Annotated in this window: 57 protein-coding genes and 1 riboswitch (2 of these 58 cut by a window edge); of the genes, 24 read left to right on the top strand and 33 right to left on the bottom strand. The window is 73.2% G+C overall.

Translation table 11 applies throughout. From position 1 onward, the window contains the following. Positions 1 to 791: the 3' portion of a sensor histidine kinase gene (locus tag ACIRB7_RS19055; protein WP_403599662.1), read on the top strand. Its footprint begins 325 nt before the window's first position; 791 of the gene's 1,116 nt are visible here — the last part of the coding sequence; the start codon falls outside the window, past its left edge; its stop codon occupies positions 789 to 791. Here the strand turns inward: ACIRB7_RS19055 and ACIRB7_RS19050 are convergent. After that, a complete protein-coding gene (locus ACIRB7_RS19050; RefSeq protein WP_403599659.1) occupies positions 788 to 2,668 on the bottom strand; it encodes a VWA domain-containing protein in 1,881 nt (626 codons plus the stop codon). The two genes, ACIRB7_RS19055 and ACIRB7_RS19050, sit on opposite strands and share 4 nt — an antisense overlap. Positions 2,669 to 2,925: 257 nt before the next feature. On the opposite strand from ACIRB7_RS19050, the gene ACIRB7_RS19045 reads away from it, so the two are divergent. Then, positions 2,926 to 4,977, top strand: coding sequence for a PhoX family protein (locus tag ACIRB7_RS19045; RefSeq protein ID WP_403599656.1), 2,052 nt, complete (start codon positions 2,926 to 2,928; stop codon positions 4,975 to 4,977). Between the two features lie 29 nt (positions 4,978 to 5,006). Here ACIRB7_RS19045 and ACIRB7_RS19040 read toward each other — a convergent pair whose 3' ends face one another. The 4 genes from ACIRB7_RS19040 to ACIRB7_RS19025 all read right to left on the bottom strand — a co-directional run bounded on the left by ACIRB7_RS19040 (position 5,007) and on the right by ACIRB7_RS19025 (position 11,107). Continuing rightward, a complete protein-coding gene (locus tag ACIRB7_RS19040) occupies positions 5,007 to 5,996 on the bottom strand; it encodes a hypothetical protein (RefSeq protein WP_403599653.1) in 990 nt (329 codons plus the stop codon). Positions 5,997 to 6,079: 83 nt separating this feature from the next. Next, positions 6,080 to 7,555, bottom strand: coding sequence for an APC family permease (locus ACIRB7_RS19035; protein ID WP_403599651.1), 1,476 nt, complete (start codon positions 7,553 to 7,555; stop codon positions 6,080 to 6,082). Between the two features lie 197 nt (positions 7,556 to 7,752). Continuing rightward, the gene (locus ACIRB7_RS19030; protein ID WP_403599648.1) at positions 7,753 to 9,729 is read right to left on the bottom strand and encodes an FUSC family protein; all 1,977 of its coding nucleotides are present in this window, start codon (positions 9,727 to 9,729) and stop codon (positions 7,753 to 7,755) included. Between the two features lie 136 nt (positions 9,730 to 9,865). Beyond that, positions 9,866 to 11,107 (bottom strand): MFS transporter, encoded by a 1,242-nt coding sequence (locus tag ACIRB7_RS19025; protein ID WP_403599645.1) that lies wholly within the window; start codon positions 11,105 to 11,107, stop codon positions 9,866 to 9,868. Positions 11,108 to 11,167: 60 nt separating this feature from the next. Between ACIRB7_RS19025 and ACIRB7_RS19020 the strand changes: the two genes are divergently transcribed. Both ACIRB7_RS19020 and ACIRB7_RS19015 read left to right on the top strand, forming a co-directional pair. Further along, on the top strand, positions 11,168 to 12,175 hold the full coding sequence (locus ACIRB7_RS19020) for an ArsR/SmtB family transcription factor (protein WP_403599643.1): 1,008 nt from the start codon (positions 11,168 to 11,170) through the stop codon (positions 12,173 to 12,175). A 29-nt stretch (positions 12,176 to 12,204) separates the two neighbouring features. Further along, a complete protein-coding gene (locus ACIRB7_RS19015) occupies positions 12,205 to 12,927 on the top strand; it encodes a hypothetical protein (protein ID WP_403599640.1) in 723 nt (240 codons plus the stop codon). A 70-nt stretch (positions 12,928 to 12,997) separates the two neighbouring features. On the opposite strand, the gene ACIRB7_RS19010 is transcribed toward ACIRB7_RS19015, so the two are convergent. Genes ACIRB7_RS19010 through ACIRB7_RS18990 form a run of 5 tightly spaced genes read right to left on the bottom strand, consistent with a single transcriptional unit; the run spans position 12,998 to position 16,024 of the window. Continuing rightward, the gene (locus ACIRB7_RS19010; protein ID WP_403599637.1) at positions 12,998 to 13,234 is read right to left on the bottom strand and encodes a DUF2630 family protein; all 237 of its coding nucleotides are present in this window, start codon (positions 13,232 to 13,234) and stop codon (positions 12,998 to 13,000) included. A gap of 18 nt (positions 13,235 to 13,252) precedes the next feature. Continuing rightward, positions 13,253 to 14,296 carry an endonuclease/exonuclease/phosphatase family protein gene (locus ACIRB7_RS19005; RefSeq protein ID WP_403599634.1) on the bottom strand — a complete coding sequence of 348 codons (1,044 nt, stop codon included), beginning with the start codon at positions 14,294 to 14,296 and terminating at the stop codon, positions 13,253 to 13,255. A gap of 4 nt (positions 14,297 to 14,300) precedes the next feature. Further along, complete coding sequence (locus ACIRB7_RS19000; protein ID WP_403599632.1) at positions 14,301 to 14,738, bottom strand: hypothetical protein; 438 nt, start codon at positions 14,736 to 14,738, stop codon at positions 14,301 to 14,303. 13 nt (positions 14,739 to 14,751) lie between these two features. After that, on the bottom strand, positions 14,752 to 15,189 hold the full coding sequence (locus ACIRB7_RS18995; protein WP_403599629.1) for a hypothetical protein: 438 nt from the start codon (positions 15,187 to 15,189) through the stop codon (positions 14,752 to 14,754). Between the two features lie 37 nt (positions 15,190 to 15,226). Then, positions 15,227 to 16,024 (bottom strand): alpha/beta fold hydrolase, encoded by a 798-nt coding sequence (locus tag ACIRB7_RS18990; RefSeq protein WP_403599626.1) that lies wholly within the window; start codon positions 16,022 to 16,024, stop codon positions 15,227 to 15,229. 109 nt (positions 16,025 to 16,133) lie between these two features. Here ACIRB7_RS18990 and ACIRB7_RS18985 point away from each other — a divergent pair, with 109 nt between their 5' ends. The 4 genes from ACIRB7_RS18985 to ACIRB7_RS18970 all read left to right on the top strand — a co-directional run bounded on the left by ACIRB7_RS18985 (position 16,134) and on the right by ACIRB7_RS18970 (position 19,063). Beyond that, complete coding sequence (locus tag ACIRB7_RS18985; RefSeq protein WP_403599623.1) at positions 16,134 to 17,465, top strand: PLP-dependent aminotransferase family protein; 1,332 nt, start codon at positions 16,134 to 16,136, stop codon at positions 17,463 to 17,465. A gap of 70 nt (positions 17,466 to 17,535) precedes the next feature. Then, positions 17,536 to 18,009: an RrF2 family transcriptional regulator gene (locus tag ACIRB7_RS18980; protein WP_403599620.1), complete on the top strand. Its 474-nt coding sequence runs from the start codon at positions 17,536 to 17,538 to the stop codon at positions 18,007 to 18,009. Between the two features lie 107 nt (positions 18,010 to 18,116). Beyond that, on the top strand, positions 18,117 to 18,563 hold the full coding sequence (locus ACIRB7_RS18975) for a RidA family protein (protein ID WP_403599617.1): 447 nt from the start codon (positions 18,117 to 18,119) through the stop codon (positions 18,561 to 18,563). An 83-nt stretch (positions 18,564 to 18,646) separates the two neighbouring features. Next, the gene (locus tag ACIRB7_RS18970; protein WP_403599615.1) at positions 18,647 to 19,063 is read left to right on the top strand and encodes a hypothetical protein; all 417 of its coding nucleotides are present in this window, start codon (positions 18,647 to 18,649) and stop codon (positions 19,061 to 19,063) included. Here ACIRB7_RS18970 and ACIRB7_RS18965 read toward each other — a convergent pair. After that, the gene (locus ACIRB7_RS18965) at positions 19,021 to 19,593 is read right to left on the bottom strand and encodes a hypothetical protein (RefSeq protein ID WP_403599612.1); all 573 of its coding nucleotides are present in this window, start codon (positions 19,591 to 19,593) and stop codon (positions 19,021 to 19,023) included. The genes ACIRB7_RS18970 and ACIRB7_RS18965 overlap by 43 nt on opposite strands. A 206-nt stretch (positions 19,594 to 19,799) precedes the next feature. On the opposite strand from ACIRB7_RS18965, the gene ACIRB7_RS18960 reads away from it, so the two are divergent. Next, complete coding sequence (locus ACIRB7_RS18960) at positions 19,800 to 20,786, top strand: ATP-binding cassette domain-containing protein (protein ID WP_403599609.1); 987 nt, start codon at positions 19,800 to 19,802, stop codon at positions 20,784 to 20,786. After that, positions 20,783 to 21,649, top strand: coding sequence for an ABC transporter permease (locus tag ACIRB7_RS18955; RefSeq protein WP_403599606.1), 867 nt, complete (start codon positions 20,783 to 20,785; stop codon positions 21,647 to 21,649). The genes ACIRB7_RS18960 and ACIRB7_RS18955 overlap by 4 nt, the downstream gene beginning before the upstream one ends. A gap of 16 nt (positions 21,650 to 21,665) precedes the next feature. Here the strand turns inward: ACIRB7_RS18955 and ACIRB7_RS18950 are convergent, their stop codons facing one another. The 3 genes from ACIRB7_RS18950 to ACIRB7_RS18940 form a co-directional block, all read right to left on the bottom strand. Then, the gene (locus ACIRB7_RS18950; RefSeq protein ID WP_403599604.1) at positions 21,666 to 22,037 is read right to left on the bottom strand and encodes a VOC family protein; all 372 of its coding nucleotides are present in this window, start codon (positions 22,035 to 22,037) and stop codon (positions 21,666 to 21,668) included. Between the two features lie 67 nt (positions 22,038 to 22,104). Then, a complete protein-coding gene (locus ACIRB7_RS18945) occupies positions 22,105 to 22,743 on the bottom strand; it encodes an FMN reductase (protein WP_403599601.1) in 639 nt (212 codons plus the stop codon). Positions 22,744 to 22,747: 4 nt separating this feature from the next. Beyond that, entirely contained in the window at positions 22,748 to 23,836 is a 1,089-nt protein-coding gene (locus ACIRB7_RS18940) for an LLM class flavin-dependent oxidoreductase (protein WP_403599994.1), read from the bottom strand. A 225-nt stretch (positions 23,837 to 24,061) separates the two neighbouring features. On the opposite strand from ACIRB7_RS18940, the gene cbiE reads away from it, so the two are divergent. Together cbiE and cobM are read left to right on the top strand one after the other, a co-directional pair. Beyond that, a complete protein-coding gene (gene cbiE / locus ACIRB7_RS18935) occupies positions 24,062 to 25,288 on the top strand; it encodes a precorrin-6y C5,15-methyltransferase (decarboxylating) subunit CbiE (protein ID WP_403599599.1) in 1,227 nt (408 codons plus the stop codon). Beyond that, positions 25,285 to 26,034 carry a precorrin-4 C(11)-methyltransferase gene (cobM, locus tag ACIRB7_RS18930; protein ID WP_403599593.1) on the top strand — a complete coding sequence of 250 codons (750 nt, stop codon included), beginning with the start codon at positions 25,285 to 25,287 and terminating at the stop codon, positions 26,032 to 26,034. The genes cbiE and cobM overlap by 4 nt, the downstream gene beginning before the upstream one ends. A gap of 103 nt (positions 26,035 to 26,137) precedes the next feature. Here the strand turns inward: cobM and ACIRB7_RS18925 are convergent, their stop codons facing one another. Next, positions 26,138 to 26,212, bottom strand: coding sequence for a 50S ribosomal protein bL37 (locus ACIRB7_RS18925; protein ID WP_383431233.1), 75 nt, complete (start codon positions 26,210 to 26,212; stop codon positions 26,138 to 26,140). Positions 26,213 to 26,303: 91 nt separating this feature from the next. Here ACIRB7_RS18925 and ACIRB7_RS18920 point away from each other — a divergent pair, with 91 nt between their 5' ends. Then, complete coding sequence (locus ACIRB7_RS18920; RefSeq protein ID WP_403599590.1) at positions 26,304 to 26,969, top strand: hypothetical protein; 666 nt, start codon at positions 26,304 to 26,306, stop codon at positions 26,967 to 26,969. Here ACIRB7_RS18920 and ACIRB7_RS18915 read toward each other — a convergent pair. Beyond that, positions 26,966 to 28,096 carry a cobalt-precorrin-5B (C(1))-methyltransferase gene (locus ACIRB7_RS18915; protein ID WP_403599587.1) on the bottom strand — a complete coding sequence of 377 codons (1,131 nt, stop codon included), beginning with the start codon at positions 28,094 to 28,096 and terminating at the stop codon, positions 26,966 to 26,968. The genes ACIRB7_RS18920 and ACIRB7_RS18915 overlap by 4 nt on opposite strands. 12 nt (positions 28,097 to 28,108) lie before the next feature. Between ACIRB7_RS18915 and ACIRB7_RS18910 the strand changes: the two genes are divergently transcribed. Both ACIRB7_RS18910 and ACIRB7_RS18905 read left to right on the top strand, forming a co-directional pair. Beyond that, the gene (locus ACIRB7_RS18910) at positions 28,109 to 28,834 is read left to right on the top strand and encodes a cobalt-precorrin-6A reductase (protein WP_403599584.1); all 726 of its coding nucleotides are present in this window, start codon (positions 28,109 to 28,111) and stop codon (positions 28,832 to 28,834) included. A 194-nt stretch (positions 28,835 to 29,028) separates the two neighbouring features. Next, positions 29,029 to 30,591, top strand: a complete 1,563-nt coding sequence (locus ACIRB7_RS18905; RefSeq protein ID WP_403599581.1) for a serine hydrolase — start codon at positions 29,029 to 29,031, stop codon at positions 30,589 to 30,591. A gap of 24 nt (positions 30,592 to 30,615) precedes the next feature. On the opposite strand, the gene cobJ is transcribed toward ACIRB7_RS18905, so the two are convergent. Genes cobJ through cobG form a run of 3 tightly spaced genes read right to left on the bottom strand, consistent with a single transcriptional unit; the run spans position 30,616 to position 34,120 of the window. Next, positions 30,616 to 32,049 carry a precorrin-3B C(17)-methyltransferase gene (gene cobJ, locus ACIRB7_RS18900; RefSeq protein ID WP_403599991.1) on the bottom strand — a complete coding sequence of 478 codons (1,434 nt, stop codon included), beginning with the start codon at positions 32,047 to 32,049 and terminating at the stop codon, positions 30,616 to 30,618. Between the two features lie 53 nt (positions 32,050 to 32,102). Continuing rightward, a complete protein-coding gene (locus ACIRB7_RS18895; RefSeq protein WP_403599578.1) occupies positions 32,103 to 32,762 on the bottom strand; it encodes a precorrin-8X methylmutase in 660 nt (219 codons plus the stop codon). After that, entirely contained in the window at positions 32,759 to 34,120 is a 1,362-nt protein-coding gene (cobG, locus tag ACIRB7_RS18890) for a precorrin-3B synthase (RefSeq protein WP_403599575.1), read from the bottom strand. The genes ACIRB7_RS18895 and cobG overlap by 4 nt, the downstream gene beginning before the upstream one ends. A 79-nt stretch (positions 34,121 to 34,199) precedes the next feature. Further along, positions 34,200 to 34,336: riboswitch (cobalamin riboswitch) on the top strand. A 39-nt stretch (positions 34,337 to 34,375) separates the two neighbouring features. Here cobG and cobN point away from each other — a divergent pair. Beyond that, positions 34,376 to 37,996, top strand: coding sequence for a cobaltochelatase subunit CobN (gene cobN, locus ACIRB7_RS18885; protein ID WP_403599572.1), 3,621 nt, complete (start codon positions 34,376 to 34,378; stop codon positions 37,994 to 37,996). Here the strand turns inward: cobN and ACIRB7_RS18880 are convergent. Together ACIRB7_RS18880 and ACIRB7_RS18875 are read right to left on the bottom strand one after the other, a co-directional pair. Beyond that, positions 37,993 to 39,534 (bottom strand): ABC-F family ATP-binding cassette domain-containing protein, encoded by a 1,542-nt coding sequence (locus ACIRB7_RS18880; RefSeq protein ID WP_403599988.1) that lies wholly within the window; start codon positions 39,532 to 39,534, stop codon positions 37,993 to 37,995. The genes cobN and ACIRB7_RS18880 overlap by 4 nt on opposite strands. 188 nt (positions 39,535 to 39,722) lie before the next feature. Further along, on the bottom strand, positions 39,723 to 40,070 hold the full coding sequence (locus tag ACIRB7_RS18875; protein WP_403599569.1) for a DoxX family protein: 348 nt from the start codon (positions 40,068 to 40,070) through the stop codon (positions 39,723 to 39,725). Positions 40,071 to 40,162: 92 nt separating this feature from the next. Here ACIRB7_RS18875 and ACIRB7_RS18870 point away from each other — a divergent pair, with 92 nt between their 5' ends. Both ACIRB7_RS18870 and ACIRB7_RS18865 read left to right on the top strand, forming a co-directional pair. After that, the gene (locus ACIRB7_RS18870) at positions 40,163 to 40,606 is read left to right on the top strand and encodes a MarR family winged helix-turn-helix transcriptional regulator (RefSeq protein WP_403599566.1); all 444 of its coding nucleotides are present in this window, start codon (positions 40,163 to 40,165) and stop codon (positions 40,604 to 40,606) included. A 120-nt stretch (positions 40,607 to 40,726) separates the two neighbouring features. Beyond that, positions 40,727 to 41,602: an alpha/beta fold hydrolase gene (locus tag ACIRB7_RS18865; RefSeq protein ID WP_403599563.1), complete on the top strand. Its 876-nt coding sequence runs from the start codon at positions 40,727 to 40,729 to the stop codon at positions 41,600 to 41,602. 152 nt (positions 41,603 to 41,754) lie between these two features. Here the strand turns inward: ACIRB7_RS18865 and ACIRB7_RS18860 are convergent, their stop codons facing one another. After that, positions 41,755 to 41,937: a hypothetical protein gene (locus ACIRB7_RS18860; protein WP_403599561.1), complete on the bottom strand. Its 183-nt coding sequence runs from the start codon at positions 41,935 to 41,937 to the stop codon at positions 41,755 to 41,757. 75 nt (positions 41,938 to 42,012) lie between these two features. On the opposite strand from ACIRB7_RS18860, the gene ACIRB7_RS18855 reads away from it, so the two are divergent. Beyond that, a complete protein-coding gene (locus ACIRB7_RS18855; protein ID WP_403599558.1) occupies positions 42,013 to 42,984 on the top strand; it encodes a hypothetical protein in 972 nt (323 codons plus the stop codon). A 2-nt stretch (positions 42,985 to 42,986) separates the two neighbouring features. Further along, positions 42,987 to 43,343, top strand: coding sequence for a GntR family transcriptional regulator (locus ACIRB7_RS18850; protein ID WP_403599555.1), 357 nt, complete (start codon positions 42,987 to 42,989; stop codon positions 43,341 to 43,343). A gap of 94 nt (positions 43,344 to 43,437) precedes the next feature. Here the strand turns inward: ACIRB7_RS18850 and ACIRB7_RS18845 are convergent, their stop codons facing one another. Beyond that, complete coding sequence (locus ACIRB7_RS18845) at positions 43,438 to 44,397, bottom strand: D-2-hydroxyacid dehydrogenase family protein (protein WP_403599552.1); 960 nt, start codon at positions 44,395 to 44,397, stop codon at positions 43,438 to 43,440. Positions 44,398 to 44,482: 85 nt separating this feature from the next. Further along, on the bottom strand, positions 44,483 to 45,448 hold the full coding sequence (locus ACIRB7_RS18840) for a GlxA family transcriptional regulator (protein WP_403599549.1): 966 nt from the start codon (positions 45,446 to 45,448) through the stop codon (positions 44,483 to 44,485). A 211-nt stretch (positions 45,449 to 45,659) separates the two neighbouring features. Between ACIRB7_RS18840 and ACIRB7_RS18835 the strand changes: the two genes are divergently transcribed. Next, positions 45,660 to 46,262: an MBL fold metallo-hydrolase gene (locus tag ACIRB7_RS18835; protein WP_403599547.1), complete on the top strand. Its 603-nt coding sequence runs from the start codon at positions 45,660 to 45,662 to the stop codon at positions 46,260 to 46,262. Positions 46,263 to 46,322: 60 nt separating this feature from the next. Further along, positions 46,323 to 46,682 carry a hypothetical protein gene (locus ACIRB7_RS18830; protein WP_403599544.1) on the top strand — a complete coding sequence of 120 codons (360 nt, stop codon included), beginning with the start codon at positions 46,323 to 46,325 and terminating at the stop codon, positions 46,680 to 46,682. 117 nt (positions 46,683 to 46,799) lie between these two features. Here the strand turns inward: ACIRB7_RS18830 and ACIRB7_RS18825 are convergent, their stop codons facing one another. From ACIRB7_RS18825 to ACIRB7_RS18800, 6 genes are all read right to left on the bottom strand, one after another. Then, positions 46,800 to 47,078, bottom strand: coding sequence for an SCO5918 family protein (locus ACIRB7_RS18825; RefSeq protein WP_403599541.1), 279 nt, complete (start codon positions 47,076 to 47,078; stop codon positions 46,800 to 46,802). A gap of 154 nt (positions 47,079 to 47,232) precedes the next feature. After that, entirely contained in the window at positions 47,233 to 47,436 is a 204-nt protein-coding gene (locus tag ACIRB7_RS18820) for a cold-shock protein (RefSeq protein WP_030210008.1), read from the bottom strand. Between the two features lie 407 nt (positions 47,437 to 47,843). Beyond that, complete coding sequence (locus tag ACIRB7_RS18815; RefSeq protein WP_403599538.1) at positions 47,844 to 48,332, bottom strand: iron chaperone; 489 nt, start codon at positions 48,330 to 48,332, stop codon at positions 47,844 to 47,846. 133 nt (positions 48,333 to 48,465) lie between these two features. Continuing rightward, a complete protein-coding gene (locus tag ACIRB7_RS18810; RefSeq protein ID WP_403599534.1) occupies positions 48,466 to 49,092 on the bottom strand; it encodes a glyoxalase in 627 nt (208 codons plus the stop codon). Positions 49,093 to 49,097: 5 nt separating this feature from the next. After that, positions 49,098 to 49,544 carry a helix-turn-helix transcriptional regulator gene (locus ACIRB7_RS18805; protein ID WP_403599531.1) on the bottom strand — a complete coding sequence of 149 codons (447 nt, stop codon included), beginning with the start codon at positions 49,542 to 49,544 and terminating at the stop codon, positions 49,098 to 49,100. 64 nt (positions 49,545 to 49,608) lie between these two features. After that, positions 49,609 to 50,019 (bottom strand): VOC family protein, encoded by a 411-nt coding sequence (locus tag ACIRB7_RS18800; protein WP_403599529.1) that lies wholly within the window; start codon positions 50,017 to 50,019, stop codon positions 49,609 to 49,611. 263 nt (positions 50,020 to 50,282) lie between these two features. On the opposite strand from ACIRB7_RS18800, the gene ACIRB7_RS18795 reads away from it, so the two are divergent. After that, on the top strand, positions 50,283 to 50,597 hold the full coding sequence (locus ACIRB7_RS18795) for a DUF6213 family protein (RefSeq protein WP_403599526.1): 315 nt from the start codon (positions 50,283 to 50,285) through the stop codon (positions 50,595 to 50,597). A 3-nt stretch (positions 50,598 to 50,600) separates the two neighbouring features. Here ACIRB7_RS18795 and ACIRB7_RS18790 read toward each other — a convergent pair whose 3' ends face one another. The 3 genes from ACIRB7_RS18790 to mgrA form a co-directional block, all read right to left on the bottom strand. Then, the gene (locus ACIRB7_RS18790; RefSeq protein ID WP_403599524.1) at positions 50,601 to 50,963 is read right to left on the bottom strand and encodes a DUF952 domain-containing protein; all 363 of its coding nucleotides are present in this window, start codon (positions 50,961 to 50,963) and stop codon (positions 50,601 to 50,603) included. A gap of 51 nt (positions 50,964 to 51,014) precedes the next feature. After that, positions 51,015 to 52,091, bottom strand: coding sequence for an amidinotransferase (locus ACIRB7_RS18785; RefSeq protein ID WP_403599521.1), 1,077 nt, complete (start codon positions 52,089 to 52,091; stop codon positions 51,015 to 51,017). Between the two features lie 356 nt (positions 52,092 to 52,447). Beyond that, entirely contained in the window at positions 52,448 to 53,440 is a 993-nt protein-coding gene (gene mgrA / locus ACIRB7_RS18780; protein ID WP_403599518.1) for an L-glyceraldehyde 3-phosphate reductase, read from the bottom strand. Positions 53,441 to 53,547: 107 nt separating this feature from the next. Between mgrA and ACIRB7_RS18775 the strand changes: the two genes are divergently transcribed. Continuing rightward, positions 53,548 to 53,654 carry the 5' end (the start) of a LysR family transcriptional regulator gene (locus ACIRB7_RS18775; protein WP_403599516.1) on the top strand. The gene runs 778 nt beyond the window's last position, so 107 of the gene's 885 nt are visible here — the first part of the coding sequence; its start codon is at positions 53,548 to 53,550; the stop codon falls past the right edge of the window.

Genomic DNA, 53,654 nt, shown 5'->3' with positions numbered 1-53,654 from the left:
CCGTGCACGAGATGACCGCCCGCGCGCGGCGCCTCTCCGAACGCAACCTGCACGACCGGATCGCGGTCAGCGGACCCGACGACGAGCTCAAGGAACTCGGCGACACGATCGACGCGCTGCTCGGGCGTCTCGAGACCGCCTTCGACAGCCAGCGGCGGTTCATCGCCAACGCCTCCCACGAACTGCGCACCCCGCTCGCCACCCAGCGCGCCGCCATCCAGGTCGGGCTCGACGACGACTGCGACGTACGGCAGGTGCTGCTCGACGCCAACCGGCGCAGCGAACGGCTCATCGACGGGCTGCTGCTCCTCGCCCGCAGCGAGCGGGGGCTCGCGGAACGCGAGGACGTGGTCCTTGGCGAGGTCGTCGAGGAGGAGTACGCGGGCGCGTGCGTGGTCGCCGACGGAGGCGTTGTGCGGGGAAGCCGGGTGCTGCTCGGGCAGCTCGTACGGAACCTCGTCGCGAACGCGGTCGCCTACAACGTGCCGGGGGGCGGCGGCGTGGTGGACGTACGGGTCGAGGGCGGGGTCCTGACCGTCACCAACACCGGGCCGGTCGTCCCCGCCGACCAGGTCGACGGGCTCTTCGAACCCTTCCGGCGCGGCGAGGGGCGGGACCGGATGGGGCCGGGCGCGGGGCTCGGACTGTCCATCGTGCGGTCGATCGCGGCGGCGCACGGGGGGAGTGTGCGGGCGGTCGCGCGGGGCGCGGGGGAGGGCGGCGGGCTGGTGGTGACGGTGACCCTGCCGGTCACCGCCACCGTCACCACGAGCCCTGTTCCCGCTTCCTAGAGCTCCAGGCCTTCCAGCAGGCCGCGGTAGAAGGCGGGGTGCGCGGTCTCGACCGGGGTCGCGCCCGCGAAGTACACGGCGGTACGGGGAGCGCCGTCCGGCCCGTCGAGCTTGCGGAGGAAGTCGAAGGCCTTGTTGTCCTCCTCGCCCCAGGCCACGAACCGCCAGTGCAGCGGACGGTCGGCCGCCTCGGCCAGCGCCTGCGTGGCAGCCGTCTTCGACTCCGGCGCGCCGTCGGTCTGGAAGACCACCAGGGCCGGGCGGGTCGGGTCCGCCTTGCCGTGGTGGGCGAGGACCTCCTCCACGGCGCGGTGGTAGTTGGTACGGCCCAGGCGGCCGAGGGTGCCGTTGATCTCCTCCACGCGGGTGGGGGTGAGGTCGGCGGGCGTCAGGGCGACGGTGCCGTCGATGTCCGTGGAGAAGAACACGGTCGTGACGGTGGCGTCCTCGTCGAGGTGCGCCGCGAGCGCGGTGACCTGCTCGGCGAGCCGCTGCACGGAACCGTCCTTGAAGTACCCGCGCATCGAACCGGACCGGTCCACCACGAGGTATACGGCGGCGCGGGCGGTCGTGAGCCCCTGCTTCTTGAGCTGGGCCCCGGCGGCCTTGTACGCGTCCGCGAGGTGCGGGGCGGCGGCCTTGACCTCGGGGAGGGCGAGAGCGGGGCCCTGCGGGGCGCTGTCGGCCTCGGCGTCGTCGGCCGGAGCCTCCGGCTCGGGAGCGTCGGCGGTGACGGCTTCGGCCTGCGGCTCGTCGTCTGCGACGGCCGTCTCCTCCTCCGCCGGTTCGGCGGCCGCCGTGGCCTCGGTGCCCGGCTCGGTGTCCGGCTCGGTGGCGGCGGGCTCCGCCGTCTCCTGCTGCTTCGCGGCGAGGTCGCCCGCGTCGGCGTCCGCGTCCGCTTCGGCGGCCGTCTCCGGCTCCGCCGGGGTGGTGGCTTCGGCCTGCGCCTCGTCGGGAGCCGTCTCGGGCTCTGCCCCCGCCTGCTGCTCGGCGTCGGCGTTCGTGTCGGCAGCTGCCACCGGCTCCGCCGGGGCGGTCGCCTCGGCCTGCTCCGGCGTCGACTCCTCCGCCTGCTCGGGGGCGAGTTCAGGCCCATCGGCGTCGGCGGTCGCTTCCGTTTCGGCCTCCACCGCGTCAGCGGTCGCCTCCGTCTCGGCCTCCGCCGCGTCGGCAGTCGCATCGGCATCCGCGTCCGCCGGGGCGGGTTCGGTCTCCGCCTCCGCGTCCGCCTGCGTCGAAGCGGGCTCGGTCTCCGCGTCCGCATCTGCCGAGGCGAGTTCGGCCTTCGCATCCGCCGGGGCGGGCTCGGCCTTCGCATCCGCCGTCGCGTCGCCGGCCGGCTCTTCGGCGACCGACTCGGTCGGCTCCGCCGACTCGTCAGCCACGGGCTCAGCCGCTGCCGCCGCCGTCGCCGTCGCGGCCGTAGCCGTGTCGGCGTCGGCCGTGACCTCGCCGTCGGCCGTCACCTCGGCGTCAGCCGGCGTCTCGGCGTCAGCCGCGTCGGCCGTGACCTCGCCGCCGGCCGCGCCCTCCGCCTCAGCCGACTTCTCCGCCTCAGCCGACTCCTCGGCTCCCGCCGCGGCCGTGGCCGAATCCCGATCCCCGGTGCTCACCGGTTCCGAGGCCCCCGCAGCCGCAGCCGCAGCCCCCGCCGCAGGCGTCTTCGCCCGCGCCCTGGGGATCTGCGGGTTGTCGAAGGACGCCGCCACCAGATCGTCCGCCGCTCGGCGGGCCGCGTCGTCCGGGGTGCCCGAGGCGTCCGGGGTGCCCGGGGTGTCGGGGGTCGGGGTCTCACGCGTCTGGGGCGGGACGGAGGTTGCCGGGGTTTCCTCGTGGTCCCGGCCGAACACCTTGCGCAGCATGCTCCGAATACCCATGGGCGAACCCTTTCGCATGAGTGGGGTGCGTGTGAATGTCCGTACTGGGCGTTTCGGGAATTTCATCCCTGGCCAGGGCGGACACGTAAGGTTAGCGGCCACCCCCTCCCTCCTCCGCGACCCGGTCGCCCCCGGTTGCCGTGCATTCATTCGGCGTTCACTCCGTCGCCGCGCCTGTGCAGATCTACGCACATAGCGTCGCGGCCGAAGGAATCCCGACACCATGTCGGCGCAGCGTTGCGCCGTAGGAGGACGAAGTGCGCAAACTGCTGCCGCTGCTGAGCATGAACCCCCACGGAGGCGGCCGTTCCGCTCTCACCTGCCGCTTCCGTTGCGGCGACGCCTGCTTCCACGAGGTGCCCAACACCAGCGACAACGAGTACGTCGGTGACGTCATAGCCGGTGCGCTCTCGCGCCGTTCCGCTCTCCGCGCCGCCGCCGTCGTGACCGTCGCCTCCGCCGCCGGCGGCGCCGTCGTCCTCGGCAACGCCCCGGAAGCCGTCGCCAAGCCCGGTCGCCCCGGCAAGCCCGTCCCCACCGACGGCGCCCGCGGCCTCCGCTTCGCCCCCGTCGCGCCCAACACCGCCGACAAGGTCACCGTCCCGGCCGGTTACGCGCAGAACATCGTCATCCGCTGGGGCGAGCCCATCCTCCGCGGCGCCCCCGCCTTCGACTCCGAGAAGCAGTCGGCGAAGGCCCAGGCCGGCCAGTTCGGCTACAACAACGACTTCCTCTCCCTGCTGCCGCTGCGCGGGGAGCACCACCGTCAGGTCCTCGTCGCGAACCACGAGTACACCGACGAGGTGTTGATGTTCCGTGGGTACGACTCCGAGAACCCGACCCGCGAGCAGGTCGAGATCGCCTGGGCCGCGCACGGCCTCTCGGTCGTCGTCGTCCAGGAGGAGCACCGCACCGGCAAGCTCACCCCGGTCACCCGCCACCACCTCAACCGGCGGCTCCACACCACCAGCGAGTTCGAGCTGACCGGCCCCGCCGCCGGCAGCGACCTGCTGAAGACCTCCGCCGACCCCGAGGGCCGTACCGTCCTCGGCACCCTCAACAACTGCGCCGGTGGCACCACCCCGTGGGGCACCACCCTCCACGGCGAGGAGAACTTCAACCAGTACTTCGCGTACGGGTCGAGCACCACCGACAAGCGGTACGGCGTCGGCACCGGCGCCTCCGAGCGCAAGTGGGAGCGGTTCGACACGCGCTTCGACCTGCGCCAGGAGCCCAACGAGGTGCACCGCCAGGGCTGGGTCGTCGAGCTCGACCCGTACGACCCCGACTCCACGCCCCGCAAGCGCACCGCGCTCGGCCGCTTCAAGCACGAGGCCGCGCAGCCCCGCCTCACCGAGGACGGCCGTCCGGTCGTCTACATGGGTGACGACGAGCGGTTCGACTACTTCTACAAGTTCGTCTCGTCGAAGCGGATGAAGAAGGGGGGCTCTCGGGCCGCCCGCGAGCACAACCTCACCCTCCTCGACGAGGGCACCCTGTACGTCGCCAAGCTGACCGGCGACTCCCCGGCCGCCGAGATCGACGGCACCGGCAAGCTGCCCAACGACGGCGAGTTCGACGGTTCCGGCCAGTGGATCCCGCTTGCCACCGGCGACGTCTCGCACGTCCCCGGCATGACCGCCGACGAGGTGTACGTCTTCACCCGCCTCGCCGGTGACAAGGTCGGCGCGACGAAGATGGACCGTCCCGAGGACGTCGAGCCGTCCCCGCGCAGCGGCCGCGTCTACGTCGCCCTCACCAACAACACCAACCGCGGCAAGGGCACCAACCCGGGCGCCGACGAGGCCAACCCGCGCAACCTCAACAAGCACGGCCAGATCCTCGAACTGGCCGAGCACTGGGACGACCCCGCCGCCGACGGCTTCGCCTGGCGTCTCTTCCTCGTCGCGGGCGACCCGAACGACCCGGCCACCTACTTCGCCGGCTACCCGAAGGAGAAGGTCTCCCCGATCTCCTGCCCCGACAACGTGGCCTTCGACCCGCACGGCAACCTGTGGATCTCCACCGACGGCAACCAGCTCGGCTCGCACGACGGCCTGTTCGGCGTCGCCACGCGCGGCGAGCGGCGCGGTGAGCTCAAGCAGTTCCTGACCGTGCCGAAGGGCGCCGAGACCTGCGGCCCGATCATCCAGGACCGCCGCGTCCTGGTGGCCGTGCAGCACCCGGGCGAGCTCGACGGCGCCTCCGTCGAGAACCCGAAGTCGGAGTGGCCCGACGGGCCCGGCAAGCTCGTCCGCCCGTCGGTCGTCTCCGTCTGGCGTACGGACGGCCGCGACATCGGCGTGTGAGCACCGCGGGGGCCGGGGGGTGGAGGGCCTCACTCCACCCCCAGGCCCTCCCTGAACCGCACGAACTGCTCCTCCGGCTCCCCCGTGTACGCCCACGGCACCCACGCCGCCCGCCTGCCCAGCATCCCGAGCAGCTCCCGCGCGATCTCCACCTGGCCCGCGTAGCAGGCGGCGTGCGCGAGGAAGTTGAGGTCCCCGACCTCCTCCGGTGCCACCGGCGTCCCCGGGTCCCGGCCGCCGATCCACCGCGCGTGCGTGCGCCGCAGTTCCGTGACCGCCAGCTCGTGCTTCCAGTGCTGGTCGAAGCCCCGCACCGGGCCACGGCCGAGCGCCCCGTCCGCGATGTACCGGTACTCCTCGACCCGCGCCACCTGCACCAGGACGGGCAGCGGCGAGCCGGGCGGTGCCACGCCCGCCGCGTCGCGGGCGAAGTCGTACATGCTGCCGTGTGTCCCGTGCCACCGCGCCGACCAGTACCGAAGCACCTGGATGTGCCCCTCCGTGTTGTACGGGTCCCGGCGCCGCAGCTCGTCGAACCAGTGCCGCAGTTCACGGCGCGGCACCCCGCCCTCGTACAGTCGCGCCACCGAGAGCAGCGCCACCCACGGCATGGGGTCGGCGGGTGCCGCATCCGCCGCGCTCCGGCAGGCGTCGACGGCGGCGTCGATCCGGCCCCGCTCCACGGCGGCGCCCCGGCCGGCCGCGATGGCCGCGTCGAAGACCCGTACCACCTCGGTGGCCGCACGGAGCACGGCCGCGTCGGGGTTGCCCGGTTCGGCGGCCCGCCAGGTCTCCACGGTGGAACTGCCGGCGGCTGCGTGCGAGAGGAGCCGCAGCCGGTGGGTGCGGCGGGCCCAGTTGTCGCCCGTGGCGGCGAGCAGGTCCCGTACGCCCTGCCAGCGGCCGATGACGATGTCGTGGCGCGCCTCGGTCAGCGCGCGGTCCCCGAAGTCCGGGTCGAAGTCGGGCACGAAACGCTCCGCACGCGCCGAGCGCGCGGAACGACGGCGTACGGCCATCGGGGGCCTCCTTCGGGTCTCCGGGGAAGGGGGGGTGGGTTTTCCGGGGACGGGGGTGCGTGAACTGAAGACTTCCGGGTCGCTCAGAAGTCCGTCGCGTAGCTCTTGTCCCTGGTTCCCGTACGCGCGTGCGTGGCCGGGGCCCAGTCCTCCGTCGCGGCCATCGCGCGGGCCGCGTCCAGGCGGGCCGGGCGGTAGTAGTCGCTGCCCTTCCGCCAGTACACGAGCAGGGGTACGACGCCGATGAGCAGGCCGCCGAGGCCGATGGTGAGGGCCGTCGTGGAGAGTTCGCCGAGCGATTCGACGAAGGCCCAGAGCATGAACGCGGAGCCGAGCAGCGGCCAGAGGCCGCCGAGGACCAGGTTCCGTACGGAGCGGAAGAGGAGCGACTTGTACGCGACGACCGCGGCGATGCCCGCGAGGCCGTAGTAGAACGCGATCTGGAGGCCGATCGCGGAGACCGCGTCGCTGAGGATCTGCTGGACGGAGCCCGCGGCCGCGGCCGCGGCGAACATCACCAGGGCGGCGCCGCCTACGGCGGCGATGGCGACCCACGGGGTGTTCCAGCGGTGGTGCACGGTGCCGAGCGCGGCGGGCAGGGTCCGGTCGCGGCCCATCGCGAAGAGCGAGCGGGTGACCTGGAGGAGCGTGGTCTCCAGGGTGGCGACGGTCGACAGGACGACGGCCACGACGAGGAGTTTGCCGCCGACGCCCGGCCAGATCTCCTGGCCGAGGACGGCGAGGACGTTGGGTCCCGCGGTACGGATCTCGTCGCCGGTCAGCAGGACGTTCACGGCGACGGTGAAGGCCTCGAAGAGGACGAAGACGAACCCGACGCCGACGAGCGCGGCGAGTCCCGCGGTGCGGCGGCTGTTACGGGTCTCCTCGCTGAGGTTGCTGGTGACGTCCCAGCCCCAGTAGTAGAACGCGGCGATGAGGGCGCCCGCGGCGAAGCCCTGCGGGCCCTCGAACTGGCCGAGGCCGAACCAGGACCAGTCGAAGGCGGTGGCCCGCCCCCGGTGCGCGACGGCGGCGAGGACGAACCCGATCAGGATCAGCATCTCGACGCCCGACATGATCAGTTGGGCTCGTACGGTGAGCCGGGCGCCGCCCAGGACGACGAGCAGCATCATCAGGAACCAGCCGGCGCCGACGGCGGTGGCGAGCGGGGTGTTGTCGGCGAGGTCCGGGTCGATCAGGGAGAGCGTGAGGGAGCCCGCGGGCAGCGAGCCCGCCACCATGAACACGGTCGCGGCGAAGACGAGCGCCCAGCCGGAGAGGAAGCCGAGGAAGGGGTGCAGGGTGCGGCCCACCCAGGAGTAACCCGCGCCCGCGTTGACGTCGATCCGGCCCAGCCGGGCGTACGCGAGGACGATGCCGAGCATGGGTATCGCGCAGTACAGCAGGGCCGCGGGACCCGCGAAGCCGACGGCGCCGAAGAGCACGGCGGTGGTCGCGGCCAGCGAGTAGGCGGGGGCGCTGCCGGCGACGGCCATCACGATCGTGTCGAAGGTGCCGAGGACATTGGGCTGGAGCCCTCTGTTCGTGGTGGTGCGCATGGCGGGGTCCTCGGGGCGCGGGGGGTGAGGCAGGGCGAAGTGGCCCGTCCGCCGGGCCGGTTGCCGACGGCGGCGGGCGCGGATCACGGTGATTTCGAGCGCATCGTAGTCGCCCGGGTGGATTCCGGTAACGGCGGTGGGGAGGGTTCCGTTCGGTGACCGCCGGTAAGTCCTCCCGTACGCCCCCGGGAAAGGGTTTACCGCAGGTCGGGACCGGCGATGGCGCGGGCCGCGCGGACCTCCTGGCGGAGGGGTTCGAGGACTCCGTTCTCGTCGCCGACGAGGTCGGTGCGGACTTCCACGAGGGTGTCCGACGCCCTGATGCCCTCGGCGAGTTCGCGCAGCTCCCGCTCCACGGCCGTGACCTCGGCCGGGTCGGGGTCGGGGGCGCCGTGGTCGACGCGGATCCGGGCGGCCGTCGTCGCGTCCACGATCCGCTCGACGGCGACGACGAGCGGCCACCAGGCGGCGGCGCGTGGGCCGGTGGGCGGAGGCTCGGTCAGGGCGCGCTGGAACTCGGAGCGGACGGTCGACAGGTCCCGGTAGAGCTTCCGCCGGGCCCGCACCCGCGCCCCCTGGCCGTCTCCGTTCCCCCTGAACGCGCAGGTCACGTACGCGGCGGTGTCGGCGACGGCGTCCGCGAGCCGGTCCCCGATCCGGGTGTGCCAGGACTCGGGCCAGAGGAGGTAGCCGGCGATCAGCGCGATGCCGCAGCCGATGAGCGAGTCGTACAGGCGGGGCAGGACCAGGCCGAAGCCCTGCTGGTTGAGGGTGTCGGAGAGCAGCAGGATCACCGGTGTGATCGCCGCGGTCTGGAAGGCGTACCCCTTCGCGGAGAAGACCGGGATCAGGGCGGCGAGGGCGCACATCACGGGCACGTCCCACCAGCCGCGCGGCACCTCCGCGAGGACGAGCGCGGCGAGGAGGAGACCGAGGGCGGTGCCGAAGGCGCGGAGCACGGCCCGGGAGAAGACCGAGCCGAAGTCCGGCTTGAGGACGAAGGTGACGGTGAGCGCGACCCAGTACGAGCGGGGCACGGCGATCAGCGACACCAGCGCCTGCGCGAGCCCGATGCAGAGCGCGAGGCGCAGCCCGTACCGCCAGGACGCCCCGGAGAGCAGCACGGAGCGGGTGGCCCTGCGGGCGCGGACCCGGAGCGCGGCGGGCCTGCCGAGCCGGTCGTCCACGTTGTGCGGGTCGGGGTCGGCCTCGTGGACGACGGCGGCCGCGTGCCGCAGGGCGTGGTCGACGGCCTTCTCGGCGGGCCGGACGGGGGTGGGCAGTTCGAGTTCGGGCGCCCCGGAGCCGTGGCCGCCCGGCTTGCGGCGCTCCTCGACGACGTCGGCGAGCTGCCGCACCGTCACCGGGATCGTGGCGTCGAGCGGCCCGTACAGCTGGGCGCGCAGATGCGCGGCGGGCGCGGCCTCGGCGAGGGGGATGACGACGTTCAGCTGGGCGAGCAGCCGGACCAGGACGGGCGCGCGGCCGTGCTGGCGGGCGCGGCGGGCCAGGACCAGGTCGTAGGCGTGGTTGAGGGAGGCGGTGACGGCGTGCCGCTTCTCGTCGTACGCGCCGGTGCCGGTGGCCTCGTACAGGTCGGCGACGGCCCGGTAGGTGGCGGCGACGGCGGCCCGCTCGGGGGCGGCGCGGCGCAGCGGCCAGCCGAGGAGGGTGAGGACGAGGACGAACAGCCCGCCGAGGGTGAGGAGGAGCGGCGCCTTCCACCAGGGGTCGGGCATGGGGAGTCCGGCGCCGACGACGGCGTTGAGGAGCAGGAGAAGCCCGGACACGGAGGCGACCGCGCCGATCGAGGAGATCATCCCGGAGACGAGCGCGACGAGCGTCAGCGCGGCGACCGCGAGCCAGCCGTGCCCGAAGACGAGCGTCCCGAGGGTGACACCGACCGCGCCGAACAGCTGCGGCACGGCGATGTTGAAGACCCGCATCCGGTAGGCGTCGGCGGTGTCGCCGATGACCCCGGACAGCGCGCCCATCGACACGAGCGCCCCGTACGCCGGCTGCCCGGCGGCCAGCCCCACGGCGAGCGGCGCGGCCAGGGCGACGGCGGCGCGGAGCGCGGCGGCCCAGGGGATCGGCGCGGGCGCGGGCTTGAGCCCGGCGGTGAGCCAGGCGGGCGGGGAGAGCCGGACGGCGGTTCCTGCGGGTCGAGCCATGGTCACCAACGTACGTCGTCGCCTCCGGTCCACGCCGATCACCTGCCGGGCGCGACCCTCGGCGGCGTCAGGACCCACCAGCTCACCGGGGTCCTGCTCACCCAGGTCGGACTGTCGACGCCGGACTCGCCCCGTGTCATGAACGACTTCTGGACCACGGTCTACCGGGCCGTCGACTGACCACGGGCGCGCCCGCCGGATCCGCTCCGGCCGCCTGCCCCGTGCGCCGGAGGCCGGGTGCGAGGGCCAGGGTGGCCGCGGCGGAGGTCGCGGCCATCACCGTCATGGCGGTCGCGGGGGTGGTGAGTTGGGCGCCGCCGCCCGCCAGCGCCGCCGCCACGCCCTGCATCGTGAACATGCCCGAGGAGTGCAGGCCCAGGGCGTGGCCTCGCAGCTCGGCCGGGACCAGGGTCATCAGGCGTTCCTGGAGGAGGAGGTTGGCGGAGAAGCCGATCGACGCCACCGTCACCGCGGCGAGGGCCAGGGGGAGGCCCGGGTGCAGGGCGAAGATCAGGTACGGGGTGGCCAGGAGGAGGAGCAGGGGCGGTGCGCCCAGGCGGTCGCGCCAGGCGCTCGGCAGGAAGCGGCCGGTCAGGGTGTCCCCGGCGAGCATGCCCAGGGCGACGAAGGCGAACAGGAGCCCCGCGTGCCTCGGCGCGTACGAGACGAAGAGGGACTCGCAGCCGACGACGAGCCCGTTCGGCACCCACAGGGCGAGGTAGACGCGGCGGCGGGATGCCGACGACCACAGGAGCGCGTTGGTCCGCCAGGTCTCCCGGGCGGACGGACGGCCCTGCGCGCGCGGCGGCCGCCGCGTGAGACCGAGGCGGGCGACGGCCGCGGCGACGACGAAGAGGGCGGCGCCGGTGAGCAGGGCACCGCGCGGGGTCAGGACATTGACGAGTACGGCTCCGAGGGCGTAGCCACAGATCTGGAGGCTGCCCGCACACATGTTGAGGACCGAACGCCCGAGCAGGTAGCCCTCGGTGGGCACGATCTCGGTGAGCAGCCCGTAGCGCACCCCGCCGCCGACCGAGCCGAGCATGCCCTGCACCGACAGGATCGCGAAGATCGCCGTCATGGGCAGGCCGGGCACGGCCAGGACCGTGGTGGCCGTGGCGAAGACGAGCGCCAGGCCGGTCGTCGCCGCACGAGGCGGCAGGCGGTCCGTCGCCGACAGCAGGACACTCGCGCCGACCATCTGCGCCAACAGCGGGCCGAACATGCTGAGGGCGGCGAGGAGCGGTGAGCCCGTCGCGTCGTAGACGAGCGTCCCCAGGGCCATCCTGCTCACCGTCTGGGCCGCCACGTGCGCGGCGGTCGCCGCGAGCAGCGGGGTGAACTCGGGGGTCCTGAAGAGCTCCTGGTAGGTGCGCATGGCGGAGTGTCGGCCGACGGGCCAGACCCGGAGGTAATGTTTCGCCGGGAGGCGAAACGATTGGGCTGGTGGGAGGTCGACGCCGACACGCTCGCGAACAGCCGGTTCGTCGTCTCGCCCCTCTGCGAGACGACCGCGAGCCTCATGGCCCTGGAGAAGGACGCCCCCGCGCATCCGGCCGAGCGCCGCTGGCTGGAGGCCCACGGCCCCGCCTACCGCGAACGGCTGGCCGCCGACCCCGTCACCGCCCTGCTCGTACGCGTCGCACTGGGCAGGCACCGGTGGATCGCCGACTTCCTCACCCCCGTGCCGTCGCGCGACGGCGACGCGCAGGGCGGCGCGGAGTTCCACGACGAGGTGGCACGGATACGGGAGACGCCGGCCGACACCGCTCGCGCCGACCTCCGGGTCGCCCACCGGGCCCCGCTGCCCGAGGCGCTGCTGCGCGCCGACCTGCCGGAGCGCGTCGCCGGCCTCCTGGAGTGGGTGTGGCGGGAGACCGTCGCGCCCGACTGGCCGCGGCGGCGGCGCGTCATCGAGGCCGACGTGGTCGCACGTACCGGACAGGTCAGCCGGGCGGGCTGGGCCGCCGCACTGGACGGCATGCGTCCGGACATGCGCTGGCTGGGCGACAACCGGCTCCAGATCAACACCCGCGCCTTCCCGCCCCGCCGTCTCCTCGGCTCCCAACTGCTCCTCGTGCCGGTCACACCGCGCCGGGGATGGATCTCCCTGGACCGGCCGGATTCCCGTGGTGTGGTGCACCGGAACGCCGTGGTCTACCCGTGCTCGGGCACGCTCGCGGAGCCGGAGCGGACCACCGCCGCCGCTCCGCAGGCACTGGCCAGGCTGCTCGGGGCCGGGCGGGCCGGCGTGCTGACGCTCCTCGACAGCCCGATGAGCACGACCCACCTGGTGGCCATGACGGGCCAGGGCCTCGGCTCGGTGGGCCGCCACCTCAAGGTGCTCCTGGACGCGGGTCTGGTCGGCCGCCGGCGTACGGGACGGTCCGTGCTGTACTACCGCACGGCGGCGGGGGACGTGCTGGTGCGGGCGCGGGAGTCCTGAGGACCGCCGGCTCGGGAAGGATGAGGGTCGTGGACATCGAGGAAGCTGTCGCGGCGATCGGGACCGCCCAGGACGTGCCAGGTCTGCCCATGGCCTGGCGGTGGTCGCCGATGTCCCGGTTCGTGTTCTCCCTCGCGATGGACCACGACGGGCGCTGGGCCTACCAGATGAACTCGCTCGATGTGCACGACGAAGGCCTGACCAGGGCTGTTCTGGCGTTCGCACGGGAGCATCAGCTCGGCCGCGGCCCGGAGTCCCGACCGCTCACGGTCCTTCCCGGGTTCTCGTACGGGGACTGCCGGTTCGATGCCGTCGCGGCCACGTCACCGGCCGTGCACGGGTACCACGTCGGACGGAACGAGGACCTGAACGAGGTCGTCTCGGGGGTCTTCCCGGCGTACGCGTGCGAGTTCCGCGGCGACGAGAGCCTGGAGGTTGCGGTCATGCGGGTCAAGCGCATGCTGCGACCGACTGTCCTGTCCCGGTCGCCGGTCCCGTACCTGCGCATGCGATACGAGAACACGCGGACCCGCGGCGGCAGCCTCGGTTCTTCCCGAGGGTTCACCACGCAGGACGTGCTGCTGCTGGAGCTGGCGCTCCTCGAAGGCGCTCCGGGCAGTTTCGTGGAGTTCGAGAACCGCCAGGGGGAGATCTGGCGCGTCGAGTGGGACGGCACCTGGCTGGTGAACGGCCGGCCGCAGGACATGCCGCTCTCGGAGGAGTGGGTGGGGACGGTACTGGGGTGGCCCTAGACGGTCTCGGGCGGTGCTCCGTGGACGGTCCCGGGCAGCGCTCCGCCGCCCGCCGTCGTCGGGAGTCGGGTCAGTTGCGGTAGGACTCGACCTCCGTGGCCGGGCGGAGGGCGGCCGTGTCCGGGTCCTCGCCGAACTCAACCTTCGCGCGGCGCTGGCGCAGCAGGTCCCAGCACTGGTCCAGGCGGACCTCCAGGTCGGCCAGGCGGGCGCGTTCCTCCGGGAGGAGGCCGCCCGTCCGCTGCCGGAGGGCGCGTTCCTCCTCGACGAGGGCACCGATGTCGTCCAGGATCTCCTCGTTGTCCATGTCTTCCAGCGTGGCCGATCAGCGCGGGCCGCGCAGGTCGAGATCCGCGAGGACCGCCCGGTGGTCGGAGCCCGCCACGTCGAGGAAGCGGACCTCGCGGACGCTGAAGTCCCTGACGAGGACGTGGTCGATCTGGACGAACGGCGGCAGCGGGCCCTCCATGGGCCAGGTCGGGGTACGGCTCCGGTCCGCCCGCCGCGACGCGTCCTGGAGGCCGCCCGCGTCGAGGATCGCGCGGAAGGCCGCGTGGTCCTGGGAGGCGTTGAAGTCGCCCGCGATCAGGGCCGGGGCCAGGCCCGTGGAGGACGAGGCCGCGGTCGCGTGCACGGTCGCGGCGTACTCCTCGATGCCGGCCAGCTCCCGCTTCCACAGTTGCGTCTGGTCCGGCAGCGGCGGCATCGGGTGCACCAGCTGGAGCCGTACCCGCACCCCCGCGATCTCCGCCGTGGCGCCCGGCATCCCCATGGACCCCGGGATCGTCCGCCGGTCGCTCAGCGGGTACGAGCTGAGCAGGATCGAGCCGATGGAGCCCTCGCCCTCGACGGAGGCGTGGTGGGGGAGCCGTGCGGCGAAGGTCTTCGTGAGGGTGTCCCGGCACGAGCGGTTGCATTCCGTCACGAAGACGAGCTGGGGGTCCTCCCGTGCGACGACCCGGCTCAAGGCCTCCGTCCCCTGGCTGAACTCGACGTTCGCAGCGATGACCTTCACCCGCGCCAGCGGCAGCCCGTACGAGATGACCGCCTGCGGCATGTACGGCACGGAGCTCCAGGCGGTGGCGACGAGCACGAGGACCGCCACGAAGGTCAGCACCCGGCGCCGGATCACCGCGGCGAGGAGCAGCGCGAGGCCCGCGGGGACGGTCAACCAGGGGAGGAACGAGAGGAGTTGGGGGACGGGGGCCGTCGCGTCCGTGTTCAGGGCGCGGCAGGCCGCGACCAGCACCGGTACCACCAGGAGCAGCCCCGCGGCCCAGGCTGTGACGCGGTGCCTGGGCCGCAGGGGCGGCTCGGGGGTCGGCTGGGGGCTGCTGCTCACGGGCTCTGCGGTCAGGACTCGGTCCACGCCGTCAGTGTCGCAGGGCTTGTGCGATCTCCGCCTTCGTATCGCCCGAGAGCGTCCGATTGCTGCGCGCCGTACCGGTTTTGGGCTTGCCGGGTGCGACTCCGTCGATGCTCAGGACGACCGAGTCGAGGAAGTTCCCGTCGCCGTCGCGGAAGGTGACCATGATCGTGTAGTCGGCGTTCTTGTCCTTCGGGTTGGTGGCGGTGATCTCGGCGATCGTGCGGTCGCCGTCGGTCGTCGTCGGTCCCGCGGTGACGTCGCCGGTGGCGTTCACGCCGTCCTTGACCTCGTTCATCCTGTCCTCGGCGGCGGAGGCGACGGCCGCCGTCGCCGAGGAGAAGACGTCGCCCGCCGCGTCCTGGGCGGCGTCGCACCCGGTGAGGGTGAGAGCAGTGGTTGCGGCGAGGGCGAGGGTCCGGGCCGTGGCCGTGGTGCGTCTCATGGCCGGCCGTTCCTCAGATTCTCGCGTCGCGACCGTGACCCTCGTCCGTGGCCAGCGCCCAGATCACGAAGATCGAGACGGCCATGGTGAAGAGCGACCACCACGGCTGGTAGGGCAGGAAGAGGAAGTGGAGGAGCACGTTGAGGGAGGCGAGCGCGATGCCGGCGACCCGGCCCCACTCGGCGCCCTTGAGGATGCCGTAGCCGACGATGACGAGGATGAGGCCGAGGATCAGGTGGATCCAGCCCCAGGTGGTCAGGTTGAACTTGAAGACGTAGTCGCCGACGCGGGTGTAGACGTCGTCCTCGGCGATCCCGGCGATGCCCTGCAGGATGTCCATGATGCCGGTGACCAGCATCAGGACGCCTGCGAAGAGCGTGCCGCCGGCCGCCCAGGCGCCGGAGGAGGTGGAGGACTGCGGCTTGCGGTGTGGTGCCGTGTTCTGGCTCATGGCCCCATCGTCGGAGCGTTCGCCCGCCGGCGAACCTTCAGTTGGTCCGTACGAGTGAGCGGAGATAGTTCTCCAGTACGGCGTCGAACTCCTCGGGCCGCTCCAGGTTGGGCAGGTGCGCGGCCCGTTCGACGACGGCGAGCGTGGCGTGGGGGAGGAGCGCGCACATGTCCTCCGCGTCGGCGACCGGGGTGTACGTGTCGTCCCTGCCGACGACGACGAGCGCGGGGAACGGCACGGTGGTGAGCGTCTCCCGGTAGTCGGGGCGCTCGGCCCGGCCGCGCAGGGCGGCGGCCGCGGCGACGGGGTCGGTGGCGCACATCATGCGGTGGACGTGGGGTGCGGCGTGGGTGTTGTACGGGGCGACCATCCGGTCCAGTACCTCGTCGGCGTACCCGCGCATGCCCTCCCGCAGGAGCCGGTCGGCCATGGCGTTCCGGGCGGCCTTGCCCTCGTCGGTCTCGGCGGCGGGGAAGGTGTCGGCGAGGACGAGGCCCCGGATCCGCCCGGGGTGGCGGCGGTAGAGCTCCATGGCGATCTGGCCGCCCATGGAGAGGCCGGCGAGGACGCAGTCGTCGATCCCCAGGTCGTCGAGGAGAGCGACGAGGTCCTCCGCGAAGACGCCCAGGTCGGTGGAGTGGGGGCGCGCGCCCAACGGGGTGGCGCCGTAGCCGCGCAGGTCCGGGGTAATGACCCGGTGCGTACGGGAGAAACGTTCGATCTGCGGCCGCCACATGGTGTGGTCGAAGGGGTGGCCGTGGACGAGGAGGAGGGCGGGTCCTGCGCCCTGGTCCTCGTAGAAGGTCTCGGCGTGGACTGTCGTGGAGACGGGCATGTCCGCAGGCTAGGCAGCCGCAATTGCTCGGTGCAATAAGATCTTTGCTCTCGGTGCAATAGGGCGCGGTGCCGGACATACCGCTCGGTGCCGTACGGGAGGGGTGGACGTGGAGGAGTACCGCAGGATCGCGGACCGCGTCGAGGCGGCCGTACGCGGCGGGCGCCTGCGCCCCGGTGACCGGCTGCCGCCGCAGCGGGTCTTCGCGCGCCGCCACGGGATCGCGAACTCGACGGCGATCCGGGTGTACGGGGAACTCGCCCGCCGCGGCCTGGTCGTCGGGGAGGTCGGACGCGGCACCTTCGTCCGGGCCGCGCCCCCGCTGCCGGGGCCCGCGCTCACCGAGGCCACCGGCTCCGCCCCCGTCGACCTCCAGCTCAACTACCCCACCTTCGAAGGCCAGTCGGAGCTGATGGCCCGCGCCCTCGCGGCCCTCGGCCGACCCGACGTCCTGGCCGAGGCCGTCTCCCGGCCCGCCGCCGCCACCGGCACCCCGGAGGCCCGCGACGCGGCGGCGGCCGTCCTCGCCCGGCCCGGCTGGGCGCCGGACCCCGCGAGCGTGCTCTTCGCCGGGAACGGACGCCAGGCCATCGCCGCCGCGCTCGCCGCGCTCGTCCCGCCCGGCGGCCGCCTGGGCGTCGAGGCGCTCACGTACCCCCTGGTGAAGGCGGTGGCCGAACGGCTCGGCATCCGGCTCGTACCGCTCGCCCTCGACGCCGAGGGGGCACGGCCCGAGGCGCTCGCGGCGGCCCACCGGGCGGCGCCGCTCGCCGCCGTCTACCTCCAGCCGACCCTGCACAACCCGCTCTCCGCGACCGCGGGGGAGGGCCGCAGGGCCGAACTGGCCGAGCTGCTGCGGACCCTGGACCTCGCGGCCGTCGAGGACACCACCTGGGCCTTCCTCGTGCCCGACGCGCCCGCCCCGCTCGCCGCGCACGCGCCCGAACGGGTCCTGCTCGTCGACAGCCTCTCCAAGCGGCTCGCCCCCGGCCTGACCGCCGGCTACCTCGTGGTGCCCGGCCGGCTGCGCACGGCGGTCGCGGAGGCCCTGCGCTCCGGCGCGTGGACGGTGGGCGGTCTCGCGCTCGCCGCCGCCACCCGCTGGGCCGGGGACGGCACGGTCGCCGAGGCGGTCGCGGCGAAGCGGGCGGACGCGGCGGCCCGGCACGCCCTGGTCCGGCGGCGGCTCGCCGGGCACGCCCTCCGGGCCTCCCCGTACGCGTACTACTGCTGGTGGGAGCTGCCCGAGCCCTGGCGGGCGGAGACCTTCGCGGCGGCCGCCGCCGCACGCGCGGGCGTGGCGGTCACCCCGGGCGGCGCCTTCGCGGTGGGAGCGGGCACGGCCCCGGACGCGATCAGGGTCGGCCTCGCCTCCCCGCCGCACGCCGTCCTCGACGAGGCACTCGCCCGACTGGCGGCGCTCGCGGCGGAAGGGGCCTGAGGGGGCGGCCGGTCGGAGGGTTTTCCGTTGCCGTGGCTATCCTGGACATGTAAAGTCCAGAATTATGAAGATGAGCGACGGCGTGGAATGGGCGCTGCACAGCTGCCTGAACCTGGCCTGGATCGGGCCCGAGCGGGCGGTCACCGCCGCACGTCTCGCGGCCTATCACGAGCTGCCCCCCGCTTATCTCAACAAGCAGCTCCAGGCGCTCGCCCGCGCCGGGATCGTCACCTCGGTCTCCGGGCCCAAGGGCGGGTTCCGCCTTGCGCACGCGCTGGACCGGATCACGCTGATGGATGTCGTCGCCGCCGTCGAAGGCCCTGACGAGGCTTTTCGCTGCACCGAGATCCGGCAGCAGGGGCCCGGGGCGGGGCCCCCGGGGTCGTACGCCACCGAGTGCGCCATCGCCGGAGCCATGGGACGGGCCGAACTGGCCTGGCGGCGCGAGCTCATGGCCCAGACCCTGGACGACGTCCGTCAGCGAGCGGAACTCCAGGCGCCGGCCGCGCCCGACCGGCTCCGCCACTGGTTCGCCAACGCCTGAACGGCACTAATTCGCCCACGTCTGAACGGCCGACGCGGCAGGCTGGTGACACCGCCGACCTCCGGCACGGCCACCCTCTCCGTACACCCCGGAAGGAACGATCAGCCATGACCGCACAGCCCACCACCACCCCTACCGACATCCCCGCCGCCGACCAGCGGGTCATCACCAACCCCGCCACCCTCCACGACCCCACCCCCTTCGGGTACAGCCACGCCGTCTCCGCGCCCGGCGAACTCGTCTTCATCGGCGGCCAGTACGCCTCCGACGCCACGGGCGCCCCCGTCCCCGGCGACTTCGCCGCGCAGGTCGAGCTCTCCCTGACGAACCTGCGGCACGCCCTGGAAGGCGTCGGTCTCGGCCTGGTGAACGTCGTGCGCCTCGGGTCGTACGTCGTCGAGCACGACCTGGCCAAGCTGGAGGTCCTCGGCAAGGCCCTGCACGCCCACTTCGGCGAGCGGCTGCCCGCCCAGACCCTCAGCGGGGTCGCGGCGCTCGCCCTGCCCGGGATGCTCTTCGAGATCGACGCCGTCGCCGTACGGCCGGCCGCCTGATCCACTTGCGGGGCGCCGGGCTCGGGTGTGCCCTTGAGGGTGCGGGAAGCAGCAGGGGGGCGAGACCCGAAGGAGCTCCTGCCATGGCCGCACACGCAGCGGTACCTGCCCGGCGCGGACGCGCGCGCAGCACCGGGACGCACGGCTGGGGCGTCCCGGTCACCCTCGGTGTCCTGTACGGGCTCTACGCGGCGACCGTGGCGCGCCACGGGGGCGCCGCCACCCTGGGGCAGCTGTGGCTCGGCCTCGTCTCGGCCGTGGTCCTCGCCGTCGGGATCCACATGCTCCACCGCTACGGCCGCGCCCTGCCCCGTGAGCTGCGGGCGGTCGCCTGGGGCTCGCTCACGGGCATCGCGGTCGGCTTCCTCTTCAGCCTGTCCGGCGCCAGCGTCCTGTCGTCGAGCGGCCTCGGACTCGCCGCCGCCGGCGTCAACGGGGCCGCCGCGTACTACGTCTTCTACACCCACGAGGACGCGGCGGGACGGCCCGCGCCGTACTGACGTCGTCCCCGGCCACCGTGCCCCTCTGCGTGGCGCCGCCGCCGGTAGTAGGCGACCGCCACGGCGGCGAGCAGCACCGGCCAGGCGGCGAGCGGCGCGTAGCAGGCGATGAGCAGGGCGTCCTGGGCCGGCGTGGCCGGGACGTCCGGGCCCAGGTCCGCGTACGCGGCGTACACGCCCCAGGCCGCGATGGCGCAAAGCCCCGCCACCCCGGCGAGGGCCGCGCCCGTCGCGGCGGCCGGGTTCACCCGGCGGCCGCCGAGGAACGGCATCCACCGGGGGAAGACCTCGCCCCAGGAGCGGACGAGCCCCAGGGTGAGGAGGGCGAGCAGCTCGGAGACCACGCTGAGGGAGATGACGTACACGGTCTCGCCGGCGCTCAGCAGGCCGAGTTCGGCGTCCGACGTGACGGGGAGACCGGCGACGAGCGCGAGGCGCCACAGGCCGGACGGGAGGGTGACCAGCGGGACGGCGTGAGCGGCGAGGGCGACCCAGCGGGGCACGTCGGGAAGGGCGTTGATTCTCATCATGCGGCCAGCCTCCCGCCGGGCCCCGGCCCCGGGCGTCGCCCCGGCGGCCGGTCCGCCTCCGCCGGGCGGGGGAGGGCGGGTCCGCCCTCGGGTGGCCCTCTCCGGCGGCTCCCTCCCGTCTACTCCGCTTACTCCGCTCTGGCGATCCGCGTACGGGTGACGGAGACTGGCAGGAGTGCGCTCCCGGACCCCGGAGGGGAAACGGCATGACCGACCTCGCCATCGAGACCGAGGGCCTGGTCAAGGTCTTCGGCGCGAACCGCGCTGTCGACGGCGTCGACCTGCGCGTCCCCGCAGGGACCGTCTACGGCGTCCTCGGCCCCAACGGCGCGGGCAAGACCACCGCCGTCAAGATGCTCGCCACCCTGCTCCGCCCCGACGGCGGCTCGGCCCGCGTCTTCGGCAAGGACGTCGTCAAGGACGCCGACACCGTACGCGGCCGGGTCAGCCTCACCGGCCAGTACGCCTCCGTCGACGAGGACCTGACCGGCACCGAGAACCTGGTCCTGCTCGGCCGGCTCCTCGGGCACACCAGGGCCGCCGCCCGCGAGCGCTCCGCGCAGCTGCTCGCCGCGTTCGGGCTCGCCGACGCCGCCGACCGGCAGGTCAAGAACTACTCGGGCGGCATGCGGCGCCGTATCGACATCGCCGCGTCCATCCTCAACACGCCCGACCTGCTCTTCCTCGACGAGCCGACGACCGGTCTCGACCCGCGCAGCCGCAACCAGGTCTGGGACATCGTCCGCGCCGTGGTCGCCCAGGGCACCACCGTCCTGCTGACCACCCAGTACCTGGACGAGGCGGACCAGCTGGCCTCCCGTATCGCCGTCATCGACCACGGGAAGGTGATCGCGGAGGGCACGAAGGGCGAGCTGAAGGCCTCCGTCGGCTCGGGCTCCGTGCACGTACGCCTCCGGGATCCCGAGCAGCGACCGGAGGCCGAGCGGGTCCTCCAGGCCGCGCTGAAGGCGGCCGTCACGCTCGAACCGGACCCGGTCGCGCTCACCGCCACCGTCAACGGCCACGGCACGGACCTCGGCGCCGCCGAACAGGCCGCGCGGGCCCTGGCGGAGCTGGCACGGGCCGGGATCACCGTCGACAACTTCGCGCTCGGCCAGCCCAGCCTCGACGAGGTGTTCCTGGCGCTTACGGACAGGGCGGACAGGACGGACAGGAAGGGAGCGGGGGCATGACCACCGTCTCCACCAGCAAGGACACGCAGGCGGCCGACGCCCTCGACTTCGAGGCGCCCCGGGCGGAGGAGCTGGCCGCGCTCCTCGTCGGACAGTCACGCCCGCCGCGCCCCAGCGCGCTCTCCGCCTCGCTGACCTTCGGCTGGCGGGCCATGCTCAAGATCAAGCACGTGCCGGAGCAGCTGTTCGACGTGACGGCGTTCCCGATCATGATGGTGCTGATGTACACGTACCTCTTCGGGGGCGCGCTGGCCGGCTCGGTCTCGGAGTACATCCAGTTCCTGCTGCCGGGCATCCTCGTGATGAGCGTCGTGATGATCACGATGTACACGGGGATCTCGGTCAACACCGACATCGAGAAGGGTGTCTTCGACCGTTTCCGCACGCTGCCGATCTGGCGGCCGGCGCCGATGGTCGGCTATCTGCTCGGCGATGTCGTGCGCTATCTGATCGCCTCGGCCGTGATGCTGACGGTCGGCATGATCATCGGGTACCGGCCGGACGGCGGGGTGGTCGGTGTCCTGCTCGGGGTCGCGCTGCTGATCGTGTTCTCGTTCGCGTTCTCGTGGATCTGGACCATGTTCGGGCTGATGCTGCGCAGCGAGAAGTCCGTCATGGGCGTCAGCATGATGGTGATCTTCCCGCTGACGTTCCTGTCCAACGTCTTCGTCGACCCGAAGACCATGCCGGGCTGGCTCCAGGCCTTCGTCAACAACAGCCCGGTGACCCATCTGGCGACGGCCGTACGCGAGTTGATGGCCGGGAACTGGCCCGCGGCGGACATCGCCTGGACGCTGGGGTGGTCGGCGTTGCTGATCGTCGTCTTCGGCGCGGTGACGATGAGGCTCTACAACCGCAAGTAGCGGTCGTCAGCAGCGGTCACTGCCCGCGCGGAGTGGTCTGCTGGACCGCCCAGCGGTTGCCGTCCGGGTCGGCGAAGTAGACGAACGACCCCCACGGCTGGTCGTCGATCTCGGTGACCTCGACGCCCCGGGCGGTGAGTTCGCGGTGGGCCTCCTCGATGTCGGTGACGACGACCTGCATGTTGTCGAGGGAGCCCGGGGCCATTTCCGTGATGCCCTTGCCGAAGGCGATCGAGCAGGCCGAGCCGGGCGGGGTCATCTGGACGAAGCGGATGTCGTCGCTGACCGGGACGTCGTGGTCGGCGTGGAACCCCACCCGCTCGTAGAAGGCCTTGGCCCGGTCGATGTCGGTGACGGGCACGCCGATCAGTTCCAGCTTGATGTCCATGAGGGCATCATGCGCCCGGCGGTGCCCGGGCGCACGGCGTGTCCTGGAGAAGCGACCGTCGATCCGGTCAGTCGAGGCGCAGGTCGGCCAGTTGGCGTTCGAACGGGATGATCTCGTCCTCGTCGTCCCGCCCGCCCGGCCGGGCCGCCACCATGTCCGCGAACTCGCGTCCGGCCCGGTTGATCCGGGACGGCAGCCCGTCCCCGTGTCCCGCCGGGGAGGCCTCGTCGCCGCCCGAGCCCCAGTCCTCCGAGGCCGCGTAGACGGCGGACGGCGCGACGAGGGCCCGCAGGTAGGCGAAGAGCGGACGCAGGGCGTGGTCCAGGACGAGGGAGTGGCGGGCGGTGCCGCCGGTCGCCCCGACGAGGACCGGGGTGCCGGTGAGCGCGGCCGGGTCGATCAGGTCGAAGAACGACTTGAACAGACCGCTGTACGAGGCCGTGAACACCGGCGTCACGGCGATGACCCCGTCGGCGCCGGTCACCGTCTCGATCGCTTCCCCCAGCTTCTCCGAAGGGAAGCCGGTGACGAAGTTCTTCGCGATGTCGACGGCCAGGTCGCGCAGTTCGACGACCTGGACGTCGACCGCGTACTCCTGCTCGGCGAGCCGGTACCGGGTGGCCTGGAGGAGCCGGTCGGTGAGCAGCCGGGTGGAGGAGGGGGAGCTGAGCCCGGCGGAGACCGCGACCAGCTTCAGCGTCTGCATGGTGTCATGCCTCCTGGGTCGTGCGGGTACGGGTGACGGCGGGGTGGAGCGGGGCGGTGTCCGGTACGCCGGCCGGGCGGAGGTTCGCGAACTCCTTGCGCAGGACCGGGACGACTTCCTCGCCGAGGAGGTCGAGCTGTTCGAGGACCGTCTTGAGGGGCAGCCCCGCGTGGTCGACGAGGAACAGCTGCCGCTGGTAGTCGCCCACGTAGTCGCGGAAGGACAGGGTGCGCTCGATGACCTCCTGCGGCGAGCCGACGGTCAGCGGGGTCTCGCGGGAGAACTCCTCGAGGCTGGGGCCGTGGCCGTAGACGGGTGCGTTGTCGAAGTACGGGCGGAAGTCCCGTACCGCGTCCTGCGAGTTCTTGCGCATGAACACCTGGCCGCCGAGGCCGACGATCGCCTGCTCGGGGGTGCCGTGGCCGTAGTGGGCGTACCGCTGGCGGTAGAGCCGGACCATCTTCTCGGTGTGCTGCTTGGGCCAGAAGATGTGGTTCGCGAAGAAGCCGTCGCCGTAGTAGGCCGCCTGCTCGGCGATCTCGGGGGAGCGGATGGAGCCGTGCCAGACGAAGGGCGGGACGCCGTCGAGCGGGCGCGGGGTGGAGGTGAAGCCCTGGAGGGCGCTGCGGAACTTGCCCTCCCAGTCGACCACGTCCTCCCTCCACAGCTTGTGGAGGAGCGCGTAGTGCTCGATGGCGAGCGGGATGCCCTGCCGGATGTCCTGCCCGAACCACGGGTAGACCGGGCCGGTGTTGCCCCGGCCCATCATCAGGTCCACGCGGCCGTCGGCGAGGTGCTGGAGGGTCGCGTAGTCCTCGGCGATCTTCACCGGGTCGTTGGTGGTGATGAGGGTGGTGGAGGTGGAGAGGATCAGGTTCTCGGTGCGGGCGGCGATGTGCCCGAGGAGGGTGGTGGGGGAGGAGGGGACGAACGGCGGGTTGTGGTGCTCGCCGGTCGCGAAGACGTCGAGCCCGACCTCCTCGGCCTTGAGCGCGATGGCGACGGTGTTCTTGATCCGCTCGTGCTCGGTGGGGGTGCGGCCGGTGGTGGGGTCGGTCGTCACGTCGCCGACGGTGAAGATCCCGAACTGCATCGTGCTCACCTCTCGCGTTCCTGATGCCCCGCCGTGCATCCCGGGGCCTGATGGTTGAATCTTAAACCATCACGTCCAACGGTGCGACCCCCTGACCTATTCCGGACCTCCCGCGGGCCTGCCGGAGACCTCCCGTGGGTCTCACCTGGGCCTCCCGTGGCCCTCACGCGGACCGCCCGTGGCCCTCACGCGGACCTCCCGCGGGCCTCACGTAAAGTCGCCGACGTGAACGGTGCGATAGCGGTCGTCGGAATCGGCGCGGACGGCTGGGACGGGCTCCCCGAGACCTCCCGCCGTGTCCTCGGCGCCGCCGACGTCCTCGTCGGCGCCCCCCGCCAGCTCGACCTCCTCCCCGGCGAGGCCTGCCCCGGCGAGCGGATCCCCTGGCCGTCCCCGCTCCGCCCCGCCGTCCCCGGACTGCTCGCCGCCCACCAGGGCCGGACGATCGCCGTCCTCGCCAGCGGCGACCCGTCCTTCTACGGCATCGGCCGCACCCTCGCCGAGACGGTCGGCGCCGACCGCCTCCGCATCCACCCGCACCCGTCCTCCGTCTCGTACGCCTGCGCCCGGCTCGGCTGGCCCCTGGAGAGCACGGAGACCGTCTCCCTCGTCGCCCGGCCCCTCGCCGCCCTCGCCGCCGCGCTCCACCCCGGGCGCCGGCTCCTCGTCCTCGGCGAGGGCCCCGGGACGCCCGCCGACGTCGCCGCGTACCTCCGCGCGACCGGCTGGGGCGGCACCCGCGTCCGCGTCCTCGAACAGCTCGGCGGGGACCGCGAGCGGATCCTCGACGCGACCGCCGCCGACTGGCCCTTCGAGCGGACCGACGCCCTCCACGTCCTCGCCCTCGACTGCGTACGGGACCCGGACACGCTCCGGCTCGGTGCCGTACCCGGACTGCCGGACGAGGCGTACGAGCACGACGGACAGCTCACCAAGCGGTACGTGCGCGCCGCCACGCTCGCCGCCCTCGCCCCCGCCCCCGGCGAACTCCTCTGGGACATCGGCGGCGGCTCCGGCTCCATCGGCGTCGAATGGATGCGGACCCACCGCTCCTGCCGGGCGATCACGGTCGAGAAGTCCCCGGAGCGGGCCGCGCGCATCGGGCGCAACGCCGACGCCCTCGGGGTGCCGGGGCTCCGCGTGGTCACCGGACCCGCCCCCGAGGCCCTGACCGGCCTGCCCACGCCCGACGCGATCTTCATCGGCGGCGGCCTCACCGCCCCCGGCCTCCTCGACGCCTGCTGGGACGCGCTCCCCGCCGGCGGCCGGCTCGTCGCCAACACCGTGACCCTCGAGTCCGAGGCGCTGCTCGCCGACCGCTACCGCCGTCACGGCGGCGAACTGGTCCGGCTCGCCGTCGCCTCCGCCGTCCCCGTCGGCGGCTTCACCGGCTGGCGCCAGGCGATGCCGGTCACGCAGTGGTCCGTCACCAGATCAGGAGAACGAGCATGACCGTCTACTTCATCGGCGCGGGCCCGGGCGCGGCCGACCTGATCACCCTGCGCGGCGCGCGGACGCTCGCGGCGTGCGGGGTGTGCCTGTACGCCGGTTCGCTCGTCCCGACGGAACTGCTCGCCGAGTGCGGGCCGGACACGCGCCTGGTCGACACGGCGAACCTCGACCTGGACCGGATCGTCGCCGAGATCGCCGCCGCCCACGAGGCGGGCGAGGACGTGGCCCGCCTCCACTCCGGCGACCCGTCCGTCTTCAGCGCGATGGCGGAGCAGATGCGGCGGCTCGACGCGCTCGGCATCCCGTACGAGGTCGTGCCCGGCGTACCGGCGTTCGCGGCGGCGGCCGCCGCGCTGAAGCGGGAACTGACCGTCCCGACGGTCGGCCAGACGGTGATCCTCACCCGGATCGCCCAGCAGGCCACGCCCATGCCGGAGGGCGAGGACCTCGCCACCCTGGGCCGCAGCGGCGCGCTGCTCGTCCTCCACCTGGCCGCCCGCTACGTCGACCGGGTCGTCGCCGAACTCGTCCCCCACTACGGCGCCGACTGCCCGGCCGCGGTGGTGGCGATGGCCAGCCGGCCCGACGAGCTCGTGCTGCGGGGCACCCTCGACGACATCGCGGCGCAGACGAAGGCGGCGGGCATCACGAAGACGGCGGTCATCCTCGTGGGCCGCACGCTCGCGGCGTCGGAGTTCCGGGACAGCCACTTGTACGACCCGGAGCGGGACCGCCACGTCTGCTGAACGGTCGGACGACGGCACGCGGCGGGGCCCCGGGAGTCCGATCCCGGGGCCCCGCCGCACTTCAGGTCCTACGCGTTGGGCCGCTGCCGTGCTTCGCGACGTCCTACGCGTTCGGCCGCTTGCCGTGGTTGGCGCTCTTCTTCTTCCGCGCCCGACGCTTGTTGCCTCGCTTCGCCATGGGACTCCCTCTCGCTCGCGGGGTGTGCCCTCGCAAGCCTAGGTTCGGGGATGGAGGGCCGCATGTCGGTGGCACGGTCTTGAATGGACCGGTGACCGTCTACGACGTGGCCCGGGCGCTGCCGGGCATCGAGGAACTGCGCGACCACTGCCGGGGGCTCGCGATGGTGGAGGCGATCGTGTGCCCCGAGTGGGGGGACCGGTACTACTCCTTCGCCAAGGAGGTGGCGCTCATGCGCGACGGACAGGGCGACGAGTACGCGATCGTCTTCTCCCCGGCGGGGGCCTTCGTCCACGGCTTCGCCCACGAGGCGCCGATGAGCCCCTGGGCCCGCATGGACGACCCGGAGGTGTGGCCGGGCGTCCTCGACGACGTGCCGGAGGTCTTCCGGCCGTATGTCCCGGAGGAGGAGCAGGGCGAGTCCCCGGCCGTCACCGCCTGCCTGTGGCGCGAGACGGCGGACACTGTCTGGCGGACGGGCATCATCACCTTCCCCACCTGGGGCGACGGCGAGCCGGACGGCTCCGACACCCTCTTCGAGCTGCTCGTCGACCGCTCGGCGGAGGCGTACGCGGAGTGGGCGACGGACTACTACGAGACCCCGCTCGACCTGGAAGCCGTACGTCACGTCCTCGCCCTGCGCCCCCTCACGCCCGAGATCGTCGCCGCCCTCAACCCGGACGTGGGGCTCGCCGACCTGGCCGAGGACATCGCGGAGACCGGCTACCCGGTCATGGGAGTGAAGCTGCCGGCTTAGGCCTGGGCCCCCGGTCCCGCCACCGACGACCGACCCACCACCGCCCCCGCCCGGTCGATGCAGATGACGTCCACCGCCACCGGCGCGCCCCGCAGGACCGCCAGGGACTCGTCGCGGGCGCGGGCGGCGACCAGGTCGCCGAGGGGGACTCCGGCGGCCTCACAGAGGCGGAGGGCGGCGAGGCCCGTGTTCGCGGCGGTGATCTCCGCCGCCAGGGCCTCCGAGGCGCCTCCCGTGCGCGCCAGGTCCGCGAGGAACGCCTTGTCGACCTGGGAGCGGGCCGAGTGGAGGTCCAGATGGCCCGCCGCCAGCTTCGACAGCTTCGCGAAGCCGCCGCAGATCGTGAGGCGGTCGACCGGGTGGCGGCGGATGTACTTGAGGACCGCGCCCGCGAAGTCGCCCATGTCGAGGAGTGCGATCTCCGGCAGGTCGTAGAGCCCGCCGACCGTACGCTCGGATGTGGAGCCCGTACACCCCGCGACATGCGTGAGACCGCCCGCGCGGGCCACGTCCACGCCCCGGCGGATGGAATCGATCCACGCCGAGCACGAGTACGGGACCACGACCCCCGTCGTCCCCAGGATCGACAGGCCGCCCAGGATGCCGATCCGGGGGTTCCAGGTGGAGCGGGCGATCTCGGCGCCGTTGTCGACGGAGACGGTGATCTCGACGTCCCCACCGCCGCCGTGCCGGGCCGCGACCTCGGCGACGTGCTCGCGCATCAGCTGCCGGGGCACCGGGTTGATCGCCGGCTCGCCCACGTCGAGCGGCAGCCCCGGCAGGGTGACCGTGCCGACGCCCTCGCCCGCCCGGAAGACCACGCCCGACCCCGCCGGCAGGAGCCGTACCGTCGCCCGGATCACCGCCCCGTGCGTGACGTCCGGGTCGTCGCCCGCGTCCTTGACCACGGCAGCCATGGCCGTACCCGAGCCGAGGGACTCCGCCGTGAGCGCGAACGACGGCGTCTGGCCCTTCGGCAGCGTGATCGTCACCGGGTCCGGGAAATCACCGGTCAGGAGCGCCGTGTACGCGGCCGTCGTCGCCGCCGTCGCGCAGGCGCCCGTCGTCCAGCCCGGGCGGAGACCGGTGTGCTTGAGTTGGGCCTCACGCCCGCCGCCTGAAGTCACGAAGAGGCTCCTGTGCACATACTCATTCTCGGGGGGACCACCGAGGCCCGCGCCCTGGCGGGCCTGCTCCACACCGACGTGCGGGTGACCAGTTCGCTCGCGGGGCGGGTCGCGTCCCCGCGGCTGCCGGCCGGCGAGGTCCGGATCGGCGGGTTCGGCGGGGTCGACGGGCTCGTGGAGTGGATCGGCGGGCACGCCGTGGACGCGGTCATCGACGCCACGCATCCCTTCGCCGAGCGGATCAGCTTCAACGCGGCCCGGGCGGCCGCCACCGCCCATGTTCCCCTGCTGGCGCTGCGCCGCCCCGGCTGGGTCCCGGTGGAGGGCGACGACTGGCGTGAGGTGCCCTCCCTGGAGGCGGCGGCGGAGGCGCTCGACGGCCTCGGCGACCGGGTGTTCCTGACGACGGGCCGCATGGGCCTCGCGGCCTTCGCGGACCGCCCGCAGTGGTTCCTGGTCCGCTCGGTGGACGCCCCGGAGCCCCCGATGCCGGCCCGCGCCGAAGTCCTCCTCGACCGGGGGCCGTTCACCCTCGACGGGGAGCGTGAACTGCTGCGCCGCCACCGGATCGACGTCCTCGTGACGAAGGACAGCGGGGGCGCGGCGACCGCCCCGAAGCTGACCGCGGCCCGCGAGGCGGGCATCCCGGTCGTCGTGGTCCGCCGCCCACCGGTCCCGGAGGGCGTGCCGACGGCGGCGACCCCGGAGGAGGCCGCGGCCTGGGCGCGGTCGCGGTAGAAGGCCGCCGCCTGGGCGGCGCGGCGCCAGGGGCCCGTCGGTCGGCGACGCGCAGGCACCTCCCGGGCTGGCTCCTCGCCGGTTCCGGGCTGGTTCCTCACGGGTTTCGGGCTGGTTCCTCACCGGTTCCGGACTGGTTCCTCACCGGTTCCCTCCCGCGCGACAGCGGATTCCCCCCGGCGTTCAATGGAGGGATGGGAACCGGAACCGTCCGATGGCTTGCCACGGCGGGGCTCGCGGCGCTGGTGCTGGGCGCCGCTCCGAGCCCCTCGCCCTCCCCGACGCCCGAACCGCCCCCCGCCCAGCCGCCGCCCGTCCTCGACCGGGCGGACGTGGACCGGGCCGTCGGCCGGCTCGACGCCGACGTCACGGCGATGATGAAACGGACCGGGCTCCCCGGGGTGTCCGTCGCCGTCGTGTACGACGACAAGGTCGTCGCCCTCAAGGGCTACGGGGTGCGTGAGGTCGGCAAGACCGCCAAGGTCGACGCCGACACCGTCTTCCAGCTGGCCTCGGTGTCGAAGCCGATCGCCTCCACCGTCGTCTCGGGGGCCGTCGGCGTCGAGGGCTGGCAGCGGCCCGTCGCCCCCGAGCTGTCCGAGTTCCGGATGAAGGACCCGTGGGTGACCTCCCATGTGACGGTCGCCGACCTGTTCTCGCACCGCAGCGGCCTGCCCGACCACGCGGGCGACCTCCTGGAGGACCTCGGCTACGACCAGGAGTACATCCTGTCCCACCTGCGGTACGAGCCCCTGGCGCCGTTCCGGGCGAGCTACGCGTACACCAACTTCGGTCTGACGGCGGCGGCCGAGGCCGTCGCCGCGGAGAAGGGCGTGCCGTGGGAGAAGCTCGCGGAGGACACGCTCTACAAGCCCGCCGGCATGAACGACACCAGCTCCCGCTTCCAGGACTTCGCCTCGAACGCCGACCGGGCCGTCGGCCATGTGAAGGAGGCCGACGGGACCTGGAAGCCGTCCGTACGCGACCCGGACGCCCAGTCCCCGGCCGGCGGCGTCAGCTCCTCGGCCCGTGACATGGCGACCTGGCTGCGGCTCCAGCTCGCGAACGGCACCCTCGACGGGCGGCGGATCGTCGACGAGGACGCCCTCGACCTCACCCACCACCCCGAGAGCGTCGCCTCGCCCGCGCACGCACCGGCGGGCCGGACCGGCTTCTACGGGCTCGGCTGGAACGTGAGTTACGACGACGAGGGCCGGCTGCGGCTCTCGCACACCGGCGCGTTCGCGCTCGGCGCGCACACCAACGTCACGATGCTGCCGGGTGAACGGCTCGGGATCGTCGTCCTCACCAACGGGGCGCCGGTCGGCGTCGCGGACGCCGTCGCCCTCGACTTCTTCGACACCGCGCAGGACGGCAGGCCCAGCCGGGACTGGGTGCCGCTCGTCGACGCGATCTACCAGCAGCAGGCGGACGCCGACCGGTCCAAGACGGACTACGCGAAGCGGCCCGCCGACGCCACCGCCGCGAAGGCCGCCGACGCCTACACCGGCACGTACACCAGCGACTACTTCGGCAGGCTCACGGTGGCCGAGGAGGGCGGCGGCCTGGTCCTGCGTCTGGGGCCGGAGCCCCAGACGTACCGGCTCACGCACTACGACGGCGACACGTTCAGCTTCCCGACCCGCGGCGAGAACGCCGTCGGCCTCACCGGCGTCACGTTCTCCCCGGACGGCAAGACCGTCCGCGTCGAGTACCTGGACCAGGAGGGCCTGGGCACCTTCACCCGTACCGGCTGATCAGCCGGTACGGACAGATCACCCTCACCCGTACCGGCGTGGCGTCCAGGTGATCGTGCGGCCGTCGGCCCGTTCCACCGCGCGGGTCTGGCTCGACCCGATGAGCAGCAGGGTCCGCATGTCGACCTCGGAGGGCTCCAGGGTCTTCAGGGTCACCACCCGCACCGACTGCTCCGGACCGCCCACGTCGCGGGCGACGACCACCGGGGTCTCGGGGGAGCGGAGTTCGAGCAGGAGGTCGCGGGCCGCGGACACCTGGTGCGTACGGGACTTCGAGCCCGGGTTGTAGAGGGCGAGGACCAGGTCGGCCGAGGCGGCGGCGCGCAGCCGGGCGGCGATGACGTCCCAGGGCTTGAGCCGGTCGGAGAGCGAGATCGTCGCGTAGTCGTGGCCCAGAGGGGCGCCCGCGGCGGCGGCGGCCGCGTTGGCGGCGGTCACCCCGGGGAGGACCCGTACGGGCACGTCCGCGTACGCCGGTTCGCAGGCCACTTCGAGGACCGCCGTCGCCATCGCGAAGACGCCCGGGTCGCCGCCGGAGACGACCGCGACCTTGTGGCCGCGCCGGGCCAGGTCGAGGGCGAACTCGGCCCGCTCGGACTCGACCTTGTTGTCGGAGCCGTGCCGGATCTGGCCGGGGCGCAGGACCGGCACCCGGTCCAGGTAGGTGGTGTAGCCGACGAGCACGTCCGCGTTGACGAGCGCGCCGCGCGACTCGGGGGTGAGCCAGGGTGCGCCGGCCGGGCCGGTGCCGACGACGACGACCTCGCCCCGTTCCCGTACGGGAAGGTCCTGGTCGATACGGGAGGGGAGGACGGCGACGGAGAAGTACGGGACGGACGCCGGGTCGACGTCCGTCAGCCGCTCCGTCCGCTCGCCCGCCATGAACGCCCGCTCCACGTACCGGGCGTCGTCGAGCCGGCCGGCCCGCTCCAGGGCCCGCTTCACCGTGGGGAAGGTGCGGCCGAGCTTCATCACGACCGCCGAGTCGGTGCCCGCGAGCCGGGCCGTCAGCTCGTCCTCCGGCAGGGTGCCGGGGATGATCGTGAGGACTTCCTCCGCCTCGCACAGCGGCTCGCCGAGGCGGGCCGCGGCGGCGCTGACCGAGGTGACGCCGGGGATGACGGTCGTGTCGTAGCGGTGCGCGAGCCGCTTGTGCATGTGCTGGTACGAGCCGTAGAACAGCGGGTCGCCCTCGGCGAGGACGGCGACCGTGCGCCCCGCGTCGAGATGGGCGGCGAGGCGGGCCGCGGCCTCCTCGTAGAAGTCGTCGAGGGCGCCCCGGTAGCCGCCCGGGTGGTCCGTGGTCTCCACCGTGAGCGGGTACATCAGCCGCTCCTCGATGTGGTCCTCGCGGAGGTGCTCGGCGGCGATCGAGCGGGCGATGGAGCGGCCGTGGCGGGCCGAGTGGTACGCGATCACGTCGGCGGCGGCGATGGCCTTCACGGCTGCCACGGTCATCAGGTTCGGGTCGCCGGGGCCGAGGCCGACGCCGTAGAGCTTTCCGGTGGCGGTCACTGCTGGATCTCCGCTTCGTGGGCGAGCGCGTTGATCGCGGCGGCCGTCATCGCGCTGCCGCCGCGCCGGCCCCGGACGACGAGGTGTTCGAGACGGAGTTCGTGGGCCCGGTCGGCGAGGGCGTCCTTGGACTCGGCGGCGCCGATGAAGCCGACCGGTATGCCGAGGACGGCTGCGGGCTTCCCGGCGCCCTTGGCGATCATCTCCAGGAGGTGGAAGAGCGCGGTGGGCGCGTTGCCGATGGCGACGACGGAGCCTTCGAGGCGGTCCCGCCACAGTTCGAGGGCGGCGGCGGAGCGGGTGGTGCCGAGCTCGGCGGCCAGGCCCGGCACGGACGGGTCGGAGAGCGTGCAGATCACCTCGTTGTCGGCGGGCAGCCGCTTGCGGGTGACACCGCTGGCGACCATCTGGGCGTCGCAGAGGATCGGCGCGCCGGCGCGGAGGGCGGCGCGGGCGCTCGCGACCACGCCGGGGGAGTACGCGATGTCCCGCACGAGGTCGGTCATGCCGCAGGCGTGGATCATCCGGACCGCCACCTGGGCGACGTCGGCGGGCAGGCCCGCGAGATCCGCCTCGGCTCGGATCGTGGCAAAGGACCGGCGGTAGATCTCCGCCCCGTCCTTCTCGTAGTCGAACATCGTGTCGCTCTCGCTCATCTCGTGTGGGGCGTGTGGTCGACGGGGGTGCGGGCTGCCGCGACGGCTCCCGACAGGGAGGTACGGGAGGTGGGGGCGCCGTCCACCAGATAGGTGTCGTCGCCGGTGGCGAGGACCTCGATCCGGTCGCCGTACGGGTGCCCGCAGCCGCGTGCGCACCCGGAGAAGTGCACGGGAAGCCGCCCCGCGGGCGCGGCGAGGGCGTCCGCCCGTACGTCGGCGAGGGACTTGGCGCAGCCGGGGCGCCCGGTGCAGACGGTGACACCGGCGCCGGGGGCGTCGGGCCGGGTGATCAGTCCGTACGACTCCAGGCGCGCGAGCCGGTCGGCAGCCGTACGCGTACCGGTGCCGACGACGACCACCCCGCGCCACGGCGTCAGCCGTATCTCGTCGGCCGGAAGCAGGGCCCGCAGCTGAGCGGCGGTCAGCCGGCCGAGCGGCGCGAGGACGTACAGCGCGCCGCCCCGGAGCACGCCGGGGGCAGGCGGCGGGGACGCGGGCAGGGGCGGTGCGGGTACGGGCTCGGGCACGCGTACGGGCTCGCGGCCGGGGTCGGATACGGGCTCGTGTACGCGTACGGGCTCGGGTATGCGTACGGGTTCGCGGCCGGGCTCGGCCACGGGCTCCGCCGTGATGCCCGCCGCCGTCAGGGCGCCCGCCCAGTCCGGCGCGTGGTCGTCGGGGAGTTCCTGGGGGCGCCAGGCCCCGTTGCCGGCCGCCTCGGCGGCGTCGAGGAACGCGAGGGCGGCGGCGAGGGCGGCGCGGACGGCGTCGGCGGCGGTGAGCCGGAAGGCCGTCGGGCCGAGCCGCAGCAGGACGGACCCGTCCTCTCCTGCGACCAAGCTCACATCCCCGCCGAGCGGGGCCACGTCGCCGCGCCCGTCGTCGAGGACGAACAGGAACCGTCCCGAGAGGGAGGCCGCCCGGGGCTCGGCGCACAGTGCGGCGTCCAGCTCGCGTGCCCACAACTGCACGTCGGCGTGGCCGAGTCCGTCGAGTCCCGCGGTGGGCGAGGCGACGATGTTGCGGACGCGTTCGTGGGTGGGGGAGGGCAGCAGGCCCGCCTCGGCGAGGAGCGCCGCGAGCTCCGCCCCGCAGTCGTCCGCGAGGCCCCGCAGCTCCGCGTTGCCGCGCGAGGTGATGCTGATCCGCCCGTCCCCCAGGGTCTCCGCGGCGGCCGCGAGCGCCTCGACCTGACGAGACGTCAGACGCCCTGCGGGCAGGCGCAGTCGGGCCAGGCGTCCGTCCTCGGCGAGGTGCAGGCGCAGCGCCCCGGGGCAGGCGTCGCCACGGTCCCGTATGCGAGCTTCGCCCGGTTCGGGCGTCGTGGGTGGGGTGGGCGGCATGGCGGCGAGCATACCCACGGGGAACGGCGCGGCCACCGGGTGTGACCAGGCCGACCCGGCGGCCCGCCCCGGGCCGTGGGCGGCACGATCTAGGATGCAGATCGGCATGGGGTCCCAGGACCCCGGGGAGGAAGCCCGGTGAGAATCCGGCGCGGTCCCGCCACTGTGAGCCCGTACCAGGCACGACGGAACGGGTGAGTCAGGAACTCCCGCCGTCCATACGACCACCCGGGGCGCGGACAACCCCGAGGAAGGCCTGCGCTCGCCATGCTTCTGCTGCTGTCGCACTCCGACACCGACCTGCTCAGTGCCCGCGCGGCGAACGCTGCCTCGGCCGGCGGCCCGGTGGAGTACCGCTTCGCCAACCCCGCCCGTCTCCCCCTCGCCGAGCTGCCCGGCCTCCTGGACGGTGCCGACCTCGTCGTCGTACGGCTCCTCGGCGGTCTCCGGTCCTGGGAGGAGGGCCTGGACGCGGTCCGCGCCGCCGGAAAGCCGGTGGTCGTCCTCAGCGGCGAACAGGCCCCCGACGCACAGCTGATGGAGGCGTCCACCGTCCCGATCGGCGTCGCCACCGAGGCGCACGCCTATCTCGCGCACGGCGGCCCCGGGAACCTGGAGCAGCTCGCCCGCTTCCTCTCCGACACCGTCCTGCTCACCGGTCACGGCTTCGAGGCCCCGGCCGCCGCCCCCACGTGGGGCCCGCTGGAGCGCACCCCCCGCACGACGGACGGCCCGACCGTCGCCGTGCTCTACTACCGCGCCCACCACATGAGCGGCAACACCGGCTTCGTCCACACCCTTTGCGAGGCGATCGAGGACACCGGCGCGCAGGCGCTCCCGCTGTACGTGGCGTCCCTGCGCGCCCCCGAGCCGGAGCTGCTCGACCGCCTCCGTACCGCCGACGTCATCGTCACCACCGTGCTCGCCGCGGGCGGCACCAAGCCGGCCGAGGCGCAGGCCGGTGGCGACGAGGAGGCCTGGGACGCGGGGGCGCTCGCCGCGCTCGACGTGCCGATCCTCCAGGCCCTGTGCCTGACCGGCTCGCGGTCGGCGTGGGAGGAGAACGACGAGGGCCTCTCCCCGCTGGACGCCGCCAGCCAGGTCGCCGTGCCCGAGTTCGACGGCCGTCTGATCACCGTCCCGTTCTCCTTCAAGGAGATCGACGAGGACGGTCTGCCCGCGTACGTGGCGGACGCCGAGCGCGCCGCCCGCGTCGCCGGGATCGCCGTACGCCACGCCCGGCTCCGGCACATCCCGAACGCCGAGAAGAGGCTGGCGCTCGTCCTCTCCGCGTACCCGACGAAGCACTCCCGCATCGGCAACGCCGTCGGTCTCGACACCCCCGCCTCCGCCGTCTCCCTCCTGCGCCGTCTGATCGCGGAGGGGTACGACTTCGGGCCCGCCGAGGAGCTTCCCGGCCTGGTCTCCGGTGACGGCGACGAGCTGATCTACGCCCTCATCGAGGCCGGTGGCCACGACCAGGACTGGCTGACGGAGGAGCAGCTCGCCCGCAACCCGGTCCGTATCCCGGCCGCCGACTACAAGCGCTGGTACGCGACCCTGCCGGAGGAGCTCCGCACCCACGTCGAGGAGCACTGGGGTCCGGCGCCCGGCGAGATGTTCCTCGACCGCTCGCGCAACCCGGAGGGCGACATCGTCCTCGCCGCCCTGCGCCGCGGGAACCTCCTGATCCTCATCCAGCCGCCGCGCGGCTTCGGCGAGAACCCGATCGCGATCTACCACGACCCCGATCTCCCGCCGTCCCACCACTACCTGGCCGCCTACCGGTGGATCGCCGCCCGCGCCGAGGACGGCGGCTTCGGCGCCGACGCCATGGTCCACCTCGGCAAGCACGGCAACCTGGAGTGGCTGCCCGGCAAGAACGCCGGCCTGTCCGCCGCCTGCGGCCCCGACGCGGCCCTCGGCGACATCCCCCTGATCTACCCGTTCCTCGTCAACGACCCGGGCGAGGGCACCCAGGCCAAGAGGCGCGTCCACGCCACCCTCGTCGACCACCTGGTGCCGCCGATGGCCCGCGCCGACTCGTACGGCGACATCGCGCGCCTGGAGCAGCTGCTCGACGAGTACGCGCAGATCTCCTCCATGGACCCGGCGAAGCTGCCCGCGATCCGCGCCCAGATCTGGACGCTGATCCAGGCCGCCAAGCTCGACCACGACCTCGGTCTCCAGGAGCGCCCGGAGGACGACGGCTTCGACGACTTCCTGCTGCACGTCGACGGCTGGCTGTGCGAGGTCAAGGACGCCCAGATCCGCGACGGTCTGCACGTCCTCGGCGGCGCCCCGGAGGGTGAGGCCCGCGTCAACCTGGTCCTCTCCATCCTGCGCGCCCGCCAGATCTGGGGCGGCACGCAGGCGCTGCCCGGTCTGCGCGAGGCCCTGGGTCTCGACGAGTCGGCCGCGACCCGCACCACCGCCGACGAGGCGGAGGCCAAGGCGCGCGAGCTGGTCGAGGGGATGGAGGCGGCGGACTGGTCGGTGGACGCGATCCCGACCGTGGCCGCCGCGTACGGCCCCGAGGTCGTCGCCGTCCTCCGCTTCGCCTGCGAGCAGGTCGTGCCGCGCCTGGCGTCGACGACGGACGAACTCACGCACGCCGTGCACGCACTGAACGGCGGCTTCGTCCCGGCGGGACCGTCCGGCTCCCCTCTCCGTGGCCTGGTCAACGTCCTGCCGACCGGCCGGAACTTCTACTCCGTCGACCCGAAGGCCGTGCCGTCCCGGCTCGCCTGGGAGACCGGGCAGGCGCTCGCCGACTCCCTCCTGGAGCGCTACCGCACCGACAACGGCGAGTGGCCGACGTCCGTGGGCCTCTCCCTGTGGGGGACCAGCGCGATGCGCACCGCCGGCGACGACGTGGCCGAGGCGCTCGCGCTGCTCGGCGTCCGCCCGCTGTGGGACGAGGCCTCGCGCCGCGTGAACGGCCTCGAACCGATCCCGCTCGCGGAGCTCGGCCGCCCGCGCGTCGACGTCACGCTGCGCATCTCGGGCTTCTTCCGGGACGCGTTCCCGCACGTCATCGGGCTTCTCGACGACGCCGTACGGCTGGTCGCGGGACTTGAGGACGAGCCCGCGTCGGAGAACTACGTACGGGCGCACACGCAGGCCGACCTCGCCGAGCACGGCGACGAGCGGCGCGCCACCACCCGTATCTTCGGCTCCCGGCCCGGCACGTACGGCGCGGGCATCCTCCAGCTGATCGACTCGCGCGACTGGCGGACGGACGCGGACCTCGCCGAGGTGTACACGGTGTGGGGCGGTTACGCGTACGGGCGGGGGCTCGAAGGGCGTCCGGCGCGGGCCGAGATGGAGACGGCGTACAAGCGGATCGCGGTCGCCGCGAAGAACACGGACACCCGCGAGCACGACATCGCGGACTCGGACGACTACTTCCAGTACCACGGCGGCATGGTGGCGACCGTCCGCGCGCTGAAGGGCTCGGCCCCGGAGGCGTACATCGGGGACTCGACCCGGCCGGAGACCGTCCGCACCCGCACGCTCGTCGAGGAGACCTCCCGGGTCTTCCGCGCGCGCGTGGTCAACCCGCGCTGGATCGAGGCGATGCGCCGCCACGGCTACAAGGGAGCGTTCGAGCTGGCGGCGACGGTCGACTACCTCTTCGGGTACGACGCCACGACGGGCGTCGTCGCCGACTGGATGTACGACAAGCTGACGCAGGAGTACGTCCTCGACCCGGCGAACCAGGCCTTCCTGAAGGAGGCCAACCCGTGGGCGCTGCACGGCATCGCGGAGCGGCTCCTCGAAGCCGAGTCGCGCGGCATGTGGGAGAAGCCGGACCCGGAGACGCTGGCAGCCCTGCGCCAGGTGTTCCTTGAGACCGAGGGCGACCTCGAGGGCGACGACGATTAGATCCCTCCGATCGTCGTGAGGGCGGGGGCCGGTGCCAGTTCCAGGCGGCGGCCCCGGAAGCCCTCCCGGAGCCTCCGGTCGTGACTGACCACGACCAGCGTGCCCCGGTACTGAGCGAGCGCGGCCTCCATCTCCTCCACGAGCGCCGGGGCCAGATGATTGGTCGGCTCGTCGAGGAGGAGCAGATCGGCGGGCTCGGTGACGAGCCGTGCCAGTTCCAGTTTCCGGCGCTGTCCCGTCGACAGATACCGGACCGGGGTGGTCAGGTCCCCGGCGGAGAAGAGACCGAGGGCGAGCAGTTCGTCCGCGCGGTCCGCTCCGAAGGCCTCGCCCACCGCACGGGGGTCGGTGGGTGAGGCCGTTTCCTGACGCAGCAGCCCGACCCGGTCCGGGGCGCTCACCGTGCCTTCGTCCGGGACGAGTTCACCCGCCAGAACCTTCAGGAGGGTGGTCTTCCCGGCGCCGTTCGGCCCGGTGACCAGCAGCCGCTCGCCCGCGTCGAGGCGCAGGGCGTCGAGCCGGAGCCGGCCGTCGACCCGTACCCCGGCGAGGTCGACGGGCGCGCCCTCGCCGATGAGGCCGGCGCGGAAGCGGAGGGGCTCCGGGGGCGCGGGCACCGGGTCGGAGGTGAGCCGGGCGAGTTTCTCGCGGGCGGCCCGGATACGGCTCATCGCGCCGTGCGACCGCGACCGGGCCCGGAAGGCTCCCGCCCCGCTGAACGAGGCCGGGGCCTTGCGGGGGATGGCGGAGAACCGGTCGATGTGGGTGTCGGCGAGGGCCCGGTACCGCGCGGTCTCGGCCTTCCACTCCTCGTACTCCCGCTGCCTGCGGGCTCGTTCGGCGGCGCGTCCGGTGAGGTAGCCGGAGTACCCGTCGCCGTAGCGGCGCACGGTGTGACGGTCCTCGTCGACCTCCAGGACGGCGGTGGTGACCCGGTCGAGGAAGACCCGGTCGTGGGAGACGGCGACGACCGTGCCCCGGTGGGCGAGCAGCCGCTCCTCCAGCCAGGCGACGGCCTCGTCGTCGAGGTCGTTGGTCGGCTCGTCGAGCAGCAGCAGTTCGGGCTCGGCGGCGAGCACGGCGGCCAGGGTAAGCCGGGACCGCTGCCCGCCGGAGAGGCCCCCGAGGGTCCGGGCGCGGTCGAGCGGCCGGGGTTCCCCGAGCCGCCGGAGCACGGCCTCGACCCGCCGGTCGGCCCCGTCGCCGCCCCGCGCCTCGTGAGCGGCGAGCAGCTCCGCGTACCCGGCGAGGTCCCCGGTCGCGGCGAGGGCGTCCTCGGCCGCGCGGATCGCGCGCTCCAACTCCCGTACGTCCGCGAGGGCGTGGTCGATCGCGTCCCCGACGGTGGCGGTCGGGGGGAGGTCCAGGGTCTGCGCGAGGTGCCCGATGCCGCCGGGGGCGTCGACGGTCACCGTGCCGTTGTCGGGCTCCTCACGGCCGGCGAGGAGCCGGAGGAGGGTGGATTTCCCGGAGCCGTTGTCTCCGACGACGCCGAGGCGTTCGCCGGGGCGGACGGTGAGGGAGACCCGGTCGAGCACGGTCCGGGCAGGGGAGGGGGAGAGGTTGCGGGAAGGGGAAGGGGCGTCGTAGCGCTTGCTGACGTCGGTGAGTTGGACCCGGAACAAGGGCGGCCTCCTGTACGTCGACCTTCGATGACACGAGACGTATCGTCTCGTTATGGCGAAGGTACGCCAGAGGCGGACCCTCCGCAAGACGTTTCGTCTCGTCAGGCGGAGGCTATGCGCAACACCAGGGCGGCCACCGCGAGGACGGTCAGGACCGCGACCGGCGCCAGCTCGTAGTCCTTCGCCCGCAGGTGCGTGACGAGGGCCCCGATGAAGTAGAGGAACACGCCGATCGCGGCCGCCCCGCCGAGCAGCGGCACGGCGAGGCCCGCGAGCAGGCCGAGCGCGCCCGCCGCCTTCAGCGTCGCCAGCCGGGGCAGCCAGGTGTCCGGCACGTCCAGCTTGGTCATGCTGCCCACGATCTGTGGGTTGCGGGTGAAGGTCAGGAAGGCGGAGGCGGAGAGCGCGAAGGCGAGCAGTGCGGCCACGACCACGTAACCGATGAACATAGGGGTACTCCAATGATTCGCATCCAAGAACCATTGAACTGTATCAACGATTTCCCTCGCTCCACAATAGGGCCGCTGCTACGGTGGTTGCCATGGCAGCTCTCCCGACCGATCGCCTCGGCTTCCTCCTCTCCTTCCGCGGTGAGCTCACCGGCGCGCGCATCCGCGCCGCCCTGGGCGTCGCCGGGCTGCACCCGAGAAACGCCATGACGCTGATGCAGCTCGCCCCCGGGGCGATGAGCCAGCGGGACCTGGCGTCGGCGATGGAGATCGACCCCAGCCAACTGGTGGCCGTGCTGAACGAGTTGGAGGACGCCGGACTCGCGGAGCGGCGGCGTGACCCGGCCGACCGGCGCCGGCACATCGTGGAGATCACGGAGGCGGGCGCGGCGGCCCTCGACCGCGTCGACGCGGCGGTCAGCGCCGCCGAGCGCGAGCTCTTCGGTGATCTGACCGCGGCGGAGCAGACCCTCCTGCGCGGCCTGCTCGACCGGGTCGTGGTGGACCCGGCCCAGCACGACTGCGGCGCCGAGTAGCAGCGGCGACGAGTAGCAGCGGCGCCGAGTAAGAAGTACCGCCGGGCGGGCGCGCGGGCGATGAGTTCCGGTGGCGGCGGGGGTCTACCCCATGACCGTCCCACCACCGAGGAGAGACCCATGGCCGAGACCGACACCCGGACCCTGGACACCGCGGGCGCGACCCTGCGCTACGACGTGCGCGCCGGCGCCGGGACCGACGACCGCCCCCTGCTGCTCATCGGCTCCCCCATGGACGCGACCGGTTTCACCACCCTCGCCTCCCACTTCGCCGACCGGACCGTCGTCACCTACGACCCGCGCGGCGTGGGCCGCAGCGAGCGCACCGACGGCGCCGCGGAGACGCTCCCCGACGAGCACGCCGACGACCTGGCCCGGCTGATCGAGGCGCTCGGCGCCGGGCCGGTGGACGTCTTCGCGAGCAGCGGCGGCGCCGTCAACGCCCTCGCCCTGGTCGCCCGGCGCGGGGACCTCGTCCACACCCTCGTCGCGCACGAGCCGCCGACGGCGCAGCTCGTCCCGGACCGGGAGGCGGCCCTCGCGGCCTGCGCGGACGTCCACGCGACCTATCTGCGGGAGGGCTGGGGGCCGGGGATGGCCAAGTTCCTCGCCCTGACGAGCCGGAAGGGCCCGTTCCCGGCGGACTGGGCCGAGGAGCCCGCCCCTTCCCCGGCCGCGTTCGGCCTGCCGACCGAGGACGACGGCTCGCGGGACGACCCGCTGCTCGGCCAGAACATGCGCGGCTGCACCTCCTACCGCCCCGACCTCACCGCCCTGCGTGCCGCGCCGACGCGGATCGTCGTCGCCGCGGGGAAGGAGTCCGAGGGCGAGCTCGCCGCCCGCGCGGCGGCCGCCGTCGCCGACGGGCTCGGCATCCCGCTCGCCGTCTTCCCCAGCCACCACGGCGGCTTCCTGGGCGGCGAGTTCGGCCAGCACGGCGCCCCGGAGGAGTTCGCCGAGGCGCTGCGCGCGGCCCTGGACGACAGCCACAGCTGACGGCTGGTCGCCCGAGGGCGCGGCGACTGGTCGAGCCGCCCGCCCCCGAGGACCCGGCAGCGAGTCGCCCGCCGGCGCGGCGGCCCTCACCCGAGGCCGCGGCGACCAGGTGTCCGAGGACGGCGGCAGCGAGTCGCCCGAGGCCGCCGCGGCTAGTTGCCCGAAGCCGCGGCGCCGGACTTCACCGCCGCCGCCGCGTCGACGTTCCCCAGGCCCAGCTTGGCGAGGTTCCCCGGGTTGGCGGCCGAGTCGCGGATCGACTTCATGACGGCGTCCGGGCTCAGACCCTGGTGGTGCAGGAGCGCGGCCCAACAGTCGATGATCGGGTTCCGCATCCGGACGAGAAGCCGAGTTGTTCTAGCAGAGTACGAACAAGTTGTTCTATCCTGGTGCGAACAACGGAGGTTTCCATGAACCGTGCCACGCCACGTCTCCGCGCGCTCGCCGCGCTGCCCTTCGCCCTCACCCTCGCCGCGTACCTGCTGCTGCTCGCCCTCTGGTACGACCGCCTCCCCGACACGCTCGCCACCCACTTCACCGCCGGCGACGGCGGCCGCGCCGACGGCTTCACCGGCCGCACCACGTTCGCCGTCGTCGGCGCCGGCCTGCTCCTCGGCCTCGGCGGCGGCTGGACGGTCCTCGTCCGCCGTACCGCCCTCTGGGGCGCGTGGGCGACGGCCGGCTTCGCCGGAGCGCTGCTCGTCCTCCTCGTACGGGACAACCTCGACGCCACCGACGCCGCCCAGGTCGTCTCCCCCTTCACCAACCTGCTCCTTGGCGCGGCCGCCGCCGCCGTGTTCGCCCTCGCGGGATGGGCGCTGGCCTCGCTCGTGCCCGACGTCGGGCTCAGCGGGCCCGTCGAACACCCCGGCGCGGCCGACGGCCCCCGGCTCGCCCTCGGCGCCGGCGAGGTCGCCGGCTGGTCCCGGGCCACCGGCTCCCGGCCGCTGACCGTCCTCTCCCTGCTCGCCCTCGCCGCCGTCCCGGCCGGCCTGCTCCTCGCCCCCTGGCCCGCCGCCCTGCTCGCGCTGCTCGGCCTGCTCGTCGGCGTGCCGGGCCTCGCCCTCGCCCGGGTCCGGGTCACCGTCGACCGGCGCGGCGTCACCGTACGGCCCTCGCTCGTCCCCCGGCCCCGGGTCCGGGTCCCGCTCGACGAGGTCGTGGGCGCGAGCGTCAGGGAACTCGACACCGCCGCCGTGATCGGAGACTTCGGCGGCTGGGGCTACCGGGTCCGGGCCCACCGGACCGGCGTGGTGCTCCACGCGGGCGAGGCCCTCGTCGTACGGCGGGACAGCGGGCGCGAGTTCGCGGTGACCGTGCCCGACGCGCACACCGCCGCCGCCCTCCTCAACACGCTCGCCGACCGGCATGGGAGGGTCTGACCGTGCTCTTCCGTGTCGACCCGGCCTCCGCCGCGCCCCTCGGCGACCAGATCGCCGCCTGTGTACGGGGCGCCCTCGCCGACGGCTCCGCCGCGCCCGGCGAGCGTCTCCCGGCCGCCCGGGAACTCGCCGACTCCCTCGGCGTCAACGTCCACACCGTCCTCCGGGGCTACCAGCGGCTCCGCGAGGAGGGCCTGATCGAACTCCGCCGGGGCCGGGGCGCCGTCATCGTCCCCGGCGCCACCGCCCCCGACCGCGCCCGCCTGGTCTCCCGGCTGCGCGAGGCGGCGGAGGAGGCACGCGGAATCGGCCTGACGGACGAGGAGTTCGTGGAACTGGCGCGTACGAGTTTGGGGTGAGGCGCGTACGGCCCCGGGTGAGGTGCGTACGGCCCCGGTTGAGGCCCGTACGAGCCCCGGGCAGGGCGTCTCTTCCTGATCGGACCAGCTCAGCTCAGCCCAGCTCGCGTACGGGCGCGCCCTTCAGGAAGGCCTCGATGTCCTCGACCGCCTCCCCGAAGTACCGCCCGTAGTTCCCCTCCGTCACGTACCCGAGGTGCGGCAGCGCGAGCACGTTCGGCAGGGACCGCAGGGGGTCGTCCACAGGCAGCGGCTCGGTCTCGAAGACGTCGAGGCCGGCCCCCGCGATCCACCCCTCACGCAGCGCCCGCAGCAGCGCCCCGCCGTCGACGAGCCCGGCCCGTGAGGTGTTGACGAGGTACGCGTGCGGGCGCATCGCCCGTAGTTCGGGCTCTCCGATCAGCCCCCGGGTGCGGTCGGAGAGCACCATGTGCAGCGAGACGAAGTCGCTGTCCGCGAGCAGTTCCCGCTTGTCCTTCGCGAGCCGTACGCCGTGCTCGGCCGCCCGCTCCTCCGTCAGGTTCGGGCTCCACGCGCGCACGTCCATGCCGAAGGCGAGCCCGATCCCGGCCACCCGGCCGCCGATCTTGCCGAGGCCGACGAGCCCGAGGGTCCGGCCGGCCAGGTCGGCGCCGACCGTGGACTGCCACGGCCCGCCCTCCCGCAGGGCCCGCGCCTCGGCCGGGACGTGCCGGGCGAGGCCGAGGAGGAGCGCCCAGGTGAGTTCGGTGGGCGGCGCGGGGCTGCTGGCGGTGCCGCAGACGGTCACCCCGCGCGCGCGTGCGGCGGCGACGTCGATGGAGGCGTTGCGCATGCCGGAGGTGATGAGGAGCCGGAGCCGGGGGAGCCGGGCCAGGAGCGCGGCGTCGACGGGGGTCCGTTCCCGCATCACGACGAGGATCTCGCAGTCCTCGACGGCGGCGACGAGCGCGTCCCGGTCGGTGAGGTGCTCGCGCAGGACGCGGACGTCGACGCGGTCGGCGAGCGGGCTCCAGTCGGCGGAGGCGAGGGCGACGCCCTGGTAGTCGTCGAGTACGGCGCAGCGAAGCTTCATGACGGCATGATCGCGTACGGCCCGGCGCCGCCCGGCAGTCGGAGTCGCGCTTACGGCTGCGGCCCTGGTCTGATCCCGCGGGTCCTCAGGCGGTGGGCGTACGGGTGAAGGAACGGCGGTACGACCGGGGCGGGACACCGCGGCGGCGTACGAACTGCGCGCGCAGCACCGCCGCGCTGCCGAAGCCGACCGCGCGGGCGACCTCCTCGACCGGCAGGTCCGTGGTCTCCAGGAGCTCCTCGGCGCGACCGAGCCGCAGGGAGAGCAGCCACGCGTGCGGGGTGGTGCCGGTGGACGCGGCGAAACGGCGCGCGAAGGAGCGCCGGCTCATCAGGGCCCGGCGGGCCAGCTCGGCGACGGGAAGCGGCTCGTGGAGGTTCTCCCGGGCCCAGGCGAGGACATCGGTGAGCCGATCGTCCCGGCTGTCCTCGGGGACGGGAGTGGCCAGGTACTGGGCCTGCCCGCCGTCGCGGTGGGAGGGGAGCACCAGGTCCCTGGCGATGGCGTTGGCGGTGGTGGCCCCGTACTCCCGGCGCAGCAGGTGCAGGCACAGGTCGAAGCCGGCGGCGGCGCCCGCGCCCGTGACGATCGGGCCCTGGTCGACGTAGAGGGCGTCGGGTTCGACGGTGACGTCCGGGTGGCGTTCGGCGAGGAGTCCGGCGAACCGCCAGTGCGTGGTGGCCCGCCGCCCGTCGAGCAGCCCGGCCGCGGCGAGCGCGAACGCGCCGACGCAGTGGGCGGCGACCAGGGCCCCGCGCGCGTGTGCGGCGGTCAGCGCGTCGAGCACGGCGGGGCCCGGGGGTGTACGGAACTCCGCCCAGGGCAGGGCGATCACCAGATCGGCCGTGGCCAGCCGTTCCAGACCGTGCTCGACGACCAGCGGCAGTCCGACGTCGGTGCGGACGTTTCCCGGCCGGTCGGTGCAGAGCGCGAAGTCGAAGCGGGGCAGGTCCCCGCCGCGCGCGTCGAACACCTCGGAGACGATCCCGGCGCCGAGCATGCCGACCCCGTGCGGGGCGTAGGCGGCGACGGTCACGAAGGGCTGCGGCATGGGGGCGAGTCTGGCACGCGGGCATGCGCGCGCGTAGGTACGCGGAGCCTGGCCAGGCACGACGCCCGGCTGGCACGACTCCCGGCCAGGCACGACCACCGGCCGGCACGACTCCGGGCTGGCACGGGCTGGCACGGACTGGCACGATTCCCGCGATCCATGGCAGTACGGCCACTCGTGAAGATCCCCGCCCCGCAGAAGACTTGGGGACATGACACACCACGACGACGCGCCGCACGGCCGTACCGCCACGTACACGATCCTGACCACCGGCTACACGCTCTCCACCGGCCCCGGTGTCGCCGCCACCGTCTCCTACGTACGGGACGGCGACCGGCACGTGATCGTCGACCCCGGCATGGTGGCGAGCCGCGACCGGATCCTCGGCCCGCTCGCCGCGCTCGGCCTCGGCCCCGACGACATCACCGACGTGGTGCTCAGCCACCACCACCCCGACAACACCATGAACGTCGGCCTCTTCGGCCGGGCCCGCGTCCACGACCACAAGGCGATCTACGAGAACGACCAGTGGACCGACCGCGACGCCGAGGGCCATGAGCTCGCCCCGTCCCTGCGGCTGATCCGGACCCCCGGCCACAGCCCCGAGGACATCACCCTCCTCGCGGGCACCGACGCCGGTGTCATCGCCTTCGTGGGCGACCTCTGGTGGCGCCCGAACGGCCCGGTGGAGGACCCGGTGGCTCCGGACCACACCGTCCTCAAGGACTCGCGTCTCCGCGTCCTCGCCACGGCTGACGTGATCGTTCCGGGCCACGGCCCGGCGTTCCCGGCGGACGACACGGCACCTCGCTAGCGAGGGCGGAGGGTGGGCGGGTTCCCCCGGTGTCGGTGGTGGCGCCTAGAATCGGCTTTCATGTCGAAGCCTGACGAGCTGCTCGTTGACATTGCCGCCACGGTGGAGTCCGGGCAGAGCAATCAGATGTCCCTGACGGTGGTCGCGGGGGGTGTGGTCCTCACCGGTCGGCTGGCCCCGGAAGCCCTGTGGAGACAGCGCGTGTCGGAGGTCCTGACGGACTCGGCCCGCCTCGCCGAGTTCTCCGCCGTGTTCAGCCCCTCCGCACGCGAGGAAGGGCCACCCACCCACCTGCACTTCCACCTCGCCCGGATCCTCCAGGGGACGGTGGGCATCCCGGAGACCGGCGGGATGTACCGCGTCGCCCTCTCGGACGTCAGCGCCTGGACGGTGGGCGACTTCAGCTACTCCGACCACTGATCCCCGTACCCGTATCCGTACCCGTAAACGTACGACTGCGGGCGGCGGCTGAGGAGCCGTACTCACGCGGCAGCCGGCGCGCCGCCCGCCTCGTACTGCCGGGGCGTACGGGAGACGTCAGAAGGTGTCCGAGGTGTCCGACGGCGCGGGGGGCTGCTCGGCGGGGACGGTGAGGCAGGTGAAGCCGAGCTTGGTCATCGCGCGGACGACCTCGCCGGCGCTGAAATCGCGGCGGTCCTGGCGGGTGACGACCTCGCCCACCTGCTTCACGGGGAACTGACGGCGTCCGATGACGACGACGTCACCGACGGCCGGCTCGGGCTTGACGCCCTTCATCGATTCGAGGACGCCGGCTTTGGTCAGCTCGAAGGGGAAGCGTGCGATGACACAGCGCATGGTGACTCCTGCGGAGAAGTGGTCCAGTAACGGTCCAGAAGGGGGCCGGGCAGGAAATTCCCGCAGCCCGGCGAGAGGTGCAAAGAGCTGAGGCCCGCACCCCAAAGGTGCGGGCCTCAGCTCGTCAGCTCATGCTACGCGTCAGCGCCTGGCGTCAGGCGGGGACGATGTTCTCGGCGGTCGGGCCCTTCTGGCCCTGCGCGATGTCGAAGCTCACCTTCTGGCCTTCCTGCAGCTCACGGAAGCCCTGGGCGGCGATGTTCGAGTAGTGGGCGAAGACGTCGGGGCCGCCACCGTCCTGCTCGATGAAGCCGAAGCCCTTTTCCGAGTTGAACCACTTCACGGTGCCAGTCGCCATGTCATTTCTCCTTCGGGGCAGTGCTCGGAGCCCACACCCTGTGTGCTCCGTGTCGCTGCGATGATCGCCCCGTCCGGAAAAAGTCCGGAAATGAAAAAGGGTGCCCAGCGCCGGATGAACCGGAAGGGGCACTCGTACGTTCGGGACCCACAACTGCAACTGATATCGACAGTAGCACGGTGACGCGGGGTGTGCTGGGTGAAGAAATGCGGGCGCCGCCATCCCGTGTGTTTACATGACAAATTTCCACCCCGCGTCGCCTCGAATTCACGCGACGCGATCGGACGTATTTCCCCGCGCGGAGCGACCGTCCCGGCCCCCCGGAGCCGGTGACGCAGGTCACCCCTGCTGGCCCTGGGGAGACCCGGGACGGGTCCGGACGGTGAACTTCCTGCGCGCAGTCGGCGTCAGCTGACGGCCTTCGCCACGAGCGCGGCGATACGGGCCTCGTCGGCGGCGCCGAGTTCCGTCAGGGCGAAGCTGGTCGCCCACAGGGCGCCGTCGTCCAGCCGCGCCAGATCGCTGAAGCCGAGCGTGGCGTACCGCGTCTTGAACTTCTGCGCGCTCTGGAAGAAACAGACGACCTTGCCGTCCCTGGCGTACGCGGGCATCCCGTACCAGGTCTTCGGCGCCAGCTCCGGCGCGTTCGCCGCGACGATCTCGTGGATCCGTTCGGCGAGGACACGGTCGGCCTCGGGCATCTCGGCGATCTTCGCGCGCACTTCGGCGTCCCCGTCGGCCCTGGCCTTGGCCGACCGCGCGTCGCGCCGCGCGGTCGCCTTGAGCTCCTGGGCGCGCTCCTTCATCGCCGCGCGCTCCTCCTCGGTGAAGCCGTCGTACTTCGCGCCGCTCTCGCCGGCGCTGCTGCTCTTGGTGGACGACCGCGTGTTCGGCATGACGGGTTCCTCTCGAAGGACCGGCTGGGAGGTCAGGGGGTGGGGTCAGGAAGGGGGTCAGGGGGTGGGGTCAAGAAGGGGGTCAGGGGGTGGGGTGAGGAAGGGGGTCAGGAGGTGGGGTCAGGAGGCGGGGTCAGGGCGCGGTGGTCACGGCGGCGGCCTCCCACGCGAACCCGTCCGGGTCGGTGAAGGAGCCGGGGCCTTCGCCGCCGAGCACGATCCGGTGGGATCCCTCGCCGTCGACCGGGACACCGGCGTCCTTGGCGAGGGCGCGGCGCCCGTACAGGGCGAGCTTGACCGGGCTGTCCCCGGCGGCGAACTCGACGTACTTCTTGCCGAAGCTCTTCGCCACGGTGAGGCCGCGCTCGACGTAGAACTTCCTGGTCTCGGCCACGTCCGTGGCCCCGAGGAGGAGCACGAACTGGTCGACGCGGCCGGTGGCCGGGCCGGTGTCCTTCTTCGCCGAGGTGGCGATCTTCCAGATGGTCCCGTCCGGGGCCTGGAAGACGCCGCCGTAGCCCCAGAAGGACTTCGACACGGGCTTGAGGACGGTGGCCCCGGCGTCGAGGGCGGCGTCGACGAGGAGTCGGACGTCGGCCGGCTGGGAGACCGTGAGCGAGAGCGTGAACCCACGGAAGCCGGTGGCCGGCACGTCCGAGGCCCGCAGGCGCACATGGGCGCCGAGGCCGGAGGCGGTGTAGAAGCGGTCGGCGGCCTGGAGGTCGGCCACCTCGAGGGTGACGGATGCGATGGCGTTCATGGGATTCACGCTAGGCGGGGGGTGCCCGCCGGTGCTTCTCGATTCCTGACGGGTCGCGTCACCTGCTTCGCCACGCACGACGGCAGCCCGGCCTCGGCGTCCGCGACCTGGCGCCGGTAGACGCTGGGCGGCACGCCGACGAGCTCGGTGAACCGGGTGCTGAACGTGCCGAGCGAGGAACAGCCGACCGTGAAGCAGACGTCCGTGACGCTGAGGTCGTCGCGGTGCAGCAGGGCCATGGCGCGCTCGATGCGCCGCGTCATGAGGTACGAGTACGGCGACTCGCCGTAGGCCTGCTTGAACTGCCGGCTGAGGTGCCCCGCCGACATGTTCACGCCGCGCGCGAGCGCCTCGACGTCCAGCGGCTGCGCGTACTCCCGGTCCATCCGGTCGCGGACACGGCGCAACCGCGCGAGATCACTCAGGCGCTGCGCCTCGTTCAGTGCGCTCATCCACGCAGGATGACACATGAGGAGAACCCTTTCAGCGGAGCTTCGGAGGGACTTCGGCCGGGCTTCAGCGGAGCTCCTGGATGCGGACGAGATTGCCCGCGGGGTCGCGGAAGGCGCAGTCACGGGCGCCGTACGGCTGCTCGGTCGGCTCCTGGACGACCTCGACGTCCGTGGCCTGGATCTTCTCGAACGTGCCGTCGAGGTCCGGGGTGGCGAGCAGGATCCAGCCGTACGTGCCCTTGGCCATCATCTCGGCGATGGTGCGGCGCTCGGCCTCGGTGATCCCCGGGTCGGCGCCGGGCGGCGCGAGCAGGATCGACGTACCGGGCTGCCCGACGGGTCCGACGGTGATCCAGCGGGTCCTGCCCTGGCCGACGTCGCTGCGCACCTCGAAGCCGAGGGCGTCGCGGTAGAAGGCGACGGAGGCGTCCGGGTCGTCGTGGGGAAGGACGGTGGTGTGAATGGTGAGGTCCATGCCGTCAAGCTAGTGGGACGCGACCACCCGCGCTTCTCGATTCCTGACGAATCATCGCCTGACGTGCGGCGGCGTGCGGCGGCGTATGGCGGCGCACGGCGATGCACGACGGCATACGGCGCGTACGGCGATGCACGACGGCGTACGGCGACGCACGCGCCGGCCGTGTGTGTAGCACCGGCGGTCCCGGGCAACCGCCCCCCGAGGGCCGGATCACGGCACCCACGTCAGACCACTCCTTCTGCGGCGGAGGTCGGTTCACCATGAACGCGTCGAACGCGTCCAACGCGTCGATTCCCCTGGTCTACGCCTCGCGCGGCGAGCTGCTGATCCCCGCCACGAAGGTGACCGGGCTCCTGCGGCGGGTCGCCGCCGGATGGCTGCGGACGACCGAGGCGGGTGGGACGGCGGGCGGGGCGGAACTCGATCCCGCGACCGCGCTCGCCCTGGCGCGGCAGCTGAGCGACCTGGCCGACCAGATCGACGTCGAGTGCATCGCGGTCAGACGCCCGGTGAGCGAGCCCCCGCCGCCCGACGGCGGCCGCCGGGGCCGGGGAGACGCGCAGCCACCGCCCTGAGGGTCAGTTGGGGCGGGTGAGCCCGGTGGCGCGCCCGTCCTCGTCCCATTCGATCTCCAGGACCTCGGTGACGGCGTCGCGGTTGACCGGCCCGAAGACATGGGGGAACAGGACGTCCTCGTCGACCCCGGGCGGCGGGGTGGGAGCCGCCGCCTCGAACTCCAGCCTGGAGGTGAGCCGGTCCTCGGCGATGAGCAGCGCGAGGAGCGGCTTCGGCGCGCTCCGGTAGAAGGCGTCGACGACGGCGAGGGTCGTCTTCACGTCGGGGGAGCAGTGGACGAACCCCTCCTCCGCGAGGGAGGCGGGCGCGTACGGGGCGTCGGGGCGGGCGTTCCACTCACCGGAGGTCACGACGTGGTAGATCATGGCCCATTTTCCCATGGGCGACCCGCCGGACCGCTGATCGCTGACCGCTGATCAGTCGACGTACGACTGGAGGGTGCCCCGGCGCCGTACGTCGAGCGTGGCGCAGTGGAAGGAGCCACCGAACGGCGCGTAGTGCTGGAGGTCGCAGGGGATCGGCTCGAAGCCCCAACGTTCGAGCGCGCGCAGCGTGTTGGTGTGGTTCCGCTCCGCGATCACCCGCTTCTCGTCGATCATGAGGACGTTCAGGCTGAGCCACTTCCCGCACATCGAGGTGAGCCTCAGCAGCCGCTCGTCGATCGGGTCGGGCTCGGGGGCGATCAGGACGTCCCAGGACCTCAGGACGTCGGGCAGGCGGTCGACGTCGACGTACTCGGGGTTGACCAGCACCTTGCCGGGCGCGAGCGGGAGGAACGTCGTGTCGATGTGCATCGGCGTACGGCAGCGGCTCTCGATCTCGTGGATGCGGTAGCCGGGGCCGAGGTGGCGGCGCAGCCACTCGATGCCCATGCGGTTGGTGACGTTGCTCCGCGTCACGAAGAGGTCGCGCCCCGCGCGTACGAAGTCCGCCGCGTCGAAGACCGGCTCGAACTCGGTGAGGATGTAGCGCATGGGCTCGCCGTCCTCGGGGACCCGGAAGTCCTCGTCGAACAGCTCGTCGGTGAGCTGCGGTTTCGGCGCCGCCGTCCAGCGCGCGCCGCGGCGGAAGTAGTCCTTGACGAGCGCGCGGTACGAACCGGTCTCGAAGTACCGGCACGGCCAGGCCCCGGGGGTCTCGATGATCTCGTCACCGATCACGAGGAGGACGTCGCGCGGGCAGGCGTTGCAGAAGCCGCGGGAGGTCCAGTGGGGGGTGCTGAAGCGGCGCCGGTGGTCGACCGCGTCCGGGCGTGTGACGGTGACGCCGAGCGAGCGCAGGAGGTCGATGAACCCGTCGAGCTCCTGCTGGGCCCGCTCGACCAGCATGCGCGGATACCGGAAGCCGGAGGAGAGGCCCTGCAGACGCCCGGCCCAGGGCGGAACGTTGCAGGTCACGATCGGGTGGTTGGAGGGGATCGTCGCGCCTTCGAGCCGGCCGACGACGACCTCCTCCAGCGGGTCCCACTCGTTGTGCGAGCTGACCGGCGACATGACGGGGGCGGGTGGCGATACGGGGGCCGATGCCGGTGCCGGTGCCGGTGCGCGTGAAGGTGAAGGTGTCGGCGTGACGGGAGTCTGGGTGCGCTGGGCTGGCACGGTCGCCTCCTGAGGTCGGACAGGCACGTCACCGGGGGCCAGGGCCGCCGCCCGTGAGGCCGCCGCGGCCACCGTGTGCGAGGTGCTTCAGGCGGCTTCCCGCTTCTGCGGGGGCGCATGCGCGCGCGGAAGCGAGAGAAGCGGCCGCGCAGGCGCCTGCCGGGGCGGAGGCGCCCGTACGGCTCCGATGGCCGTACGGCTCCGACGGCTGTACGGCTCCGATGGCTGTACGGCCCACAGGCCCGTACGGCTCAGGGGCGAACGACCGCGTCGATACGCCCCAGCTCCTCCTCCTCGAAGTCGAGGTTGGCGATCGCGGCCACGCTGTCCTCCAGCTGGCGGGTGCTGCTCGCGCCGACCAGGGCGGAGGTCACGCGGCCGCCGCGCAGTACCCAGGCGAGGGCGAGCTGGGCGAGGGTCTGGCCTCGGGCCGCGGCGATCTCGTTCAGGGCGCGCAGCCGGCCCACCAGGTCCTCGGTGACGGCGGCCCGGTTCAGGAAGGGGCTGTCGCTCGCGGCCCGGGAGTCCTCGGGGATGCCGTCCAGGTAGCGGCCGGTGAGCAGGCCCTGCTCCAGCGGGGAGTAGGCGATGGAGCCGACCTGGAGCTCGTCGAGCGCGTCGAGCAGGCCCTCGTCCTCCGGGCGCCGGTCGAGCATCGAGTAACGGGGCTGGTGGATGAGGAGCGGGGTGCCGAGGTCGCCGAGGATGCGGGCGGCCTCGCGGGTCTGCTCGGCGGAGTAGTTGGAGACGCCGACGTAGAGGGCCTTGCCCTGCTGGACGGCGGAGTGGAGGGCGCGCATCGTCTCCTCCAGCGGAGTCTCCGGGTCGAAGCGGTGCGAGTAGAAGACGTCGACGTGGTCGAGCCCGAGCCGGGTCAGGCTCTGGTCGAGCGAGGCGAGCAGGTACTTGCGCGAGCCCCATTCGCCGTACGGGCCGGGCCACATCAGGTATCCGGCCTTGGTGGAGATGATCAGCTCGTCGCGGTAGGGCGCGAGGTCGGTCCGCAGGGCGTCGCCGAGGGCGGACTCGGCGGCGCCGGGCGGCGGCCCGTAGTTGTTGGCCAGGTCGAAGTGGGTGATGCCCAGGTCGAAGGCGCGGCGCAGGATGGCGAGCTGGGTCTCGGCCGGGCGGTCGGGGCCGAAGTTGTGCCAGAGGCCGAGGGAAAGCGCGGGGAGCTTCAGGCCACTGCGTCCGGTGCGCCGGTAGGGCATGGCGGCGTAGCGGTCGGGGTGTGCGGCGTACAACGCGACTCCAGGGGAGGGGGGAGGAGGGCGTGTCCAATCTCCTCCGACCCGACGCCATGCGTCCAACAGGAGAATCCGATCGTATTCAGCGTCTAGGCTTCTGAATCGTGGAACTCCGACATCTCCAGCACTTCGTCGCCGTCGCCGAGGACCGGCACTTCACCCGGGCCGCCGAGCGGCTCATGGTGTCCCAGTCGGGCCTGTCGGCGTCGAT

Origin of the sequence: Streptomyces sp. NPDC093795, assembly GCF_044764665.1 — a bacterium.
GTDB lineage: Bacteria > Actinomycetota > Actinomycetes > Streptomycetales > Streptomycetaceae > Streptomyces.
Note: the sequence above shows the minus strand (reverse complement) of the source record. Positions and strands in the feature narration are given on the sequence as shown.

Excerpts from the sequence above, each read along its gene's own strand:
- ACIRB7_RS19050 (WP_403599659.1), bottom strand. The coding sequence starts at position 2,668 with ATGGGTATTCGGAGCATGCTGCGCAAGGTGTTCGGCCGGGACCACGAG.
- ACIRB7_RS19040 (WP_403599653.1), bottom strand. The coding sequence starts at position 5,996 with ATGGCCGTACGCCGTCGTTCCGCGCGCTCGGCGCGTGCGGAGCGTTTC.
- ACIRB7_RS19035 (WP_403599651.1), bottom strand. The coding sequence starts at position 7,555 with ATGCGCACCACCACGAACAGAGGGCTCCAGCCCAATGTCCTCGGCACC.
- ACIRB7_RS19030 (WP_403599648.1), bottom strand. The coding sequence starts at position 9,729 with ATGGCTCGACCCGCAGGAACCGCCGTCCGGCTCTCCCCGCCCGCCTGG.
- ACIRB7_RS19025 (WP_403599645.1), bottom strand. The coding sequence starts at position 11,107 with ATGCGCACCTACCAGGAGCTCTTCAGGACCCCCGAGTTCACCCCGCTG.
- ACIRB7_RS19010 (WP_403599637.1), bottom strand. The coding sequence starts at position 13,234 with ATGGACAACGAGGAGATCCTGGACGACATCGGTGCCCTCGTCGAGGAG.
- ACIRB7_RS19000 (WP_403599632.1), bottom strand. The coding sequence starts at position 14,738 with ATGAGACGCACCACGGCCACGGCCCGGACCCTCGCCCTCGCCGCAACC.
- ACIRB7_RS18995 (WP_403599629.1), bottom strand. The coding sequence starts at position 15,189 with ATGAGCCAGAACACGGCACCACACCGCAAGCCGCAGTCCTCCACCTCC.
- ACIRB7_RS18990 (WP_403599626.1), bottom strand. The coding sequence starts at position 16,024 with ATGCCCGTCTCCACGACAGTCCACGCCGAGACCTTCTACGAGGACCAG.
- ACIRB7_RS18980 (WP_403599620.1), top strand. The coding sequence starts at position 17,536 with ATGAGCGACGGCGTGGAATGGGCGCTGCACAGCTGCCTGAACCTGGCC.
- ACIRB7_RS18975 (WP_403599617.1), top strand. The coding sequence starts at position 18,117 with ATGACCGCACAGCCCACCACCACCCCTACCGACATCCCCGCCGCCGAC.
- ACIRB7_RS18970 (WP_403599615.1), top strand. The coding sequence starts at position 18,647 with ATGGCCGCACACGCAGCGGTACCTGCCCGGCGCGGACGCGCGCGCAGC.
- ACIRB7_RS18965 (WP_403599612.1), bottom strand. The coding sequence starts at position 19,593 with ATGATGAGAATCAACGCCCTTCCCGACGTGCCCCGCTGGGTCGCCCTC.
- ACIRB7_RS18960 (WP_403599609.1), top strand. The coding sequence starts at position 19,800 with ATGACCGACCTCGCCATCGAGACCGAGGGCCTGGTCAAGGTCTTCGGC.
- ACIRB7_RS18955 (WP_403599606.1), top strand. The coding sequence starts at position 20,783 with ATGACCACCGTCTCCACCAGCAAGGACACGCAGGCGGCCGACGCCCTC.
- ACIRB7_RS18950 (WP_403599604.1), bottom strand. The coding sequence starts at position 22,037 with ATGGACATCAAGCTGGAACTGATCGGCGTGCCCGTCACCGACATCGAC.
- ACIRB7_RS18945 (WP_403599601.1), bottom strand. The coding sequence starts at position 22,743 with ATGCAGACGCTGAAGCTGGTCGCGGTCTCCGCCGGGCTCAGCTCCCCC.
- ACIRB7_RS18940 (WP_403599994.1), bottom strand. The coding sequence starts at position 23,836 with ATGCAGTTCGGGATCTTCACCGTCGGCGACGTGACGACCGACCCCACC.
- cobM (WP_403599593.1), top strand. The coding sequence starts at position 25,285 with ATGACCGTCTACTTCATCGGCGCGGGCCCGGGCGCGGCCGACCTGATC.
- ACIRB7_RS18905 (WP_403599581.1), top strand. The coding sequence starts at position 29,029 with ATGGGAACCGGAACCGTCCGATGGCTTGCCACGGCGGGGCTCGCGGCG.
- cobJ (WP_403599991.1), bottom strand. The coding sequence starts at position 32,049 with ATGACCGTGGCAGCCGTGAAGGCCATCGCCGCCGCCGACGTGATCGCG.
- ACIRB7_RS18895 (WP_403599578.1), bottom strand. The coding sequence starts at position 32,762 with ATGAGCGAGAGCGACACGATGTTCGACTACGAGAAGGACGGGGCGGAG.
- cobG (WP_403599575.1), bottom strand. The coding sequence starts at position 34,120 with ATGCTCGCCGCCATGCCGCCCACCCCACCCACGACGCCCGAACCGGGC.
- cobN (WP_403599572.1), top strand. The coding sequence starts at position 34,376 with ATGCTTCTGCTGCTGTCGCACTCCGACACCGACCTGCTCAGTGCCCGC.
- ACIRB7_RS18875 (WP_403599569.1), bottom strand. The coding sequence starts at position 40,070 with ATGTTCATCGGTTACGTGGTCGTGGCCGCACTGCTCGCCTTCGCGCTC.
- ACIRB7_RS18870 (WP_403599566.1), top strand. The coding sequence starts at position 40,163 with ATGGCAGCTCTCCCGACCGATCGCCTCGGCTTCCTCCTCTCCTTCCGC.
- ACIRB7_RS18865 (WP_403599563.1), top strand. The coding sequence starts at position 40,727 with ATGGCCGAGACCGACACCCGGACCCTGGACACCGCGGGCGCGACCCTG.
- ACIRB7_RS18860 (WP_403599561.1), bottom strand. The coding sequence starts at position 41,937 with ATGCGGAACCCGATCATCGACTGTTGGGCCGCGCTCCTGCACCACCAG.
- ACIRB7_RS18855 (WP_403599558.1), top strand. The coding sequence starts at position 42,013 with ATGAACCGTGCCACGCCACGTCTCCGCGCGCTCGCCGCGCTGCCCTTC.
- ACIRB7_RS18845 (WP_403599552.1), bottom strand. The coding sequence starts at position 44,397 with ATGAAGCTTCGCTGCGCCGTACTCGACGACTACCAGGGCGTCGCCCTC.
- ACIRB7_RS18840 (WP_403599549.1), bottom strand. The coding sequence starts at position 45,448 with ATGCCGCAGCCCTTCGTGACCGTCGCCGCCTACGCCCCGCACGGGGTC.
- ACIRB7_RS18835 (WP_403599547.1), top strand. The coding sequence starts at position 45,660 with ATGACACACCACGACGACGCGCCGCACGGCCGTACCGCCACGTACACG.
- ACIRB7_RS18830 (WP_403599544.1), top strand. The coding sequence starts at position 46,323 with ATGTCGAAGCCTGACGAGCTGCTCGTTGACATTGCCGCCACGGTGGAG.
- ACIRB7_RS18825 (WP_403599541.1), bottom strand. The coding sequence starts at position 47,078 with ATGCGCTGTGTCATCGCACGCTTCCCCTTCGAGCTGACCAAAGCCGGC.
- ACIRB7_RS18820 (WP_030210008.1), bottom strand. The coding sequence starts at position 47,436 with ATGGCGACTGGCACCGTGAAGTGGTTCAACTCGGAAAAGGGCTTCGGC.
- ACIRB7_RS18815 (WP_403599538.1), bottom strand. The coding sequence starts at position 48,332 with ATGCCGAACACGCGGTCGTCCACCAAGAGCAGCAGCGCCGGCGAGAGC.
- ACIRB7_RS18810 (WP_403599534.1), bottom strand. The coding sequence starts at position 49,092 with ATGAACGCCATCGCATCCGTCACCCTCGAGGTGGCCGACCTCCAGGCC.
- ACIRB7_RS18805 (WP_403599531.1), bottom strand. The coding sequence starts at position 49,544 with ATGAGCGCACTGAACGAGGCGCAGCGCCTGAGTGATCTCGCGCGGTTG.
- ACIRB7_RS18800 (WP_403599529.1), bottom strand. The coding sequence starts at position 50,019 with ATGGACCTCACCATTCACACCACCGTCCTTCCCCACGACGACCCGGAC.
- ACIRB7_RS18795 (WP_403599526.1), top strand. The coding sequence starts at position 50,283 with ATGAACGCGTCGAACGCGTCCAACGCGTCGATTCCCCTGGTCTACGCC.
- ACIRB7_RS18790 (WP_403599524.1), bottom strand. The coding sequence starts at position 50,963 with ATGATCTACCACGTCGTGACCTCCGGTGAGTGGAACGCCCGCCCCGAC.
- ACIRB7_RS18785 (WP_403599521.1), bottom strand. The coding sequence starts at position 52,091 with ATGTCGCCGGTCAGCTCGCACAACGAGTGGGACCCGCTGGAGGAGGTC.